Origin of the sequence: Bacillus cereus group sp. BfR-BA-01360, assembly GCF_022663595.1 — a bacterium.
In the GTDB taxonomy this organism is placed as follows: domain Bacteria; phylum Bacillota; class Bacilli; order Bacillales; family Bacillaceae_G; genus Bacillus_A; species Bacillus_A cytotoxicus.
Map to the genome: position 1 here is coordinate 1 of NZ_JAKUFV010000008.1, position 57,671 is coordinate 57,671.

A 57,671-nucleotide genomic window follows, 5' to 3' on the forward strand; every position below is an offset into this window, starting at 1 on the left:
ACGCATCGTCGCCTTGGTGAGCCGTTACCTCACCAACTAGCTAATGCGACGCGGGTCCATCCATAAGTGACAGCCGAAGCCGCCTTTCAATTTTGCACCATGCGGTGCTAGATGTTATCCGGTATTAGCCCCGGTTTCCCGGAGTTATCCCAGTCTTATGGGCAGGTTACCCACGTGTTACTCACCCGTCCGCCGCTAACTTCTTAAGAGCAAGCTCTTAATCCGTTCGCTCGACTTGCATGTATTAGGCACGCCGCCAGCGTTCATCCTGAGCCAGGATCAAACTCTCCAATAAAGTTTGTCTAGCATCATAAATAAAAATTGACGTTTCACGTTGTTTGTTTCGTTCAGTTTTCAAAGAACTCATCAGCCGCCGAAGCGACTCCCTTATGTTAACAGCTTCATTTTTCGATGTCAACATTTTTTATAATTTCTTTCTGCGCTTTTTGCTGTTTCGCATTAGCGACGCTTATTAATATACCAGACCGTTTTTTTAATAGCAAGTCCTTTTATAAAAAAATATAAATATTATTTTATCCATCAATACATTTTGTCTTATTTATTCAAACCATCTCTTCTTATAAAATACCATTTCGTTATATACGAAACTCATTCTATAAAAAAGAAATCAATTAAAGTAAAGAGTTACTTAGCGAATGTTTCCTTCATCCCAACTGATTACAAGGCTTCTTCTAATCAGACCGTTCCAACTCCCCTTCCTTTCCTCCCTCTAAATCGAGAAATCGAAATTTTATTTTTCTAAAATGGCGGGGGCAAAAATGAATCAATTAAATTCCCTATTTCTGTAACATGCACAATACATAACCTCTCTACCTTACAGTTCCAATCATATAACATCATTTGTTTAAATAAAACATTCTTCAATGTCACAAGCTAGCTTTTTCTTTTCAAACTAAAAGATACTCTCATGCGAAAGGGGAAATTTAGAATTTTTTGCGTTTTTTAGTGAAAAATATCCAAATTTTGTTATATGATAAGAAAGTGCCATACCAAAACAAATAGTAAAGAAAGTTGGAGGAATTTAATTATGGATAGGTTAACAAAATTTTCATTAAAAAATCGGGCCGCCATCATCATTATGATTTTTCTCGTTTCTGTACTCGGTATTTATTCCGGCTCAAAATTACCAATGGAGTTTCTGCCCAGCGCCGACAATCCTGCTATCACTGTCACTACAATGTCTAAAGGATTAGATGCGGAAACAATGACAAAAGAAGTAACCGAACCACTCGAAAAACAATTTCGAAACTTAGAGCATGTTGATACAATTACATCTTCTACTCATGAGGGGTTATCACGCATCGACATTGCATATACGTCTAAAGCAGACATGAAAGAGGCGACGCGTGCTGTCGAAAAGATTACAAACAACGTAAATTTCCCAAAAGAAATTACAAAACCTGTCGTCAGCCAACTAAACACTTCTATGATTCCGCTCGCACAAATTACTATTCAAAAACAAAATGGGTTTACAAAAGCTGACGAAAAACAGGTTGAAAAAGAAATTATCCCGCAGTTCGAAAATATCGATGGCGTTGCTAACGTCATGTATTACGGTAAATCAACATCTGAACTATCTATCATATTAGACATAAATGAAATGAAAAATAAAAATGTAACCTCTCAACAAGTATTAACTGCTTTACAAGGAAAAGAAACTTCTACTCCAGTTGGTCAAGTGACTGTCAACAACGAAGACCACAGCCTTCGCGTCATTGGAAATGTAAAAAATGTAGATGACGTAAAAAACATATCACTTACATCTCAATTGAAATTGCAAGATATAGCTCAAATAGAATTAAAACAACATTATGATGCTATTTCACATGTAAATGGCGAGGATGGAACCGCCCTAGTTATTATGAAAGAACCAGGTAAAAACGCCGTTGAAATCGGCAAAGAAATCGATAAAAAACTTAAAAACATTAATAAAGAATATAAAGATACTTACACAATTAAATTACTATCCTCTACTCACGAACAAATCGAAAATGCTGTTACGAGTATGGGGAAAGAGGTCATTTTAGGAGCGATCGCTGCGACATTTATTATTTTACTCTTCTTGCGCAGCGTGCGAACAACGCTTATCGCTGTTGTTAGTATCCCGTTATCTATTTTGTTAACACTATTTTTACTCGATCAATCTCATGTTACGTTAAACATTTTAACTCTTGGAGGATTAGCCGTCGCTGTTGGACGTCTCGTTGACGATAGTATCGTTGTTATCGAGAATATCTTCCGTCGCTTACAAAAAGAGCATTTTTCAAAAGACATTATTGTAGATGCGACAAAAGAGGTTGCTATTGCAATTACTGCTTCAACATTAACTACAGTGGCTGTCTTTTTACCTATCGGCCTTGTATCAGGCGCAATCGGCAAATTGATGCTTCCTATGGTATTAGCAGTTGTATATTCTATTCTTTCGTCTCTCGTTGTTGCACTTACAGTTGTTCCACTTATGGCGTTTTTATTACTTAGAAAAACAAGACAGCGCACATCGAGACCTTCAAGAAAGTATACGGCTACTTTAAAATGGGCACTTTCACATAAATTTATTATTTTATTCTCGTCTTTCTTATTATTTGTAGCTTCCATTGCTGCTTATATCATACTGCCAAAAGCAAATATAAAATCAGAAGACGATACGATGCTCTCAATTAACATGACATTTCCAACGAGTTATGATGAGGAATCTAAAAAACAAAAAGCTTTTGACTTCGAAAAAAAATTACTTTCTAATCGCGATGTACAAGATACTTTTTTACGAATAGGGTCAAGTGCTGAAGATGCACAGTGGGGGCAAACTACTAAAAATAATCTTGCATCTATATTTATAACCTTTAAAAAAGGAACAGATATTGACCAATATATTAAACAACTAAAAAAAGAACAGACAGATTTCAAACCAGCTGAATTCGATTATACAAAAACAAGTTATTCTAATTTTGGCGGTGGAAATAACTTGCAATTCAACGTAACTGCAAACAATGAAACAAGTTTAAAGCAAGCTGCTGATATCGTTGAAACAAAATTAAAAAGTTTAAATGGACTTTCTAAAGTGAAAACAAACTTAGAAGAATCAAAGAAAGAATGGCAAATTAAAATCGATCAAAACAAAGTAGAACAAGTTGGATTAACACCAGAAATAGTTGGAGAACAAGTTTCACTCCTTATGAAAAAATCACCGATCGGACAGCTCACGATCGATGATGAAAAAACAACTATTACGTTAGAACATAAAAATGAAAAGATAAATAATAAAGAAGATATCCTTAATACAAACATCTTATCACCGATAACAGGAGCAATTCCTTTAAAAGATATTGCAACAATATCAGAAAAACAATTACAAACTGAAATTTTCCATAAAGACGGAAAAGAAACAATCCAAATTAATGCCGTTGCTGCTAACGATGATTTAAGTAAAGTAAGCGCTGAAGTAAATGCAGCAATCGCTAAATTAGATTTACCAACCGGTGCAAAAGTTGCCGTTGCTGGAGCAACTGAATCCATGCAAGAAAACTTTACAGATTTATTTCAAATCATGGGCATTGCCATCGGAGTTGTCTATTTAATTATGGTTATTACATTTGGGCAAGCACGCGCTCCATTTGCAATCCTTTTCTCTTTACCACTCGCTGCTATTGGCGGTATTTTAGGATTAATCATTTCCGGAACGCCGGTTGATCTCAATTCACTTATCGGTGCATTAATGTTAATCGGGATCGTCGTCACAAATGCTATCGTATTAATCGAACGTGTTCAACAAAATAAAGAGCATGGCATGACAACTCGTGACGCTTTACTAGAAGCAGGTTCTACAAGATTACGTCCAATTATTATGACAGCCATTACAACAATCGTCGCAATGTTACCTTTATTATTTGGCCAATCGCAAGCAGGAAGTATGGTCTCTAAAAGTTTAGCCGTTGTTGTAATTGGGGGGTTAGCTGTTTCCACTGTACTTACACTCGTTGTTGTACCTGTTATGTATGAGCTATTAGATAAATTCGGTAAAAAGCGTCGCTCACGCAGAAAATCAAATACGACTATCGATACTCCAAACGCCTAACAAAAAAACGTTATCTCACAAACTAGAGATAACGTTTTTTCTTTCGTAAACATACACATATTAAGCAGCTTTTACTTTCGATGTTTTACGAGACTTTTTCGTTCCCGTAAAATGTTTATGAAGTACAGTTGCAGTAAAACGAGCAATAATATTAAACAGTAATACCATAACAATGAGTACTGCTGCTGATTTTGTTGCAATCAGCTTCGCGTCTGGGATAATCCCTTCAGAATTTAATTTCCAAATATGAACTGCCAATGTTTCAGCTGGTCGAAATGGATTTAGCGGATGTGCAGGACTAGAAAAATCAACTGCAGAATTTAAAATTGGTGATGTTAATCCCGCTGTATAAATTAATGCCGCTGCTTCACCAAATATACGACCTGCCGCTAAAATAATCCCTGTAATAATTTGCGGTAATGACGATGGAAGAATAATTCGCACAATCGTTTGCCACTTTGTTGCACCAAGTCCAAGACTTGCTTCTTTTACATTTGCAGGGACTTCTGTAATTGCATTTTCACAAACTCGCGTTAATCCTGGTAAGTTTAGAATGGTTAAAGCAAGTGCACCACCTATTACTGTATAGCCCCAACCTGTCATTGTAACAAGCACTAATAAACCAAATAAGCCAACAACAATAGAAGGCAATGATGCCATCGTTTCAATGCATAGACGAACAAAACTTAAAAAGCGTCCTTGCTTTGCATATTCTGCAAGATAAATCCCAGCTCCCAATCCAAGTGGAATAGAGATAACAAGCGTAATAATAAGCATATAGAAAGAGTTGAATAATTGTGGACCAATCCCTCCCCCAGCCCTCGTATTACTCGGTTCTCCAAACAAGAAACCTGGATCCCAAAATCCCCAGCCCTTTTGTAAAATCTCATATACTAAGAAAACCAATAAAACTACCACAAATGCTGCAACTGTATATAAAATACCCGTCCAAATATTATTTACCTTTCTTGCATTCATCGTTATCGTTCACCTCTTTGGCCAATTGCTCGAATAACTAAAATAAATAGGAATGAAATAGCAAGCAATATCATCGCTAAGGTCCATAAAGCATTATTCCAAGCCGTTCCGTTTAACGTATTTGTCATGTCCATTGTGAGAATACCAGTCAACGTTGCCGTTGGGCTATATATTCCTTCTGGCAACTTCACCGTATTCCCAATTACCATTTGAACTGCCAGCGCTTCACCAAAAGCACGTGCTAATCCTAAAACAATCCCTGTTAAAATACCTTTCTTAGCAGCAGGAACAATGACACGGCTAATCGCTTGCCATTTTGTCGATCCTAAACCATACGAGGCTTCTAAATAATCAAATGGAACCGCACGTATTGCATCAGAAGCAATACTAGCAATAGTAGGTAAAATCATGATACTAAGTACAACAATACCTGCAATTAAACTAAAGCCAACACCACCAAAAGAATCTCTTAACAATGGAATTAAAATCGTAACCCCTAATAAACCGTATACAACGGACGGGATACCAACTAATAATTCCAAAACTGGTTTCAACACTTTGTTCCCAAACTTAGGCGATATTAAATTCATAAATATTGCAAGAGCAATCGCGATTGGTGTACTAATCATAACCGCACCAATTGAAACAAGCGTGGAACCGACAATAAAAATAACTGCACCAAAAGAACCTGGCTCAACATTCGGATTCCATTTTGTTGAAGTTAACATTTCAGAAAAGGAAATACCACTTTGTGTAAAAGATTGAATTCCCTTTCCACAAATAAATGCAATAATCGATAATGTAATAAGAACAATAAATAGACCACAAAACGTAACGAGTGTTCTTCCAATGTACTCGCTTTTCACATAATTAATCTGCTTTTTTCCCTTCATCACAAGACATAACCCCACTTCATAGTTTGAAATGAACAAGACTGGCCTCGCAGCCAGCCTCCTTGTATGTGTTACTTATCTAGCTTAGACATCGGGATGTATCCCATATCTTCAACTTGTTTTTCAAAATCTTTACCTTTTACATAATCAATGTAAGCCTTTGTTGCTTCTTTCGCTTCTCCTTTAGTCACCATGTATTCATAAGACCAGAATGGATATTTACCAGCAGAAATCTCTTCAACCTTTGGTTCTGCACCATCAATTTTTACAGTTTGTAATGCCCCTTTTTTATCGCCTACCATGTAGGACATCGCAAGGTAACTAATAGAACCTGGCGTAGAGTTAATTGCTTGTTCTACCGCACCGTTAGAATCTTGCGTTGTTCCTGTCCCGTCATTAATCTTTACATCTTTCATAATCGTTTTCTCAAATGTAGCACGTGTACCAGAAGATGCCGGACGATTGATTACATTGATTTTCTCATCTTTACCGCCTAGCTCTTTCCAGTTTGTAACCTTTCCACTAAAGATATCTTGTACTTGTTGTACAGTTAAGTTATCAACTTTCACATCTTTATTAACAACAAGTGCAAATGCGATACCTGCAACTTTATTATCAACTAATTCTTTTGCTTTTTCTGGATCTTTTATTTTATCTGCCGCCGGGACATCAGAGTTACCAATTTGTACCGCACCAGAGGCTACTTGGTTAATCCCCGTTCCACTACCGCCACCTTGAACTTGAACAGAAACTTTAGGATTCTTTTCCATAAACTTTTTACCCGCTTCTTCTGCAAGCGGTTGAAGAGCTGTAGATCCAGCTGCTGCAATCGTACCAGATATCTCTTCTTGTTTTGCATCATTGCTACCTTTAGCAGTCTCATTCGTATTTGTGCTTTCTGACTTTCCGCAACCAACTAATGCACCTGCAACAACTAATGCTGCTAATGAAAATGTAATTCCCTTTTTCATGACCATATCTTGTACCCCCATTTGAATTATCACTTTTCTTATTCATCGACTTCTTTCGAACACAAATTCATTGTAGGACAATATTATTGTGTTAGTGTTAAGCAATTTTTAATTTTAAGTAAATAGAGATAAAGGTATTAAAAACTTATATTTCTCAACTATTCCCATCAAGAAAAGCCAAAAGAATCCACAAAAAATTACATTCATTGTAAATTTAACTTTAATAATGTAAATATGAAGTAAATAAAACTCTCCTTTTAACCAACTTTATTAAAATTAAATTTACAAACTATTCTTGTCTGAACATATTTGTTTGAACTATGCATATATCCAACATAAATTCTAGTCATATTTTTTATCACAAAAAATAAATTGGAACAATTCTAAAAATTTTTGAATATTTTTAAAGTATTAATTGACAGCATTACCGAATGTAGTCTAGTATATTAATAACAAAAAGTTTACCTTAAGAAACTTTTTAAACTATAACTAAAAATATAGAGAAGAGGGAACTTTTATGGTGTCGGCTAATACCAAACCCCTTTCTTCATTTAGAACAGGGGAGTTTGTACAAATCGAGAGAATACAATTAGAAGGAACTATGAAGAGACGTTTATTAGATTTAGGATTTATTCCCGGGGCTACCATTAAAGTATTGCAAAAAAGTCCACTCGGAGATCCCGTTGCATATCAAGTGAGCAACACAACAATTGCATTGCGTAGCGAAGAAAGCTCCCTTATTTTTGGAATATTAATAGGAGATGATTCAAAATGAACAACCATCGCATTGCGTTAGCAGGAAACCCGAATACTGGGAAAAGTACATTATTCAACACATTAACAGGATTAAAACAACATACCGGAAACTGGACGGGAAAAACTGTATTAAAGGCAGAAGGAGAATATGAGCATAACGGAAAGGTATATACGGTAATCGATTTACCTGGAACATATTCACTTTATTCAAACTCTGCAGATGAGGAAGTAGCACGAGATTATATTATTTTTGAAAAACCAGAGGTAACTGTAGTTGTTGTAGATGCAACTGCAATGGAAAGAAATTTAAATTTAGCATTACAAGTGATGGAAATGACAAACGATGTAATCGTCTGCATTAACTTAATAGATGAAGCAGAAAAAAAAGGAATCGTCATTGATGAACAGAAATTAGCAAAGTCACTTGGCGTTCCTGTAGTCAAAATCTCAGCTCGCAACCGTACTGGAATTGGACATTTACTAAATGTAATTTCTAAAGTGGCTAGTAAAAAAACAATCCCTACACCAGTTCAAATTACTTATAATGAGCATATTGAAAAGATGATTCAAGAATTAGAGCCGCAAATTTACAAAGTATTCGGTGATACATACCCAGCTCGTTGGGTTGCACTGCGAATACTAGATGGGGATAAAAATTTCTTAACTACACTTCAAAAACATCATAAAGAACCGCTTGTAAGGGAGGTCGTAATCAATGGAATCTCACTCAGCCAGTAAGGCTCTTCCATTAGATTATATTATTCAGCATGCACAAACGCTTACTAAAGAAGATATACGCGATGACATTGTTGGTGATATTTATCGTACATCAAAAAGTATTTGTAAAGATGCAGTACAATACACAAATACCGATAGATTGTATCGTTCAGAAAAACTAGATAAGATTTTCACTTCTCCAATCTGGGGATTTCCAATTATGCTTGGTATTTTATCTATTATTTTTTACCTTACCATTGCAGGAGCGAATGTACCGTCAGATATGATTGCTGAATTTTTCGGTTGGGCAGAGGGACATTTAACTGCTTTGTTCCAAGCAATGCATGCACCTGAATGGTTACATGGTATTTTAATACTTGGCTTATTCCGGGGTACAGGGGCTGTTATTAGCGTTATGTTACCACCTATGGCTATCTTCTTCCCAATGTTTGCTTTATTAGAAAACTATGGGTACTTACCTCGTGTAGCATTTAACATGGATCGTTTATTTAAACGTACTGGTGCACACGGAAAGCAATCTTTAACGATGGCAATGGGCTTCGGTTGTAATGCTGCCGCTATTATGTCAACACGCATTATCGAATCACCACGTGAGCGTATGTTAGCAATTTTAACAAACAACTTCGTTCCATGTAATGGACGATGGCCTACTTTAATTTTAATGGCATCATTATTTATGGCTGCCGGTTATACAAGTAGCATGCAAACACTTGTTACAGCAGGCGTTGTAGTCGGCATGGTAGTCATCGGAATTATCGTTACTTTAACAGTTTCTTGGGCTCTATCAAAAACTGCATTAAAAGGTGTTCCAACTCATTATACATTGGAATTACCACCGTATCGTAAACCAAAAATTTGGAATACAATTGTACGTGCAACACTTGATAAATCAATTTATGTTTTAAAACGTGCCGTAGTTGTAGCTGCACCTGCCGCTATCTTAACTTGGGTTTTAGCAAATATTTATATCGGCGACACAAGCCTACTTATGTATTTCGTTAATTTCTTAGACCCATTCGCTAAATTGCTCGGGCTTGATGGATTTATTCTCGCTGCATTTATTCTCGGCTTACCAGCTAATGAGATTGTTATTCCAATTTTATTAATGTCTTATTTATCAACTGGTGCCTTAACAGAAATAGAAGATTTTAATCAAATTAAAAACTTATTCTTAGAGCACGGCTGGACTTGGTTAACTGCGTTAAACACAATGTTGTTTTCTCTTCTGCATTTCCCATGTGGAACAACATTGGTTAACATATATAAAGAAACAAAAAGTCCAAAATGGACATTCTTATCGTTTGCAATCCCTACCGTAATCGCCATTGTTGTTACATTCCTCTCTACGCAATTGGTACATTGGCTAGGGCTTGTATAAAACCTTCCATCAGTAGTGAGACTTCTCTTCTCTACTGATGGTTCATTTTCACGCCTTATACTTCTATATAAATGATTATAATCCCTTACTTCCGTTGCTAGATTTTAAATTTTACGATCCCAAAAACAAAAGGAAATCTAATCTACTGGTTTCCTATTTTCCTCTTCATTTACATCTTCCCATGGTTGCACAGTGTATTTTTTTATTTTCTTATTTAAAAAATACACTGTGTATGGAATAATAGCCATCAAAATCATACTAATAATTGCTAAAGTAGAAAGCATTTTCATATTACTGACCACCTTTTGGTACTAATGAACCGGAATGCTCTACTACCGGATGAACACGAACTGCTATATCAGTCTTCATAAAGTAGTTCTCCCCATAATCCCAATTCTTCTCTACTTTTTTCCACTTTTTATAATTATGCCGTTTATAATAATCCCCTAATCCAAGTACATCCGTTTTATACTCTTTTTGTACTTTTTTTATTGTTCTCCCCACTATACGTTCCATCTCTTTTGTAATGTATGAATTTATTCGCTTCTCACTCCATGCTTTTGCATCCTCTCCTAAATATACTTCTCCAAGCACACCTTTAGGATACATATCAATTATAAACTTTGGATGACGAGGATCTGTAAAGGAAGCACGGATTTTCCGTCTTATTTTATGAATTTCATACGTAAATACCTTTTCTTTTTTTCGAATGGTTAAAAATCCACCCACTTTCTTTCCTATTATATAATTTAATCCTTGTGTATCTTTTCCACTTAAAAGACCGACCAGTTTATTATTCTCCCCCTTAAAAATAGCAGCTCCTTCCATCTTTACACCTTGCTTTGTTAACTCTAAAACTGGAAGTACAAAGCTTCTTTTAGAAGTTAACATTTCTTGAACCTCTCCGATACGAACTGCCTCTAACATAAATGAATTCACATCTGCATGATCCGCTAGTAAATCAATATATTTTGCCGGAAAATTTTCTGGTTTCGCATTTTGTTCAAAAATTTTTCCAGCTTGATTTTTCGAAACAAAAATTTTAATATTCCGCCTCATTTCATGGGCACGAAAAAAGATATCTAATGTTTGTTCTAAAAAGTTTTGTCGCTTTAATAAATCTTTAGAAAAAATAACAACTTTAATATGAGGAAAAAACAAAGAACGACTTATTTTCTTGGATGCTTCACGAATTTGTGTAAAAAGACTATCCGCAGTTACATTGATATTCATATACTGAGCCCCATCTGCACCTTGTTTCCCCTGTTGTGCTAACGCACTTGGTAAAACTAATTGATACGTTCCTTTCATACGAGGTGGTTTCTTCTCTTCACTTTCTTCTTTCACAACATCAAATGCTGCCCCTACAACAAATCCTCTCTCTTCAATTTCTTTTCGCTCTGAGCACCCACTCATACAGATCACTAACATAACGCAACACATGTATTTATGAAGACGGCTCACTCTTTCCGCCCCCCTTTATTTTATAAATGCTAAAAACAAGTATAGGAACAATGATAATACATGCCATATCAATCCAAGCTAAATATGTACTATATTGCGTTAACTTCGTCACATTTTCAGGAAGCATATTCAAAAGATATATAATCGGCGCACTTATAAAAATAAATGTTTTCTTTTTAATAGCAGGAAACATCGAACAAAACCCTATTACTGCGATATCATAATACATGGCTGTTGTATTAAAAATGGTAATAATCCACGTCGTAAAAAAAATGGCATCGAATCGTTCTAAAAATCCCCCACCAATTTCAATCTCCTTTCCTAACTCAATGACAGGATACGCAAGACTTTTCGTGGTAGAATAGGAAAACACCATAATACAAGTAAGATAAATAAGAATATATAATAAATTGGTAATCATCACTCCTTTTGCAGCAGCAAGAGGCGCTTTATCTTTTTGTTTCACAATTGAAGAATAAAATAAGACAATTTCAAATCCAATGAATGTAAAGATCGATTCCTTCATACCAACAATATATTGGTTCCATTTTGTTTGAAAAAGCGGCAATACATTATCCGGCTCCATTAAATTAATATTTAATAACGGCAGAGAAAATATAGCGCATACAACGATTGGTAAAAATAGCATATTTAAACGAAGTAACGCTACTCTAGAACCACTTACTCCATAAACAACAACAAGTAAGTAAAAAAATGATAAAAGTTCAATCGGTGTTTTACTAAATAAATACGTTTGTGAAATAACGGAAATGGCTCTTGCTTGATATGCAGTAATACTAGCAAATGTTAGCACCATAACACTTGTAACAAGGTAAGCTATCGGCTTTGATAAGTATATGCTAGTATATTGAAAAAACGTTTGTTCCGTAAATGTATTTGCTATTTTCGCAATACACCAGGCAAAAAATGCACAAATCACTCCGCCAATAAGTAATATAATCCAACCATCTGAAAACAGTGTCTGCTCTGCAATTACGCGGGGCATCGAAAGTGCCCCTGTCCCTATAATGACCGAAGATACAGCAAATGTTAGTTCTCGAGATCCGATCTCCTCATCTCCGTACTCGAACGGTTTCAATTTATTTTCTCTCCTTTGAGCGTATTTGATCTTTTGTTTGCAAATAGTCTGGTCTCGTCTGTAACATCGCTTTTGGTAATCTTGCTACTTCTGCTTTCCAATCTTTATAAAAAGTAGGTGCTAATGGTGTAGAATACGGAATTCCAACACTTTTTAAATTCGTAATATGAATTGCTAATGCAATTAACGCTAAAATAATCCCGTATAGTCCAAATATAGTCGCAGCTAAAATAAACGCAAATAACAAAAAGCGAAATGTAATTGTGATACTGTAAACAGGCAATGAAAAAGTAGCAATCGCCGTAATCGCGGTTACAATAACCATAAAGGGATTTACAATTCCAGCGTTTACTGCCGCTTCTCCAATAACAAGTCCTCCTACAATTCCAACAGTTTGTCCAATTTGTTTAGGCAACCGAAGCCCAGCTTCTCTAATTAATTCCATTGTTAATGTCATAATAATCGTTTCAATATAAGCGGGAAACGGGACACCTTCCCTTGCTCCAGCAATTGAATACGCCAAATTAGATGGAATGAGACCTTGATGATAAGAAACAAGCGCAATATATACTGCTGGAAATAATACAGCCATAAGTCCAGCTAGCATTCGCAATCCTCTTAATAAAGTTGCCATAATCCAGCGTTCATAATAATCTTCAGGTGATTGAAAAATATCCACAATAACCATAGGTGCAAGAATTGCAAACGGTGAACCATCTACTAAAATAATTGCTTTTCCTTTTGCTAAAGCAGCAATCGCCCGATCTGGTCTCTCTGTATTTAAAAATTGCGGAAAAGGAGACAAGGTGTTCTCTTCTAGTAATTGTTCGATTTTTCCAGAATCTAAAATCATATCTGTTTTAATGGACTGTAAACGCCGATTCAACTCTTTTACAATATAAGGATTGATAATATCTTCAATATAAATTAATGTAACTTCTTTTTGAGAACGTTGCCCCATAATATAAGATTGAAATCGAAGCTTCGGATCACGCAACTCGCGTCTAATTAACATTTTATTAGTAGCAATATCTTCAACAAACCCTACTTTAGGACCTCGAATAACATCCTCTGTAATCGGCGGTTCTAAACCTCGCTTTTCCCATGCTCGACAATTAATGACTAACGCATGCGGAATTCCATCAATTAAAACAACCGTATCCCCCACCAAAACAGAATTCACAAGATCCGGAAATGTTTTAACTGTATTTATTTCACCTATAGAAATAAATCGATCGACTAAAGTTTGCATGATTGGACCTTTAGGCGGAATCTCTTCATGTTGTAATGGATGAATCACAAATCGATAAATTAAATCTTTATCCGTAATCCCACAAAGAAACACCACAGCGCACCGAGTAGATGAACCAGAAAGCGCAAACTCTCGTACCGTTAAATCATTAGGTGACTGCAGTGTTTCTCGAATAGAATTTGTAATTGCTGATAAGCTTGCTTCTAAATTCATCATCTTTCCTCCTAAGCGTTACAGTTATATTTCTCCGTATAGGGTAAATATATACAATAAAAAAATGCTATCTCCCTAAGGAAAGATAACATTTTTTTATCCCGCTATTTTAGAGGTGTAATAGCCCGATTGGTGGCGGCTCATAATTTGTAGAAAATGATTTAAGTTTCACTTTATCGATCTAACATAGTAGAAGTATGCTGTACTTCAATTTTTCTAGTCATGATACTCACTGCTAACATAACAATGATGTTGATTCCTAATGCAACAATCCCTACATTTAAATCTTTCATATATTGCGGAAAAATTGGAAATATAGTAGAGAGAGTCGATCCAGATAATGTAATATAAGCCACCATGAATAATCCAACTATCATTCCAGAGATAGCACCTTGTTTTGTTACAAATTGACGTGGAAATAAACTGCATACAAGCGCCGGAAAAAGTTGCGTCACAATGCTGTATCCCATTAAAAGCAGAGCTCCAATTGTTTCTCCTCCTTTGAAGGTAAAGAAAACAGATACAATCGTCACAATAGGCACAAATAGCTTGGCTACTCGTGCCACTTGCTGATCTGATACGGATGGCGCGAGCACTTGATAAATATTTTTTGCTAACAAAGTAGATGCAGCCATAAGAAGCATAGATCCCGGAACTAATGCAGTTAGTACTCCAGCACTTCCAATGATCCCAATAAACCACGGATCAAATGTTTGAATAGCAAGGCGGAATAAAGACAAGTCTGCATCTGCCCCCTGTAATCTAGGTACTTGTAAGATAGCCGCAAATCCTGCAAAAAATACAAAGAGTAATACGAAAGAGTATAATGGCATAATAGTGGCGTTTTTTCGAAATACCTTTTCACTCTTTGCTGAAAAAGCGGCAGCAAATGTATGGGGCCACATATAAAACCCTAGCGCTGTTAATATAATAGTAGAAACAAACCATGAGACACTCATTCCTTGTTCAGGTAAAGATAAAAATCCTGGTTTTGCAGCTTCTACCGCTTCAAACATCGGCTGAAACCCTCCGTAATAATGATAGGGTAAATAAATACCTAAAACCATAACGATAAATAGGATCATCATATCTTTTAATGCAGCTGTCCAAGCGGAACCATGTATACCAGAAATCATCACATATATTGTAATTGTTATTCCGCCAATCCAAACAGCAAGAACTGGTGATACTTTTCCATAAGAAGCTTCAGAAACAATAATCCCCAACCCTTTTAACTGCAGTACAAGATATGGAATAATTGAAATGACACCGATGATCGATACAATAATCCCTAACGCTTTACTATTATATTTTTTGGTAAAGAAATCTGGTTGCGAAATCAATCTATGCTCTTTGGCATACTTCCAAACTGGAGGTAAGAGAAAGTAAGATAAAATATATGCTAATGCACTGTATCCTAAAATATAAAATGTAGGTGCACCTTTGCTATATGCCCATCCACTTCCTCCCAGAAAAGTAAACGTCGTATATATTTCTCCTGCCATAAGAAGAAAGACAAAGACTGTTCCAAATCCCCTTCCCCCAACCGACCATTGTTCCAAATTCATGTCTTTTCCACTTCTTGCACGAACTCCTAAAAATAATGCCAAACATAGAAATACAACAATGATAATAAGTGCTATCATTTCATCTCCTCCTTGTTAGCAGGATCTAGCCAATATACAATCCACATACAAAAGGAGGTAATGAACACAGATAATAAAATCCAAAATAATAAAAATGGCATACCTAGTACATATGGAGTAACTGAATTTGTAAATATCGGTCCAATAATTAAACAAAGAACTGGAATCATTGCCAGCATACGAATTTTCTTCATTTTATTCTCCTTTGCGCATCAAATTCAAAACAGTTCTAACAAAAACCTCAACTCCAATTGGTAATGCATCCTCATCAATTGTAAAGCGCGGATGATGATGTGGATATACAATTCCTTTTTCTTTATTCCCTGCACCAATAAAGAAAAACGTACCTGGGGCCTTTTGCAGAAAAGCTGAAAAATCTTCACCTGCCATCGTCGGCTTCAAACGTACAACTCGCTCTCTTCCATAAAGCTGTAGCGCTGCTTCTTCAACATACGCTGTTACTTTCTCATCATTCACAACAGGGCGATATCCATATTCATATGAGAATGTATAATTTGCCTTATACATTTCTGTCACATGCTTAACAATTCTTTCAATCTTTTGGGCTGTCTCTTCTCGTAGCTCATGTCTTAAACTTCTAACAGTTCCCTCAATCTCTGCTTGCTTCGGAAGAACATTGTGTGTTGTACCCGCATGAAATTGCGTAACAGATATAACGAGAGAATCTAACGGGTCTGTAAGACGTGATACAATCTGTTGAATTTGTGCTACAACTTGTGTACCAATCGCAATGCTATCAACTGTTTCATGCGGAATTCCAGCATGCCCTCCTTTTCCTTCAATTGAAATTTTAAATACATCAGGGGCTGCCATCGCAGGACCATAAGTGATACCAACTTTCCCAACTTCTAGCGATGCCCACAAATGTGCACCAATAATATAATCAACGCTTTCCATTACACCAGCTGCTACCATCTCCTCAGCGCCACCTGGGAAATTTTCTTCAGCATGTTGGAATAAAAAACGAATTTCCCCTCGAATTTGTTCACGTTTTTCAACAAGGGTATATACTGTACCAAGTAAGATAGCGATATGACCATCATGCCCACAAGCATGCATAACGCCAGGGTTCTTGGAGATAAATTCAAATTCATTTTCTTCTTGAATAGGCAGAGCATCCATATCAGCACGAATCGCAATCGTTTTGCCAGGTTTCTTCCCAATTAACTTTGCCATGACGCTATACTTTGTCGGTCTAGATACTTCTAAATGTGGATTTTTTTGAAGCAATTCAAATACAAATTGTGATGTTTTCTCTTCTTGGAAAGACAATTCCGGATATTTATGAAAATATCTTCTCCATTCAATCAATTGATTTTTTAATAGAAGCTGTTCATTTACAATATCCATTTAACTCTTCCTTTCTTCACTAAGTTAAATGTTATTATAGCTCCAATCGCAAGTTAAATAAATAATATTCAGAATAATTAACTAATTGTTCACATTCTCAACTCTATCCACATCTTGCTATCCAAAAATAGCAAGATAAAAATAAGCAGTCATCTTTTTTAGATGACTGCTTATTTTTATAAAATAGTAATTGCTTGTTTCCCCATTTGTTCCCATGCTTTTTCAAATTGAGCGCGCGGCACTCCTTTACGCGGATTGTTTGCAAGCGGATCATTTACATATACAAAATGTTGGTCATATCCAACAACTACTACACTATGTTCATAATACGTGATCTTTATTTTTCCTGCACTTGTATTCCATGTTTCAAAAAGTCCATCATCTAACGGTTGAAATCTTGTATTCGCAATGACCCATACAGGTGAACCTGAACTAATTGCCTTATATACATCTCCTATATCTCTTCCAGTTAAATTAATTACTTTTTCAGGAACATATTTTTCTGCGAGTTTAAAAATCGGTTGGTGATATACACCATATCCCGGCTCAGATTTTGTATAAATATTTCCTACAAAGCCTTCATACGGGTTACCATGCAAACCGTTTTCTTCAAACGGGACGCGATAAATTTCACTCGCAAGCTTCATTTTATCCACTTCAACTCCTTTATATTGAAGTAGCATTGCTAAACTTGTTACTTCACACCCTCTTGGTAATTCAGGAAGTTGCTGTATAAATGGAACATTTTCAATTATAGCGTTTTCTTTCATTTCAGTTAAATAATTCAATCGTAATTCTTGAGCTTTTTGCACAATCTTATCTTTTCCAAATAGACCTACAACAACCACGATTATACCTAATATGAATAAATATTTCAGTTTTTTCATTATCAATCAAGCCCCATTACCACATTAATTATTTTCACATCACTCTCACCATTGTACCTTTCTTCTTACTAGTTTACTAGAAAGAAAATGTAAATCATTATTCGATTTTATCTTTCAAAAATTCTAATTCTTTGCAATAAAAAGAAAAAATAAATATACATTTTCAGAATATTTTGTTAGAATTAGAAATGCTCCTGCGGTAAATAGTGATTTTATATCCGCATAGGACAGAAGGTAATTAGTCATTGTTTCTCATCCCCCATCAATGATTAATCTAGCAATTAAATCCTAATAGGTAAACAAAACAAACAATGCAAATACGGGGTGAAAAAGTATGAATCAAACAACTACAAACCAAAGCGGTTTAAAGCGGACAATGAAGAGCAGACATTTATTTATGATTGCTCTAGGTGGTGTTATTGGTACTGGACTATTTATGGGGTCTGGACAAATTGTGCACAATGCTGGACCTGGTGGAGCAATTCTTGCCTTCTTAGTTGGGGGCTTCGTTATGTATTTAACAATGCTCTGTCTTGGTGAACTATCTGTTGCGATGCCAGAAGCCGGTTCCTTTCAAAGTTATGCTAGCAAATTTATTTCACCAGGATTTGGATTTGTTGTCGGTTGGATGTATTGGCTAAACTGGGCTGTCACAGTTGGTGTAGAACTTACAACTGTTAGTATTTTAATGAAACGGTGGTTTCCGGACGTTTCTTCATGGATTTGGTGCATTACATTTGCTGCATTACTATTTATTGTAAACGCTTTATCAGCGAAGGCATATGCAGAAGCAGAATTTTGGTTTGCTAGCGTCAAAGTTGCTACAATCGTCATCTTCATTGTACTTGGAGGTGCTGTGATATTTGGATTTCTAGATTTCAATGGGAAGCCCGCACCAATGCTACATAATTTTACTGAAAACGGCGGTTTGTTCCCCAATGGTGTCTTAGCTGTTTTATTTACAATGATTACTGTTAACTTCTCATTCCAAGGAACAGAGTTAATCGGTATCGCTTCTGGTGAAAGTGAACAACCTGAAAAAACAATTCCAAAAGCGATAAAAAACACCATTTGGCGTACTTTATTTTTCTTTGTATTGGCCATTGCTGTTGTAGTAGGCTTACTTCCATGGCAAGAAGCTAATCTCGTTGAAAGTCCATTCGTACTTGTTTTTGACACAGTCGGAATTCCATATGCAGCTGACATAATGAATTTTGTTATTATCACTGCTGTCTTATCTGTAGCAAATTCAGGACTATATGCAAATTCACGTATGCTCTGGGCAATGGCACAGCAAGGTATGGCAAACCCAGTATTTACAAAATTAACGAAAAAAGGGGTACCTCTTAATGCTTTAATTTTCAGTCTTATTTTTGCAAGTCTTTCTTTATTAACGAGCGTATTTGCCGCAGATACAGTCTTCTTAGTTCTCACATCAATTGCCGCAATGGCAGCGGTCGTCGTTTGGATGTCAATTGCCGCTTCACAATTTTTCTTTCGAAGAGAATTTCTAAAGAACGGTGGAAATATAAACGATTTAAAATACCGTACACCTCTTTATCCACTCGTTCCAATTGTTGCTTTCTCGTTAAATTTTATTACATTTATTAGCTTAGCTTTTATACCAGATCAACGCATTGCTCTTTACTGCGGAATCCCGTTTATGATCATTTGTTACATTTTATATCAAATAAAATATAAAAAATTTGTCACATTTCATCAGCAACCAAATATTACACAGGAAATAAACTAAATATATAAAACATTCAACTATCTTTCTTTATGATAAGATAGTTTTTTTCTATTTACTGGATATCTTGGTATAACTTTATTTATCTTAAAATTTCTACAATCACCTTTTTGTTAAAAAAATAGTTTACAATGTTATCAAGTTACAAATGATATTCACCTTAAAAAGTGTGTATTTGTGTCTATTTTTTAACAATATGATGAAAACTATTGCCTTCTATAAATTAATAGGTTTATATTGTTTTATTGGCATAGTTTCAATCCAAGGAGAAAGGAGATTTTCAATCGTGCAACTAAAGAAAGCGTTTTGGAAGTTGGCTTCACTTCTTCCGCTATCATTACTCTTGTTCCTCGGTGGCTGCGATAAGAAACTCGCAGTATTAAACCCGCAAGGACCTGTTGCAAAAGCACAGTATGATTTAATTGTTTGGTCATTCGTGCTTATGTTGTTAATTATTGCAATTGTATTCATCTTGTTTACAGTCATCTTGATTCGTTATCGTGAAAAACCAGAAAATATGGACTATGAGCCACCTGATCAACACGGTAACACAATGTTAGAAATTATTTGGACGCTTTTCCCAGTTATTATCGTTATTGCTTTAGCAATTCCAACGGTAAAAGCTACTTATGCATCGGAAAAAGCACCAGAGCAATCTAAACATATGAAACCAGTTGAAATTTATGTTACATCAGCAAACTGGAAATGGTTATTCAGTTATCCAGAGGAAAAAATTGAAACCGTTAACTACTTAAACATTCCAGCTGGTGTACCAATTCAATTCAAATTAACATCCGTTGGTCCAATGAACGCCTTCTGGATTCCAGAACTTGGTGGTATGAAATACACAATGGATGGCATGATTATGGATTTATATTTACAAGCAGATAAACCAGGTTCTTACACTGGTCGTAGTGCAAACTTCTCAGGTGAAGGATTCACTCACATGGAGTTTGAACTTGAATCAAAAACAAAAGAAAAGTATGACAAATGGGTTAAAGAAGTACAACAAACTGCTCCTAAATTAACAGAAGAAAAATATAACGAAATTGTTAAACCTGGTGTAGTAGGTCGTATGACTTTCTCTAGTCATCACTTAGACTATGTAGATCCAAAATCACTTGAGTATTGTGATTACAACTACTACAAAAATAAAAAGTAATAGCTACTATTCCAACAGATTGGAGTGAACACAGTGAAGCTTGATGAATTTTTTGTCACAGGTGATCCGATTATTTACGGAGCTGACGCATCTATTGTTCTTGTGACATTAGCAATCCTTTTCGTACTGACAAAGTACAAAAAATGGAGATGGCTTTGGGACGAATGGTTAACAACTGTTGACCATAAGAAAATTGGTATAATGTATATTATCTCAGCAATTTTAATGTTATTCCGCGGTGGTATGGATGGTCTAATGATCCGTGCACAATTAACATTCCCTGATACAACATATTTAAACGCTGAACACTATAACGGTATCTTTACAACGCATGGTACAGTTATGATTATCTTTATGGCAATGCCATTCGTTATGGGATTAATGAACGTTGTTGTACCATTACAAATTGGTGCTCGTGACGTTGCATTTCCATTCTTGAATGCATTAAGTTTTTGGTTATTCTTTATCGGTGCTATGTTATTCAACATCGCCTTTGTTATCGGAGGTTCTCCAGATGCTGGATGGACAATGTACTTCCCAATGGCGGGTACAGAATTCTCTCCTGGCGTAGGAAATAACTACTACGCAATTGCATTACAGATTTCAGGTCTCGGTACGCTGATGACAGCAGTTAACTTCCTTGTTACAATCTTAAAAATGCGTGCACCTGGCATGAAGTTAATGCAAATGCCAATGTTCACATGGTCTATTTTAGTTACAACTGTTATTATTCTATTTGCTTTCCCAGTATTAACAGTTGCTCTTGCATTAATGACATTTGACCGTCTATTCGATGCTCACTTCTTTACGATGGCGAGCGGCGGTATGCCAATGCTTTGGGCTAACCTTTTCTGGGTATGGGGTCACCCTGAAGTATATATCGTTATTTTACCAGCATTTGGTATTTTCTCTGAGATTGTAAGTACATTCGCTCGTAAACGTTTATTCGGTTACAGTGCAATGGTATATTCAATGGTTGCAATTGCAATCTTAAGTGGTCTTGTATGGCTTCACCACTTCTTTACAATGGGTGCTGGTCCAGCAGTTAACTCATTCTTCTCGATTTCGACTATGGCGATTTCGATTCCAACCGGTGTTAAAATCTTTAACTGGTTGTTTACACTGTATAAAGGTCGTATTCGTTTTACAGTTCCAATGCTTTGGTCATTGGCATTTATTCCAAACTTCGTAATCGGTGGAGTTACAGGGGTTATGCTTGCGATGGCAGCAGCTGACTATCAATACCATAACAGCTACTTCCTAATCGCTCACTTCCATTACGTATTAATTGCAGGTACAGTATTTGCAATGCTTGCCGGATTTACATTCTGGTATCCAAAAATGACTGGTCACATGCTAAATGAGCGCATTGGTAAATGGACATTCTGGATCTTTATGATCGGATTTAATATCTGTTTCTTCCCAATGTACTTCCTAGGTTTAGATGGTATGACTCGTCGTATGTACACGTACTCAGCTGATCTTGGCTGGGGATGGCTAAACCAAATCGCATCTGTCGGTGCAGTAATGATGGGTATTGGCTTCATCCTATTAGCTTACAACGTAATTTACAGCATTCGCCATGGCGAACGCGATGTAACTGGAGACCCTTGGGATGGTCGTACGCTTGAGTGGGCAACACAATCTCCAGTACAACCTTACAACTTTGCAAAATTACCAGAAATTAAGCATAGCGATGTATTTTGGGAAATGAAGAAAAATGGTGAGTCTATTACACCGAAGGCTGAAGAATTGAAACCAATTCACATGCCAAGCAATTCAGGTGTTCCAATCATTATGTCTTCTTTTATCGGTCTTGCAGGTTTTGCTTTAGTATTTAGCTGGTTCTGGTTAGCAATTGTCGGTGGTATTGGTATGGTGGCTTGTATGATCTGGCGCTCATTCGATTATGACGAAGGATATTACATTAGCGTAGATGAAATTAAAAAGACAGAACATGTTGCATGAGAGGTGAAACGAAATGGCGGCTTTAGATAAAAGCTTACCTTTAGAATATCAATTGGAACAAAGTAGATTGAACATTCTAGGGTTCTGGATTTTCCTAGGGGCTGAGATCGTGCTGTTCGCAACACTTTTCGCCTCTTATCTAGTACTTGCTGGTCGTACGGCAGATGGCCCTACACCGGCTCAGCTGTTTGAACTAAAAACCCTTTTAATTCAAACACTCTTACTTTTAACAAGTAGTTTTACTTGTGGTATCGCAATTCATGAGATGCGTAGGCACAACAAAAATGCAATGTTAGGATGGTTTATCTTTACATTACTTTTAGGTGCAGGCTTCCTTTTCTTTGAAATTGAAGAGTTTATGACTTACGCTGCAGAAGGCGCAACAATCCAAACAAGTGGATTCCTATCTGGATTCTTCGTCCTTCTTGGAACGCATGGTGCTCACGTAACAGCTGGTATCATCTGGGCAATCTGTGTTATTATCCAAATTTTAAAACGAGGATTAACACCAATTACAGCTCGTAAAGTATTTATTATCAGCTTATACTGGCATTTCCTTGATGTTGTTTGGATCTTCATTTACACACTAGTTTACTTGAACGGGATGGTGGCGTAATAATGGGACAAAACAATCAAGCTCATAGCGGGTTTCCGTGGTCACACGTTTTCGGATTTATTTTATCACTTGCATTAACGTTCCTTGCTTTATACGTAGCGTTATATACTAGTTTGCCACTTTCAACAGTCTTAACAAGCATCATTGCAATGGCAGTGGCACAAGCAGCATTACAATTAGTTATGTTTATGCACATGAAAGAAGGAGAAGGTATCGCACAAACAATCGCAATGTTATTCAGCTTTTTCATCGCTGTAGTAACGGTTGCTGGTACAGTTTGGATTTTCTTCTCTATGTAATTTTCAAAAGTCTGCTGGACAATATCCTAGCAGACTTTTTTATTCCGCTATTTCCCCTCACTAATCCGGCTGTTAATTAGCAAAGAACGCATCCCTCTTAGTTAAAGTTTCACTCCCCCTTTTCATCCATATTACGGAAATTACAACATAATCATCTAAAGTATACTTATTATGACAAATGTTAAGAAAACTCTTTCTTTATGAAATCGAGTTCATACGCATTGCTTTTCTTCTTATAATATGGCTAAATAAGTACTATATTATTTGAAGGGAGAGAACGCAATGGAACAACATTCTTCAGTCCTATCACTCATGATTGTCGTCGCAATCGCGTTTTTCATTCCCCTTTTGCTGCAACGCTTTAAATTAAAAGCAATTCCTGTTGTCGTTGCAGAAATTATTGCAGGGATTTTTGTAGGAAAAAGTGGATTTAACGTTATCGAGCCAGATATGTGGCTAGAGGTCTTATCAACACTAGGATTTATTTTCTTAATGTTTTTAAGCGGTTTAGAAATTGACTTTTCAATTTTTAAACAAAAAGAAAAAAAGAATAAAACAAACGAACCAAATACGTTCCAAGTAGCAAGTACTATCTTCTTGTTCATCTTCATTTTGTCCTATGGCTTATCGCTCATGTTCGTATGGCTTGGATTTGTAGATAGCGCACTCTTTATGACGTTAATTATTTCAACGATTTCCTTAGGTGTCGTTGTGCCAACTTTAAAAGAAAACAATTTAGGTAAAACAGCAATTGGCCAAATTATTTTATTAGTCGCTGTTATCGCTGACTTAGTCACAATGATTTTGCTTGCTGTATTCGTTGGATTAAACTCTGAAAGCGGCCAAAGTATGTGGCTCCTTCTCGTTTTATTTGGAGCGGGCATTGTCATTTATTTCGTTGCAATACGCTTTAAAAATATTCCATACTTAGAAAGCTTAAAGGCGGGTAGTGTACAAATTGACACACGTGCTGTTTTTGCACTCATCTTAATATTAGTTGGATTATCTGAATCTGTCGGTGCAGAAAATATTTTAGGAGCGTTTTTAGCTGGGGTTCTCGTATCCTTACTATCGCCAAATGAAGAAATGGTCGAAAAACTGGATTCTATCGGATATGGATTCTTCATCCCTATTTTCTTCGTTATGGTTGGTGTTAATCTAGAAGTATGGTCTATTTTTAAAGAACCTTCTAGTATGTTAATGATTCCAATTTTAATTATCGGTCTCCTTATTTCAAAACTGCTACCATCGCTTATCTTGCGAAAATGGTATCCACGCAACATTGTATTAGGAAGTGCGATTTTATTAACATCTACGCTGTCATTAGTTATCGCAGCAGCGCAAATTGGTGAAAAATTGAAGATTATTAGTCCAAGCCTGTCTGCTGCGCTTATTTTAAGTGCAGTCATTACATGTATTTTTGCACCTGTATTATTTAAAAAGATGTTCCCAAAAGTGGAAACGCCAAAACCTAAAGTTTCTATTATTGGTGCAAGTCGAATTACATTGCCACTATCGCTTGATTTGAAGCGTGAAGGCTATGATGTAACCCTTTATATGATGCGTCAAAATAAACTAAACACAGAGGAATCTCAGTCACATGACTTCCCAATTGTAAAGTTAGATACAATCTCTATAGAATCATTAGAAGAAAAGAAAGCATTTGATGCTGATCGCGTTGTTGTTGCAACAAGTGATGACGAACAAAACTTATTGCTGGCAGAACATGCAAAAGAATTAGGCGTTGAACATGTCATTGCAAGTGTAGAAGACCCGCTCCTCCAAGAAAAAGCGACACAAGAACATATTGCCGTATTCTCAACGATTAACTCGACACGAATTTTACTACGAGCACTTATTGATAAACCAAGTCTCGTTCATTTAATTACAACATCAAATGAAACAGTTCGTGAAGTTGAATTACGCAGTAATAAATATAACGGTTTACCACTTCGTCGTTTACCATTCTTAGGAGATGTGCTGATTATTCAAATTTATCGTGGAAAGAAAGCATTAATACCACATGGTGATACGAAACTACAGCATGGTGATACACTACTTGTTACTGGTTCTAAAGAGCATATTGATACACTAAAAAGTATACTCGAATAGGCAAAAGTCCCCTTCTCTCTTTTAAGGGGACTTTTTTATTCCAAGTTCTTTTTACTCTTCTTACACAATTTTTATTTTTTCTTACAGTTCTTATTTTTTAATGGTAAAATATTACTACCAACAATAATACGGAGATGAATTACACGATGTCTATTTCAACTTTAGCTCTTTTATTATTAGCAGAAGTACTTGTTGCCATTATTCTCATTGGCATTAGTATTGAGATTTGTAGTTACGGATGGAAAAAATCAACTGGAATAAAATATACTTGTCTCACATGTTCACTTCTTCTTGGTGCAAGCAGTATAATAGGGCTTTGTATTGCCCCAGCCTATTTCTTTTTACAACTTATTGAAAAAGGACTATAAGAAAGGAGAATCCTATGATAATTGTGAAACATATTGATGCATCCGAGACTTATGAATTACGGCAAAAAATTTTACGTCCAAAGCAAACGATAGAAGATTGTAAATATCCTTCTGATTACGAATCATCCTCCTTTCATCTAGGCGCATTTCTACACGATAAATTGATTAGCATTGCCTCTTTTTCTAAAGAATCCTCTCCCTATCTATCTGGAAGACTTCATTATCGTTTAAGAGGCATGGCTACACTCACCAACTTCCGAAAGCAACATGCTGGTAGCTCATTAATCCAACAAGCCAAAGTGATCTTACAAGAGCGCCAAGCACATATGCTTTGGTGTAATGCACGAATCACAGTTACAAATTACTATAAACATTTAGGATTCTATGAATATGGTGAAATCTTTCATATCCATCCGATTGGCCCTCATATACTTATGTATACAATTTTATAAGCTGAAACTTGAATCAGTATCATCGACTACTGATTTAAAGCTCTATTCCTCTCCTTTCTATAAACAGCGAAATACATGGACGTATAAGTTGCTTTCTTATGATGTCTATTGATGACAACCATTCACCACCGTAACTTACATGTTAGAGAATAAATCAATATATAGTACAGATATAATTAACCATTCTTGTAGCACAACAGAATAAAATGTTTTATAATTTAAAATAGTCAAACATATAAAATGTATTTTTCATCCTACAAGGAGGCTTCTTATGCAACACTCAAACAAATCGAGTCATTTAAATCGCGGTTTAAAACAGCGGCACATTACTTTAATGTCACTCGGATCTGCGATTGGAGTTGGATTATTTTTAGGATCGGCTTCTGCTATTAAACTAGCTGGCCCTTCTATTTTACTAGCCTATATGATTGCTGGGCTCGTAATCTTTTTCATTATGCGTGCCCTTGGAGAAATGGCAATTGAACAACCTGTCGCTGGTTCTTTTAGTAAATATGCATATGATTATTTAGGACCACTTGCTGGCTATATAACGGGTTGGAATTACTGGTTTTTATGGGTCGTTACATGTATGGCCGAAATTACAGCAGCCGGAATATATATGCAGTATTGGTTCCCAGATATCCCGCGCTGGATTTGGGCGCTACTTGCTCTCTTATTAATGAGCGCTTTCAACTTTCTATCTGTAAAAGTATTTGGAGAACTTGAATTTTGGTTTGCTTTAATCAAAATTGTCACAATAATCTGTATGATTGTTGTCGGGGTTGGTATTATTCTATTTGGCTTTGGAAATGATGGGATTGCTACTGGTATTTCAAATCTTTGGTCACATGGCGGATGGTTTCCAAATGGTTTCTCTGGCTTACTCCTTTCCTTACAAATGGTTTTATTCGCTTATTTAGGGGTAGAACTAATTGGTGTTACAGCAGGTGAAGCACAGAATCCGAAGAAAACACTTGCTAAAGCAATTGATAATGTATTTTGGCGGATATTGCTCTTTTACGTCGGTGCTTTGTTTGTTATGATGGCAATTTATCCATGGAATGAATTAGGAGACAAAGGAAGTCCATTTGTATTAACATTCCAACAAATTGGAATAGCAAAAGCAGCTGGGATTATTAATTTTGTTGTTTTAACAGCTGCACTTTCTTCTTGTAATGGCGGATTATTTAGTACAGGCCGTATGTTATTTACGTTAGCAGAGCAGAAAAAAGCTCCGAAAAGATTTGGACACCTAAATAAAAATGGGATTCCAAGGAACGGTATTTTAGCAACTGCTTTCGTTCTTCTCGTTGGTGTTATTTTAAATTACCTTGTTCCTGCTAAAGTATTTACATGGCTTACAAGTATCTCAACATTTGGAGCAATTTGGACATGGGGGATTATACTTATTGCACAAATTCGTTTCCGTAAAGGATTAACCGTGCAAACAAAACAAAAATTAACATACAAAATGCCTTTATATCCACTCAGTTCTTATTTTTCACTCGCTTTTCTTATCCTTGTATTAGGCATCATGGCATATTCAGAAGATACAAGGGTCGCATTAATTGTTGGTCCCATTTGGTTAATTGCACTCGCAATTGTGTATTATATAAAAGGATTCCATAAAATAGACGATGTACCAAGCTCAAAAATTAGTTAAGTATTGATCCCCTCTTCATTAGAGGGGATATTTTTATCCCGCTATTTTAGGGTAGTAAGACTCCCACCTCAAGACTCAGAGAGAAGCAAGGAAGATAGGTGGGAGTAGGGCTGCCCGTAACAGCCCGATTGGTGAGGGCTCATAATCAGTAGGGGATGAAGAAAACCCCCGCTGATTAAAGTTTCACGTTATACTTTTTCAACAAAATTTGTGCTATTTTTACGTCTTTTTCATATATTTTTTATTTTTCATCTTTCTTTTTGCAAAAAAATCTATTACATTATTAAAGCAATTTATTTTTTTATTAGGGGGATTCTTCTATGAAGAACAAAAAACGGCTTATATTATCACTAGCAGCAACGATTACACTCACTACTGGAAGCGCTTATCTTCCATCTGCTTTTGCTGAAAGCTCCACAGATCCTGCACCTGAAATTACAGCAAAGGTTATCAATCAAAATAACGGAAAAAAAGTATTATTTGATAACACTCACGGTCAAACGGCCGGAACAGCTGATTGGGTTATCGATGGTGGTTTTTCTGATTTTGGAAATGGTATTGCTAATAATGGATATTTTGTAAAAGAACTTCGCCAATCGAACCCGATTACATATGAAACTCTAAAAGATTACAATGTATTTATCGTTCCTGAAGCAAATATTCCTTACAAAAAGTCAGAGCAAGACGCTATGCTACAATATGTTAAAAATGGTGGAAGTATTTTCTTTATAGCGGATCATTATAATGCAGACCGCAATAAAAATCGTTGGGATTCTTCGGAAGTTTTTAATGGGTATAGACGAGGTGCATGGGAAAATGCTGCAAAAGGAATGTCCACTGAAGAAGAAACTTCCTTAGCAATGCAAGGAGTAGAAAGTTCTGATTGGTTATCACAAAACTTTGGTATTCGCTTTCGCTACAATGCATTAGGAGATATTACTGCTACAAATATCGTATCCCCTAATCAATCATTTGGTATTACAGCAGGTGTTTCATCTGTAGCTATGCATGCGGGCTCTACACTTGCTATTACAAATCCTAAATTAGCAAAAGGAATTGTATATCTTCCAGAGAATCCACCAAAATGGAATCATGCAGTGGATAGTGGTGTTTATAATGGCGGTGGTATTGCGGAAGGTCCATATGTTGCAATCGCTAAAGTAGGGCTCGGGAAAGCAGCCTTTATCGGTGACTCATCCCCAGTCGAAGATGCAACGCCAAAATATGTTCGTGAAGATACGGGACAACCGAAGAAAACGTATGATGGCTATAAAGAACAAAACGATGCAATTTTGTTAGAAAATATCGTAAATTGGTTATCCCATCAAGAGACATACACAAGCTTAGACCAAATAAGTGGATTACAATTAGATGAACCAACATCTTTACAAACATTCGAGCAACCAAGCTTATCAACTGAACCACAACCAGAACCTTGGAGCGCTCCAACTCAAGGTTATCAATGGTTCAATACGGATACTTTTAAACCTGGTTCATACGGATATAAAGGTTCAATAGCGACACCCGTTCATAATTATGTAGTTACTCATCCTAGCGTTCTACCAAATAATGAAGTGTTTCAAATAAAAATTCAAGTCAATAATTTATTACCTAACACAACGTACAACAATTATTCGCTAGGAATTTTCATAGCTGACGGTACACAAGTTGCAAAAGTACAAAACTCAAACGGAACATGGCCATCTACTTATGGATATAGTAATGCCTTTTCCTTCACGACAAATAGCCAAGGTTCAGCTGAGAAAGTAGTAAATGTACAAATTTCACCGAATACAATTGGTCAAGCAACATTGCGCCTACGTCAAAATTCTATAGCTAAATATAGCGAGCCTGTTACAATTCATGCAAACTAAATAAAAAGGTGTTTTCCGTTATGGAAAGCACCTTTTTAATCCTTTTTGTTAACTAAAACACTTATAACAATTCCAAGACACGCACTTACAGTAGCCGGAACTAGCCAACCGACTCCTTCTGTATAAAAAGGAATATGTTTAAGTAGCGGTGTCCATCTATCCATGAATACATTTCGATTTACAATATCTATTGCGCTAAATAGCGCTACGCTCCCGATTGTTATAGGATATATATATGCATATCGGCTAATCTTTTTATGAAACAGTCCTAATATGATTAGCATTAAAGCAACTGGATATATGAATCCAAGGATTGGAACCGATACCTTTAAAATCTCTGTCAATCCCAAATTAGCCAGAAACATGCTTATAAAGCTTAGTATAAATCCCCAAACTTTATAAGGTATTTTTGGGAATACACTTGTAAAAAATTGACTACACGATGTCACAAGACCTACGGAAACACAGAGGCATGCAATCGTAAAGATAATTCCTAGCAGAACAACACCACTTTGTCCAAATAACAGAGTCATCACTCCTGCTAGTACTTTCGCACCATTATCAAACTGTCCTAATGAACCACTAATTGAACCGACATATCCAAGGATGATATAAATAATAGACAATAAAAGCCCGGCACCAACGCCCGCTATACTCATATATTTCGCTAAGCTTTTATCGGATTTTATCCCCTTTTCCTGTACAGCATTCGCAACTACAATACCAAAGATTAAGGCAGCCAATGCATCCATTGTTAAATAGCCATCTAAAAATCCTTGAAACATAGGTGCTTGTCCATAATTTCCAAGCGGCGCTTCCAAAGCTCCTACAGGCGTAATCATGCTTTTTATAAAAATAAGAGCAATCATACATAATAATAAAGGCGTCAACACTTTCCCAAATAGGTCCATTAGTCTTGATGGCGATAAGCTAAGCCAATACACAATACTAAAGAAAACGACCGTGTAAACTAACAAGACTAATTTTCCAGGCTCCGGAAAGAATGATCCGAATCCCATTTCAAACGCTAAACTCCCTGCTCGTGGTATTCCAAGTCCTGGACCGATAAATACATACACTAAACAAGGAAAAACAATAGCAAATGAACGATGCACCCGTTCTCCTAATGCTTGAAAACTTCCTGCCTTCGCAACTGCCACAACACCTAATATCGGAAGTCCTGTCGCTGATATGATAAAACCTATCAATGAAATCCACACATACTCTCCTGCCTCATATCCTAAAAAGGGAGGGAATATAAGATTTCCAGCACCAAAGAACATGGAGAATAGCATTAAGCTAATAAGTAAAATCTCTTTTTTCTGTAACACTCTCATTTTCTCCTTCTAAATTCCATATAAAGCAAACATAGTCCATAGTCTATCACAAAAGAATTTCTCATTCTACACTTGTTATGTTTTCCGATTTCTTCAAAAAAATCAAACTTTATCGACTTTTAATACTTAATAAAGAAAAATATTTAATTTTGGTTTGTTTCAGAGGAACCTTATATGGAATCAGCGATACAACTTGAGAAAAAACAACATATAGCGGTAATCATTATTTTAACTTGCTTCGTTGTCTTGTTCTGGGCAGGATTTGAACAAGCAGGAAGCTCCTTGACACTATATACAAATAAAATGGAACTTTAATCAGTGGGGGTTTTCTTCATCCCCCACTGATTATGAGCCCTCACCAACCGGGCTGTTACGGGCAGCCCTCCTCCCACCTATCTTCCTTGCTTCTTTCTGAATCTTGAGGTGGGAGTCTTACTGCCCTAAAATAGCGGGATAAATTTATTGATTGCTCCGTATTTGGATGGGAAATTCCAACATCTTGGTTTCAATCGGTCAATCCTTTATTTATTATTTTACTTGCTCCAGCTATTTCCGCACTATGGGCAAAGGTTGCAACTACAAAACACGGTGATTTAAAAATCTCAACAAAAATGGGTGTTAGTATGATTTTGCTTGGAATCGGTTATATGGTTCTTGTAATCTTGACATTAAAAACAAGTAGCGATGAATCTAATGTGGCGGAAAAAGCACACTTACTCTTTATTGTTTTTACGTATCTTTTCCATACATTAGGTGAACTATTCTTATCACCTGTTGGATTATCAATGGTAAGCACCTTAGCTCCAATCAAACTTGCTTCTTTACTGATAGGTGTGTTGGCTTGCCAGTTCAGGGATTGCTAATATTGTAAGTGGACAGCTTGCAAGCTTCACAACTTCTAGTATTTATCATGATAGGAGCTGTCGCAATTGTGCTAGGTTGTGTTTTATGGTTACTATCTAAAAAATTAGTAAAATGGATGGAATAAAAAAGATGAGGGACTTTCCCTCACCTTTTTATGCACTCTCACCTTTTTCAATTGCTTGCTTATATAACTCTTTATGCTCTTTGTATTCACTTGGAACAAATCTTTTATAGAAAAATGAAAGCCAGCTATCTCCTTTTTTATATCCTTCTTCACGAATTTTTTTGGCTTTTTTATTCGAATGGAATCCTTCTGTAAACCATTTCTTCTGCAAATCATTTTGTTTATACTTCGAAGGGACTTTTAAATCATAGTTTTCAAATGCATATGTATATCCCTCTTTCTCTATTCGTTTTTTCGTATTTTTATATGATTTTTCATAAGCTGCTTCATATGCTTTTACATACTCTTCTTTTTCATTATTTCTAGGATTCTTTTCAGCTAATGTTTCCCCATCTTTTTTACCTATCTCTTCCTGTTCCTTTTTAATCTTTTCTGTTCGCTCTTTATTTCCTATTTGAAATCCTTCTGCAAAGTTTGCTTTAAATTCTGGAGCTACTTGGCTATTATCCATTGTCTCTTGCGCTAATCCTTGTTCTTTTCCTTTTTCAAAATACCCTTTTCTCTGCTCTGCTAATAACCACGCTGAAGAATACGCATGTGTAAAAGCTTGCTTATAAGCTTCTGATTTTCCAGCTATATGTACTTCTACATTGTTCTTTCCTGCTTGAAAATCTGTTTCTCCATTCTTCTGACCATCTGCTTGACCCTTTTCTATCTCGGCTTGTCGTTGTGCTTCCTCTTTACGTTGTCTCTCTTCCTCCGCTTGTCGTTGCGCTTCCTCTTTACGCTGTCTCTCTTCCTCCGCTTTTCTTTGTTCCTCAGCTTTTTGTTGTGCTTTAGCTTCTGCTGCACCATTATTTTGACTAGATGTCGTAGAATTTGTAGTATTATTCGAAGCCGGTTTGTTATGATAATGATATTCTCCGTATTGCAATCCCCATTTCTCACAATTTGTCCGGCACGTATGTCCACCGTTAGCATCCGTTCTTCCTGGATGTGCATAAACAGATGCGGGTGCTACTAATAATGCTACACTCGCTGTTAAAAATAATTTTCGCACTTGTTTCTTCATTCTTGTTCCTCCAAAACTCAAAATACACCTTTATTATACAAAAATACTAATATATTGTAATCATAATATGTTTATTCTATTATTTTCTAATATTGGCAAAAATAAAGAAGGTTCACTCTCAAGCGAGTAAACCTTCTTTATTTCTTTTGCTTCATTTGCACAAAATCACCTGAAACAACATAACGTTTCGAATTATCTGCAATAGATACACAAGTAATAAGTGTTATTTCTTCTTTCCCATGATCCTCCACAACTTCCCACTTATCAGGAGTTACTTCTGATACACCTGTTACAGCATACTCATACTCATTATCATTATCATATAAATAAATTTTATCGCCTTTTTTCAAAGTTGCTACATCGCTAAACAAAACACCCTTTTTAGACATATTATGCCCAGCTAATGCATAATTTCCTTTTCCCATTTCTTGCTTATCCTTCACGGTTGTTGCACCTGATAACAAATTTTTCTCAGTTGAACTATTTAAGACGGGAAGTTCCAATGAAATACTCGGAATCTTAATTCGCCCAATTACTTGTTTTTTATCTAACGACGCATTCGCTACCTCTGCTAAATCGGGCTGCTTAATTTGAGAAGCATCTACAAATTTTGTTTCTTGTTTTTGATATTCCATTTTCTGAACAACTTGAGCATTCGTTTCTTGTTTTTTCCCTGCCATATATTCATCATAAAATGGCTTACCTATTAATACTCCACCTACAACAAACAACAGAATTGCTAATATACTATATACTTTCCCCTTATTCATATATAATTCCTTTCCACTACAAAGTCTTACTTCTATATAAGATGATAAGATAAGATGACTATATGTACAAGTATGAGGTGAAAAGGAATAAGAATTTATTTATGAATATGATAAAGTGAAACTTTAATCAGTGGGAGTTTCCTCATCCCCCACTGATTATGAGCCCTCACCATCTGTTCCACTTTCCCGCGATATGCCGGGTTTGATATACTTCCTTTCGGCAACTCCTCTATTTCATTTACAAATATTTCCTTTTCTACCGACTCTGCATTCACATAATTCCCTGCACATAATACACTTGCAATGCCAATGATTCCGCTATACAACAATGCTTTTTTCATTTTCTCACTTCCCCATGTTCAATCTAATTTCTATCATAAGAAACATTTGTAAACCCTTACCTCTTTATAAATTAATTTTTTGTAAAAAATAAAAGACGTGCTATACACACGCCTTTAAGCAAAATTATTTCGATAAAGTGAAATGTGAAACACTGTCATTTGAATGAAATAGATAAAATACACAATATACAATGGATATGCAGGAACATATAGGCTCACTAAAGGAGTGAATACTAGTAATGCAAGTGCAAAAGGTAATACACACCATAAAGAAAGAAATGTAGTACGGCATGCTTTCGCTGTCATTCCCTCTTCCCGTTCATCTTCCTGTGGAAATAATAACGGATACACCCAGACGGAAAGAGACTTCACTTTTTTCTTTTTCCTCTTATAGAAAACAAACGCTATAAGAGCTCCAGTTAATAATAGTACAAATGGCATGACGTTCATTGATATTTCAAATGAAAATTTGTCATATTTTATAATATTCGAAAACTCTGCAAAAAAATAATAAAACTCAACCAACGCCCAACACGATACTATGCTATACAATAGATTCACAATATACGAAACAGCGATTTTATTCATCTACTTCTCCCTCCTTATTTAAAACAAAAACATCCTCCATCTTTAGATGAAACACATCACAAATCATTAACGCTAATAATAATGAAGGAACATAATCTCCTTTTTCAATTGCTGCAATTGTTTGTCTTGTCACACCGACTTTTTCAGCCAATGTACTTTGTGTAAAGTTAAAACGAGCTCTTAGCTCCTTTACTCTATTATAAATGGTCAACTTTACCACCCCTTACCATTATTGTATGCTATACTTTACAAAATGTAAACTCAACTTAACATTTATTTACAAAAAAATCCAACTTCACATAATGTAAAGTTGGATTTGATTTTAATTTAAAATTGTAACTTTAACAGTTCTTCTGCCCCAAGCACTAGATGCTGCTTTATTTGGCATTAGTACATCAATTCGATGTCCTTTAATAGCTCCACCAGTATCTCCAGCAATTGCAATTCCATACCCCTCAACCTTCACAGTAGATCCTAATGGAATGACTCTTGGGTCTACTGCAATTAGTTTTAAGTTTGGATTTCCAGTTAAATCATGTCCCATTGCTGACTTAACATGCTCTCCTGCCTTATAACCATTTTCTAAAGGATCTGCTGTATAAGCTGTAGCTTCTACATAAATCTCTCTCCCATTTGAAGCAGGTTTTGGAGTTGGTTTCAGTTCTGGTTTTGAAGTATTGTTGTTTACTACAGGTGCAACTTGTTCCTGTTTTTGTTTAGCAGCTATTTCTGCTTTCGCCTTCTCTAAAGCTTCTCGTTCAGCCTTGGCAGCTTCCTCTGCTTTCGCTCGCTCTTCTGCTGCTAATCGAGCTGCTTCTTGTTCACGAGCAATCGTTTCTTGCACAGTTTTCATATTTGCTTCAATTTTCGCTTTTTCTTGTTCAGCTAAATTGATTTGATTTGCGATTTGATTATATTTTTCTTGTACACTTTGTAAATTTTCTTGACGCTTTTTCAAGTTTTCTTGTAGTTCGGCTTGCGCTTGCGCTAGCTTTTGTTTATCTACAGTTAAAGACGCTTCTTTTTCATCAATTGTCTTTTTATCTTCTTCAATTTGACGAAGATCTTGTTCTTGTAATCGTAAAATTTCTTTATCTGCATCTAAAATTGTAGACACAGCAGTCATACGTTGTAAGAAATCAGCAAAGTTTTTTGATTCTACAACAACTTCCACTACTAAACTTGTATTAGAACTGTTTTGTACAGAAATCATACGCTTTTTCATAATATCTTTGCGAGCAAGCACCTTATCTTCTAAAACGATAATTTCTTTCTTTTTTTGTTCAATCTGCTTATGCGTTTCATCAATTTTACGCTGAATAGCAGCTTGATCCTCTTTGTTTTTTGTAATTGTATTATTTAAAGTATGTAGTTCATTCTCAATGCTTTGAATTTCTTTCGTAACAGCTTGCTTCTCTTGTTCTTTTTTCTGAATATCATCATTATTCTGCTGCAATTGCTGTTGCATGTTGTTTAATTTCTCGTCGTTTGACTCAGCTTTTACAGCGACTGTACTAGAAAGGCCAATAATTCCTGCTAATACAAGGCTACTGATTCGCTTAAAATAGTTCATAATCCGACTCCCTTCTCATACAGTTATACATGATTTATTTTACAGTTTGTTTACAAACTCATTAAATGCATTTTATTTTTCATGACAAAAGAGCGCGGATTACAAAATAATGTAATACATTCTTAAATTTTTAACAATTAACTATACTTATAACGCGTTAAAAATGCTAAAATCCAAATATAGAGAAAATAAAAATCAAAGGCGGTTGGAGCGAATACTATGTTTACTCAAACAAAATCATTGCAAACGAAAATTAGCCAATTAGAGAATCGCATACATGAATTAGAAACTCAATTACAACAAAAGGAAATCGAACAACAAGAAATCATTTCTTCTATTCATAAGCGTTTACAAAATGTTGTTAAAGAACATGAGCATGTGAATAGCCAACATCATACACTCCAAGGCTTAATTCAACAATTAAATGCAAGTTTCAAGAACGTTTCTACAAGTACAACAAATTCAAATGAATTAAACAGTGAAATGTTACAAAAAGAACAAGACCTCATTCAATCTATTGAAAAGATTGTCGTATGTTCTAACGAAGGAAAAGAATCTGTTCATCGTTTGTTAATTGTAATTAACAAATTAGGTGAACAATCGCAACGAACTTCTGATAGTATGAATCATTTAAGTGAGCGCTCTAAAGAAATTGAACAAATTGTTGAAGTGATTCAAAATATCGCTGCTCAAACAAATTTATTAGCATTAAACGCAAGCATTGAAGCTGCTCGTGCTGGTGAACATGGAAAAGGGTTTGCAGTCGTTGCAAATGAAGTACGTAAATTAGCGGAAAGTACAGCTGAAAGCACAAAAAACATAGGGAACTTAACGAAAAAAATTCAAGAAGAAATTGAGAAAGCATATGAAAATACGAAAGATAATCTTCATTTAGTCGATGAAGGCGTCGAAATGAGCGCAGATACAAACGCTAGAATTGAAACTATTTTAACAATGATCCAAACATTGCAAACAGGTGCTACAAATGTTATTCAAGCTATTGAAAATCAAAAGCTTTGCAATGACGAGGTTTTACATGAATTCGCTACTACAAAACAAATGTTTGAAAAATTAAATACGACGATTATGAAGCATATCGATGATGCCCAAAAAGTTGATACACAATTATCAAAAAGCATACAAGAAATTGCAACAACAAAATAATAATACAAAGCTCCTACCAAAAGGTAGGAGCTTTGTATTATTATTCAAGAATGAATTTTATTTTTCTTTCAATCTACTGGCACTATTTTGCTATAATAAGAAAAGCTGTCTATATCAACTATTCGTTATAAGGAGGATGTTATGGAACAATTGTATTATATTTTAAAGTATTTATTCCTTGGTTTATTTCAAGGGTTAACGGAACCGATCCCAATCTCTTCAAGTGGGCATCTTGTACTAGCCCAGCACTTATTGGGTTTAAAAATAGAAGGGTTTAGTTTTGAGCTGCTTGTTAATGCTGCTTCATTATTAGCAGTATTACTCATTTATAGAAATGATCTAATCAGACTAACGAAAAATGGTTTCTCTTATTTATTCACAAAACAAGCAGAGGCAAAATCAGATTTTTTCTTTATTATTTACCTCATCATTGCCACAATTCCTGCAGGCGTAATTGGTGTGTTATTTAAAGATCATATTGAATATTACCTAAAAGGGGTCAAAATGGTTGGAATTTCACTCATTATTACAGCCATTGGTCTTTGGATTATTCGCAATTTACGTGGACGTAAAAATGATGGAGACCTTGCAATGAAAGATGCGATTATTGTTGGGCTGGCTCAAGCTTGTGCGTTAGTTCCTGGTATTAGCCGCTCGGGTGCTACAATTGTTGCAGCAATGTTACTTGGCATGAAACAAGAAACAGCTTTACGTTTTTCATTCTTACTATATATTCCGGTTAGTTTAGGCGGATTATTACTAAGTATTACAGATATTGCAAAAGATCCTAATTTAAATACATTATTTATTCCTTATCTTGTAGCATTCATTGCAACATTTATCATGACATATATTTCTTTAAAATGGTTTATGAACATTATGGCTAAAGGAAACTTAAAATATTTCTCATTTTACTGTGTAATCGTCGGTGTCCTTACTATTCTCTTTTTATAGATAGAAGAATTTTTTCACCATGATTATCCCTTATTTAAAAGGCTGTTCTATTTAATAGAATAGCCTTGTTCTATTCTAAATTAAATCCCTTCTATCCCCTTATATGCTTTTTCCTTTTGTTTACTTTTAATTTTCAGAATAGTATAATATTTATATCGTTATTCATTTATATAATTTTTTATCATGTATATAAAGAGGTGTGCCTATGTTTATTATTACGAAACTGATTCATATTAAATTTGGCTATGAAACCGAAGTGATTCAATCACTTCAAAACTATTATCCACTCTCTAGTACTCATGGATTTATTAACATCGAGTTCAATCATATACAACGTACAGATTATGGAAATGAGTATATGATTCGTATATTGTGGAAAACACAAGAAGATTATCACGAATGGATTTCTCATAAAAAGAAAACAGGCTTAGCAACATGGAAACAACAGTTTCAACACTGTATTCTTTCTTCAAAGTCTAATGTTATACACATGAAGTAAACTCCCCCACCTACAGCTCGCTTAGAAGTGGGGGGCTTCTATTTGCTTATCACCTGAAATTGATAGGAGTGTTCTAACTTCCTCATATTCACAGTAAGAGCGAGTGATGATTCCTAATAGGATTAAGCCTGAAATGATAAAAACATGTATCACCTTGTTTTCTTAATAGAGAATATTTTTTCTATATATGGATTTAAAAAAAGCCCTGTTTCATCTAATAACTGTCTCACCTGTAAAAATGAATGCAGCTTCGGATACATAGCTCGTAATTGTTCATATGTCATTGTATGCATTTTCCCCCAATGTGGACGCCCTTCATACTTTTGAAAGATTTGTTCTACTGCACCAAAGTAATCTGCATATTTCATACCTTTATACATATGAACAGCAATATAAGCTGAGTCCCTCTCATAAGCTGGACTTAACCATATATCATCTCCTTTTACATAGCGACATTCGATAGGAAAATGTACTTGATACTCTTTTTCTTGAATAAGCTCATAAATCTCCTTTACTACATTTCGCATATATTGAGCAGGAATACTATACTCCATTTCATAAAAAGGGACATTTCGAGATGTTGCAAAAACTCGGAAACTCTGTCCAATTATTTTCATGTTTGGTACTGCTTTTGCTGACAGTTGACTTACTCTTTTACTTATAGAAGGAAATCGTCTGCATCCATTAGATAATAACGAAAACACTTTATTCTCTAGCAATTCAATTTTTAACTTATGCCATTTTAAATCTCCTGCTTCTCTTTCTGTTTCATTCGCAAACTTTACTTGAACATGATTGGAATACGGAAAAACAAAAAATTCAAAATGACGATTTTGTTTATATTCTTCTAACTTTTCCATAACGAGAGAAAAAGGCTCTTTTCTACTTTCATAGACGAGTGAATATGCAGGAATAACTTTCAATTTTATTTTCACAATAATACCGAGCAATCCAAGTGATAGTTGAAAGGCTTTCCAATAATCAGAATTCTCCTTTTCAGAACAAACAATAATCTCTCCCGAATGAAGAACAGCTGTAATTTCGAGCACCTGGGTTGATAGACTCCCAAATGTAATACCCGTTCCATGTGTTCCCGTACTAATAGCCCCAGCAATAGATTGCGAATCTATATCCCCTAAATTCTCTTGTGCATAACCTGTCTGTTGAAGTAACTGTCCTAAATCATATAGTTTTGTTCCTGCCCAGACTTCTACCGCCATCGCTTGCGTGTCTACGTCTACAATTCCTTTTAGTTCATCTAAAGAAACTAAAATGTCTTCTGTTTGTACAAGAGGTGTAAATGAGTGACCAGAGCCAACGATACGAATCTTTTTCTCTTTCTTTTTGGCAATATGAATTACTTCAACAACATCTTGGACACTCTTTGGATACATCGTATATTGTGGAATTCCTTCCACATTACCAGTCCAATTTCTCCATTTCTGCTCTTTTATAGAAAGCATTGGCTATCCCCCCGATATGTTGTATATTCCCCTATAATCTCTCCTTCTTTAATCCGATACAAGGAACGAAAACGCTCACATAATTCTCCTGCTTTACTATGTCGAAACAATATAACATCCCCAACCTCTATTTGCTCATTTCCTTTATAGAAAACAGGCGTTTGCACCTCACCTGCTCCTTCTAGGGACAGTAGTTTAGCTCCTTTCGGCCTCCAAACTTCTGGCTGTTTATCTCTTCCCATCGATCCTGAAGCAATGTATCCTCCTCCTAAGCAAGTATAAATATGAGGAAGTGCTTTCCTAACAATAGGTAACGCAAAACCAACAGCTGGTTCAAAACTTATCTCCTTATAATAGTCAAACAGCTTTGGAGCATAAAATGCCGAACCTACTGTAATTTCCGTAACAGATCGATCTTGTCTCGTTGTTTTTATACTTCCTGTACCTCCACCATTTACAAACCGCAATTGAATTCCTTGTGCTTGTATCCCGTTTATAATACTTTGTCTTCTTTTTGTTACCTCTACTGCCGACTTTCTTTTTAAATAAGAAATCACTTTATTCTTAAACCACTGCTTTGGTACACGATCTCCAACACCAGCAATCTGTGCCTCATATCCCATTACTCCATCCATTTGTAAATAAGGAGATTGCATAACTTGCTTCACAATTCGTAACGCTTCTGATACACTTCTCACCGGAGACCTTCTTACTCCAAAATGAAACTGATAAAAATGACTACTCATATCAATATCAATACAAACTCGAAAACAACCACCTGATTTTTCCGCGATTTTCTCTAAATAAACAACATGTTCCTTGCAATCTACCATACATGTAATGACCAATCCTTGTTTTGTTATTACACTAATCTCCGTTAAAGAAGGCTCATCATACACCGGGTATCCTAACAATAAATCATCGAATCCTTGCTGAACTAAGTACAATACTTCCCTAGGTGAAAAACACATAATCCCTTGAAAACAATGATCTGAAGCTAATATTCGTTTCATGACAGAAACAGAACGTAATGATTTACTTGCAATACGAATCTTCTTTCCACCACTCAATTGAATAACTGATTCAATATTTCTCTCTAACGCACTTTCATCAAGAAACGCACATGGTAAGGCAACCTTCTGGAATATCTCTCTTTCCACATCGTTCGCTCCCCTTCTCTATTTGTCTTATACATATTGGAGAGAAACTTCTATTTTCCTGTCACCAAACCAAATAAAAAAGTTTCTTCCACAAAGAAGAAACTTTTTTCACTTATTTCATAATGATTGTTGCCTCTACTGGATAATGATCTGAATAATCATTATATGTATATGTTTTAAACCATGAAGTGACAGACCATTCAGGAGATTTTGGCTGTAATACTTTATTCTCTAAATATGTTGGAGTCGCATGATCTTTACTTGTAACGATGTAGTCTAAATATTCCGCTGGTGCCTCTGGGAAGTTGTATTTTGCAATACTATTTGTTGTTGCATCCCAAGTTGCAGTATGTCCTGTATACGATGGTACACTTGCATGTAATGTTTTAAACATAGATTCATATTCTGACGTATGATTACTGTTTATTTTATTTACATTCATATCTCCACCAATGACTACATACTCGTCACTTGGAATATTTTTCTTTTGAATAAACTCTTGAATTTCTTTTAATTGGTTTGTGCGCACCGATGATGGTGAAATGTTTCCACACTGATTATCCTCTGCTTGTAGGTGCGTTCCAATTACGTGAATAAAACGATCATCTTTCTTAATTTTTGTGTAGACAAATCCTTTATTAGATAGATTGTCTGGCCCGCATCCTTTCTGAAATACATATTGTACCTTTTCCACAATTGGCCACTTACTTACGATTGCAACTCCTCCATCTTCAGGGGCTACAGAAGAATAATTACCTAACGTTTGATCCCACATATCTCCATTAACGCGACCTAATACCGCTGTTTGGTTTGGATACTCTTTCTTTAGATTTTGCAATAGACTGTCTGAAGCTTTATTATCAAATACTTCATTTAATATAACAACATCTTGATTTTTTATATAATTCGCTTCTCCAATTAAGTCTGCTCGCTCCTTTTGTCCCCAATTTGGATACAAATTTGTTGATAGCATATATACATTATGTGTCATTATTTTGAATGTATCGCTATCACTAGATGTTTCAGCCTGTGCAGAAGAACTATATAAGGCTGTCAAACCAATTCCAAAGCTAAGAATACCTTTTAACAACTTACTTTTCATCATTCACTACCTCCATTTATTATATTCGAAAAGACCAAATACAACATATTTGGCCTTCTCAAATTACTCTTAACGGTTTACATATGTGTCAAACCAAAGTTGAATATATCCAGCTGTAACACGTTGTGCATCCATTAAACGCTTCCCTGTCATCGGTGTAACCTCAGCACGCCATTTGTCTGCATACTCCTGTGATATAGTTGCTTTCACAAACCACTCTTTTGTATTATCATTTACAATGCCAGGGAAATCTTGTTTTGCTACTACTGCCGCTGCATGAATCCAATCTTCTGGATTGCTTCCTTTCCAGTTCCAATATCCATTTCCATCTGTTACCTTATAGTTATCTTTTATTGTATCTACAAAATTTTCATATTTAGAATGAAAGCCTTGTGGATAAGAAAGATTCGTAAAATTTGCTGCATGCATTGGTTGATTCACATCTCCTAAATAATGAAGAGATAAACCTAAATAGAAGAATGCTTGTTTCATATCTTTATTTTGATAAGATTCGCCAGCAAGTTTGAAATATTTTGCACCAGTTTCTTTTGCTTGCTTAGCAAATGAGATATACGTTTTCCCGCTATCTGGATCATAGAAATGAGAAGTAAATGTACTATTATCATAATAAGGATTTTCATAATCAGCAGAATAAATACCATTCTCTAAATCTGTACGCCATTCATTTAATAATGCCAATTGCTCTTGTTTTACAATTGTTGTGTTGCGAGACATGATATCTATTGCACGATTGACAATCCATAAATGAGAATTTACTCCCTCTTGATGTCGAGCTTCAGCAGACCAGCCCTGAAGTTTTCCAACTCTATATGCCCCGTCATTTTCATGCGCAAATGCTACCGTTTGCATCGGTGCTACTAATGTAATTGCCGCTGCTAAAGCAAGTACTTTCTTTTTCATATAACAAATCCTCCATTTATCATTAAGTAATAAAAAAACATATCGTTGGGATCCTATGATTTTATCCGGTTAACCTATGACTAGAATATCTCACCTTTTATGGAAATACTATCATTAAATTAAAATATGTAAATTTTCATAATCAATTTTATTGAAAATTAAAATAATTAACTGTACAATTAACTTTTAAGTAAAATTCATGTATGACATTAGATAAAAATAATTACCAAAAGCTCTATAAAGAGACCGTAGAGTGTCATGTTTTGTTCCAGTCAATATTTTTTACCATTCTAGTTTTAGCAAATTTTCACTTCACATTAGCATTACATGAAGAATTAAAAAGAGAACAAAAAAACATTTCATTCCATCTCTTCTTTCGCTTTCCAATATCTCTAGACACAACTTAAATACCCTTACATTGTAATCGGAAATTATGAATCTACTGCAAAGAAATGAATAAAAGATTGTAAAAAAAGGGGCCCCGAACCTCAAAAAGTAGCCTCCCTCTACTGCTAGAAAAAGCTACCTTTCTTGTTGAACTTATATATTATATTAGGTGAAACAAGAATTTTCACTGTTCCTGTTCGTACAGTTGGTTCTGGAACTTCTTCTACTCATACATCACGCTGATTGTGCCAAAGTAAAGTTTTCATTTTCTGCATCCTTCTCTATGTATACTTAATGTGGTGAAGTTTACGAATTGATTATAGTATCGATATCCATATGTCCCTAAAAACAATGTACATTTCACAAATTTTTAACAACTACTGTACATTATTTTGTCACTTTATACTTTTTTCCACATTTCATTGCAGTTAAAATTCGCATTATGCCATAATAGCATAGGAGAGGTGAACATCGCTTGAAATATTTTATCTATTTTATTGTTATCATCGCGTTTTTAGATACATTTTCACAATTACCGATTATGAGTACTTACGCACAAAGTCTTGGAGGAACTCCGCTTATAATTGGGCTTGTCATAGGTATGTATTCATTTGCTAATATGATTGGTAACATTATTGCTGGCATATCTGTTGATAAATTTGGTGCAAAGAAAGTACTTTATACGAGCATGGGGATTACAAGTTTCATAGTTTTACTATATACCATTGTTCAAAATGGTGAACAATTGCTTGTCGTTCGTTTCCTGCATGGATTTAGTGATGGCTTCTTAATCCCTGCTGCCTTTACTTTCCTGTCCAAACAAACAAAATCTACAAAACAAGGAAAAGCAATGGCATTATCTGGGGCGGCTGTCGGAACAGCAGCGATCGTTGGACCTGCCTTTAGCGGTATTATGAAAGCAACTGCAGGGATTCAATGGGTCTTTATCACTATTTCTATCCTCATGATGATCGGGACAATTGTATCCTTATTTTTATTGCCAAGTCATATAACAAGAACAGATACATCACGCACTCAAATGATGACAAAAGAAGATATGATGGCTTTAGTAAAGTCCGAACCATTACTACAAGCATATATCGGAGCATTTACACTGATGTTCTCGCAAGGAATTGTCACATATATGCTGCCAATGAAAGTGGAAGCACTCGCACTCAAATCATCTACAACAGGCATGATGATGAGTATATTCGGGATTACTGCCATCCTCTTCTTCTTATTGCCGACCAATCGCATATTTGATCGCTTTAATCGTTCAAAAATGATGTTAATCGGTATCACCGTCATGGCATTATCATTGTCACTGCTCGGCTTATTTACAACAAAAGGAATGATTTTCATCGTCATGATGATTTATGGAGTCGGATTCGCAATCCTTTTCCCATCGATTAATGCTCTGCTTGTTGAAAATACAACCGAAAACAACCGAGGAAAAGCATTTGGATTATTTTACGCTTTCTTTTCGTTAGGAGTAGTCGCTGGTTCTTTTACCATCGGAGCAATCGGGGCATCACCGAGTGTCAGCTTTATAATTGGAACTGCATTTTTATTAACATTTGCCGGAATGATTTATGTAAGAGGAAAAGTCAAAAAGACAATGCTAGGCTAAATGCCAGCATTGTCTTTTTATTTCCCCTCTACTTTCACTACCTGTGTTCCAGCAATGAAATCATGAATCATTCTTTCTATATTTCCAGTAAAAGTCTGCTAACTTCTAACTATATCTCGACAATTTCCTTGGAAATATTTCTTTTCCTTGCATCATTTGATAAAAGTAAACATTAATTTACCATATGTTCAATACTATAAAATAATCATATAATATATGATTTCTAAAATTCTTTCTCATTCTATTTCAAATACAATAAAAATCCCCGTAAAGTATTAAAAAGCACTTTACGAGGACTTTTTATAATATTTATTTCTCTTGTGTTTTCTCCCAATCTGCTAAGAACTTCTCAATCCCTTGATCTGTTAATGGATGTTTCACTAATGCACCGATTACATTTGCTGGAATTGTGGCGATATGTGCGCCATTTAAAGCAGCTTCTGTTACATGTACACTATGACGTACAGATGCTGCAATAATTTCTGTTTCAATGTCGTGAATTGCAAAAATCTCAGCTACTTGACGAATTAAATCCATACCGTTATGACCAATATCATCTAGACGACCTAAAAATGGAGATACATATGTTGCACCAGCGCGTGCTGCAAGTAATGCTTGTACGGCAGAGAACACTAGCGTAACGTTTGTACGAATTCCTAAGTCTGAGAATGCTTTTACTGCTTTTAATCCTTCTTTTGTCATCGGAACTTTTACAACAACGTTTGGTGCGATTTTTGCTAATTCTTTTCCTTCTTCAATCATTTTATCGGCTTCTAAGCTAATTACTTCCGCGCTAACAGGTCCTTCAACAACACCGCAAATTTCACGAATACGTTCATGGAAATCTACGCCTTCTTTTGCTACAAGTGATGGATTTGTCGTTACACCTGCTAATATACCTAATTCATTTGCTTCTTTAATTTCATTAATATTTGCTGTATCAATAAAGAATTTCATTTGTAATTCTTCCTTCCTTATTTTTCATATTTTATTTTTTCTTAATAAGATCCAATCCAATCGGAATGAATTTCTCCACTTTTTTACCTTGATTTACTTGTTTTGCTGTTTCCATCGCCTTTTCTCCGATTAATTCTGGCTTTTGTGCGACGGTTGCTGCCATACGTCCTTCTTTAACCGCTTTCACGGCATCATCTGTTGCATCAAATCCAACGACAGCTACATCCATTTTGCCTGCAGATTTTAACGCTTCTAGCGCACCTAATGCCATCTCATCATTATGAGCGAATACTGCTTTCACATCACTATTGGCCTGCAAAATATTTTCCATAACAGATAATCCTTTCGCACGGTCAAAATCAGCAGTTTGCTTAGCTGCTACTTTCAATCCAGTGTCTGCCACTTCATGAAATCCTTTCCCTCTCTCGCGTGCGGCAGATGATCCCGGAATTCCTTCTAATTCAGCCACAGCAGCTCCCTCACCAACGAGTTCACGAATATAATCTCCAGCTAATTTCCCTCCTGCCACATTATCAGAAGCAATATGAGAGACAACTTTTCCTGAATTTGCAACGCGGTCCACTGTAATTACAGGAATATTTGCTGCATTGGCTGCACTTACCGCTGAAGCAACAGCATCTGAATCCGTTGGGTTAATAACAACTATATCAACACCTTTTTGAACCAAGTCTTCGACATCGTTCGTTTGCTTAGCTGCATCATTTTGTGCATCAACTGAAATTAATTCTATGCCAATATCCTTCGCTTTCTTTTCTGCTCCTTTTTTCAATGTAACAAAAAATGGATTATTTAAGGTAGAAACAGAGAATCCAACTTTAATAGTCTTATTTCGCCCTTTATCGCTAGAATCCTTTGCCCATTCTGGTGGTTCCATCGAGCAACCAGTAGTAACGACCATAATGAGTGCAACAAGTACAAGTAACCATTTTTTCATGAATTATCCCTCCATTAAGCTTCTTTTCGACGATCAATTAATACAGCAAGTAGGATAACAAGCCCTTTTACAACTTGTTGGAAGAAAGATGACACGCCTAATAAATTTAGCCCGTTATTTAGCACTCCAATGATTAGTGCCCCAATAAACGTACCAACAATCCAACCTTTTCCTCCAGAAAGGCTTGTTCCACCTAATACAACTGCAGCAATTGCATCTAATTCATAAGAAGAACCAGCAGTTGGCTGTGCAGAATCTAAACGAGATGTTAATACAATACCTGCAAGCGCTGCCAAAACACCAGATAGACCATAAATCATGACTTTGATTCTTGTAACATGAATGCCTGATAATATCGCTGCCTCTTCATTTCCACCGATAGCAAGTGTACGGCGGCCAAATGTTGTTTTCTTTAAAATAAAATATAGAACTGCAAAAGCAATCATCATCGTTACAGCTGGTACTGGGATACCAAGGAAATAACCACGACCAAACATTTGGAACATGACATGATCACCAAGACCAGTGATTGGACGTCCGTCCATATAAACAAGTGTCAATCCACGAAAAATTGTCATTGTTGCTAATGTCGCAATAAAAGGTGCCACTTTTCCTTTCGCAATAATGATACCGTTTACAATTCCCATCGCAAGACCGGCTAATAATCCAACTACTATTGCCAAAAACGGATCCATATCACTTGCTAGCATTCCAGCAACAAGTGCACTTGATAATGCTAAAATAGAACCCACTGATAAGTCAATACCCCCTGTTAAAATAACAAAGGTCATTCCAAATGCAATGAGTGCATTAATCGATACTTGACGTAAAATATTAAATAAATTCGGAATTTCAATAAATGCTGGATTTAATGCCGTAATCACTACAATAATGAGTACTAAGCCGATTAAAGATCCAAGTTGTTGCAGAACATTCCCCTTTTTTGCCATCGTTTACTCTCCTCCTGTAGCTAATGCCATAATGGATTCTTGCGTTGCTTTCTCTTTCTCAAGAATACCGCCTACTTTTCCTTCATGAATGACTAGAACGCGATCACTCATCCCTAATACTTCAGGTAATTCAGATGAAACCATAATCACTGCATCACCTTGGTTTGTAAACTTATTCATAATAGAATAAATCTCTTTTTTCGCACCAACATCTACACCCCTTGTTGGTTCATCTAAAATGAACAGCTGCGGATGGATTCCAAGCCATTTTGCAATGACAACTTTTTGCTGATTTCCACCAGATAGCGATTTCACAGCTTGTTCTCCATTTGTTGCTTTCACATTCAAAAGTTTCATCATATCCTCTGTAAACTGCGCTTCCAATCCTTTGTCCATGACACCGCTTTTTGAAAGAGTTTCTAAATTAGGTAATGCAAGATTTTCTCGAATGGAAAAATCTAATACAAGTCCTTCTGATTTTCTATCCTCTGTAATAAAAGCAATTCTTTGTCTAATCGCATCTATTGGACTAGCAATCTTTACTTCCTGTCCATTGATAAAGATTTGTCCTGAGTCAAGTGGCTCATATCCAAATATGGCTTTCATAATATCTGTACGTCCAGCCCCCATTAGTCCAGCGACACCAAGAATTTCACCTTTCCTAACTTGAAAAGAAATGTTTTCAAACTTACCTTTTTTCGTTCCATTCCGCATTTCAAAAATGACTTCACCAATCTTTGCATGACGCTCTGGATAACGTTCACCAATACTACGCCCTACCATCATGCTAACTACTTCATCAAATGATGTTTCAGGAATTTGTCTTGTGCCCACATATTCTCCATCACGCAAAATCGTAATTGCATCACAAATAGAAAATATTTCTTCCATGCGATGCGAAATATAAACAAATGATACACCTTCTTTTCGCAGTTTATGAATCACTGTAAAGAGCGTTTCAATCTCACGATCTGTCAAAGCTGCTGTAGGTTCATCCATAATAATGACACTCGCATTTGTTATTAATGCTTTACCGATTTCAATAATTTGCTGTTGTCCAACCGATAATTCTCCTGCCATTGTAGTTCCTTTTACATAAAGCCCTAAATCAGCCAATTGTTGCTGAGCTATAGCATTCATTTGGCGCGAGCGCAAAACACCTGTTTTCCCATACATTAGCTCTTTGCCAAGAAACATATTTTCAGCAACTGTTAAATTAGGCAAGATGTTTAATTCTTGATGAATAAAAGCAATTCCATACTCCTCGGCTTCTTTTGCATTTTTAAATATTCTCTCTTGTCCATCGATTTTGATTTGACCACTATCTTTCTTATATACACCTGTTAAAATTTTCATGAGCGTTGACTTACCCGCTCCATTTTCCCCCATCAGTGCATGAACTTCGCCTGTTTCGATACGAAATTGGGCATTCTTCAAAACAGGGTTCCCATTGAACGCTTTTGAAATATTTTTCATTTCAATACGCATTCTCATCACATCCCTTTATTAAAAAATCACACCTGCATGTAAAATAATGTTCGCATAAGGTGTTGCTTCCCCTGTACGAATAATCGCCTTTGCCTGCTTTGTTTTCTCTTTAAACTCTTCATGCAAGACATATTCAAAATTCGCTTCTTTTAAGCGTGTTTCAATTTCTTTATAGATTTCTCTATTATTTGTAGTAATCTCTTCCGCTACTGTTACTTTTTCAATAGCCATATCCTCTATTACAACTTGTAATACATCCAGAAAAGAAGGCTTTCCAAGCTCTACAGCTAAATCTATTCGCTTCACGCTATCAGGAATTGGTAATCCGCAGTCCGCAATTACAATCGTATCTGTATGACCAAGTGCCGCTAATATAGCAGCAATTTCACTATTTAATACGCCATGCTTTTTCATTTAACAATCCCCTGTACTTCCCGCACCTGTTCTCTTGTTGGCATACCACCTTGTGCACCGAGCTTTGTTACAGAAAGGCCACCGGCTATATTTGCAAAACGAATTGCTTTTTCAAGCACTTCTCCTTCTGCAAGCGAAACTGCTAATGCCCCGTTAAATGTATCACCAGCCCCTGTCGTGTCAACTACTTTTACAGAAATACTTGGCACTTGTACAATTTCTGTACCATTATGGAATCGAACTCCTTTACTTCCTTCTGTCATTAATAATTTATTTGGATATTTAGCAAGTAAGTCTTCAATCGGTGATTCAAAATCATCTAGTACAATGCGACACTCGTGTTCATTCGGTGTAATATATGTTGCCTTTTCCAAAATCCTTGTCGATAATGCTTGTGCTGGAGCTGGATTTAACATGACTGGGATCTTATGCTCCTCACAAATAGTAAGCACATATTCTACTGTCTCAAGCGGAATTTCTAACTGAAGAACGACCATATCTGCCTTTACAAGTAAATCTTTTGCACGGTCAACAATTTGCTGATTCACAAGGCGATTGGCACCTTGCACAACAACAATGCTATTATCTTCTTCTGCTAAAACGATATGAGCAATGCCTGTTGTTTCATCTGTAACCGGTACCACATAATCGATAAAAACACGCTCGTTCTCTAAATTTTTTCGTACACTCATGCCGTAATCATCATTCCCTACAGCACCTACCATAGCTACATTGGCTCCTAAGCGAGCTGCGGCAACAGCCTGATTTGCTCCTTTTCCTCCAGGTACTGTATGAAACGCCTCTCCGATTACTGTTTCTCCAGCTTTCGGTCTTTTCTGTGAAACGGCTACTAAATCCATTGAAATACTCCCTACTACAGCTATATTTGGCAACGACTTCATCTCCTTATTTCGTTGTATTTCGTTCGATAATTTCAATCGGCAAACGGTAATGTTCTGTTTCTAACCGTTTTCCTTCCATTTGTTCTAATAACAATTCGGTCGCAATGCGTCCCATCTCATAAATAGGTTGTGCAACAGTCGTAATAGATGGACACATCATTTCCGCTAAAGAAATGCCATCAAACCCAATAATTTGTAAATCGTTAGGAATAGCAATCCCCTTTTGTAAAGCAGCCTTTACGACACCAATTGCAATCAAATCATTTCCTGCTACAATACCATCAATATGCGGATATTCGTCTAGTAATTTCCTCGCAACACGCTCACTATTTGCTGGGTCAAACGTACTTTCCGCAATCATATAAGAAAGACCGTATTCCGTAATCATATCAACAAAACCTTCAAAGCGCTCATTTGCAGTACTTACATCACGCGGCCCACGTATATGAGCAATATGGTTACACCCTTTCTCTAACAGTAACTTTGTTGCTTTTTGAATCCCCGCATAATTATCTGCATATACTGTGGGAATACGCTCATTAAATAGGCGATCAATTGCCACAACTGGTACAGATATATTCATGTAATTCACGCTATTTTCAGGATTTGTTGCGACAATAAATCCATCTACGTTATTTTGTCTGAGTACATCAATATATTGTTTCTCTTTTTCTAAACTTTCATCAGAATTACAAAGTACAACGGTGTATCCTTGCTTATGCGCTACATCTTCTACAGCACGCGCAATTTCTGGAAAGAATGGATTCACAATGTTTGGAACGACTAAGCCAATTAAACGAGATTTCTTATTATACAAAGAACGCGCCACTGTACTAGGTTTATAATCCAACAGTTCAATCGCTCGTTCCACCTTTTTTAATGTATCTTCGTGAACGTATCCATTTTTATTTAGTACTCTAGAAACGGTCGCAACAGATACTCCCGCTAATTTTGCAACGTCTTTAATCGTACTCATTCTTTTCCTCCCCACCTTGTGTAACCGTTTACACGAAGTAATATAACCTATTCGCAAAAATACGTCAATCATTTCTACTCAAAAAGAGTATATGTTATACATATAAGAAAAAACATCACCATAAGGCGATGCTTTTATTATGAATAGGATCCATTTATATGTTTCTTTTCTCCTTCTACTACCTCTTCTGCACCTTTCTTTCGATCAGAAAGCTTAATCTTCTCTAAGAAAATCGTAAAGATAGCACCAACAACAATAAATACTAATCCCGCTAAAAATACACTATGCAATGAGTCCAATAACGAATTCTTCAAAATAGGAACGATACTTGTAGAAAATGCTTCTGGTATTTTTTTTAACACCTCTGGACTAAACAGCATAGAATATAACCCTTGTGGATCTGTATGAATCATATCTTTAAATTTTGTTACAATCTGTCCAGCTTGCGGTGGAAACTTCTCTAATACGGGTACTAATTTTTCAGTTAAAATGGTGCCTGAAGTATTATTCATAATAGATCCTAAAATTGTAATTCCAAATGTTCCTCCAATTTGACGGAAAAATTGGCTGGATGAAGTTACAACACCAAGATCCTTTTTCGGGAAACTTTCTTGTAATGCCAATGTCAATGTTGGCATTACAAGCCCCATACCTAAACCGATAATGATCATATAAGAAGTCGCTACAAGCTTACTTGTATGCATATCCATTGTTGTTAATAACCAGAAGCCACCAGCCATAATCAACATACCAACAATAATCTGCGGCTTCACGCCAACTTTTAAGACAAGTTGACCACCAATAATACTCGTCACAATCATTGTAATCATCATCGGTGTCATAATCGTCCCAGATTCAGCTGCACTTACTCCTACAATTCCTTGCATAAAGAATGGAACGAACATAATTGCACCAAACATTCCAATACTCATAAAGAAACCAATCGCATTCAATAGTGTAAATGTACGATTTTTAAAGAAATGCATTGGTAAGATTGGTTCCTCAGCTTTTGTTTCCACAAATACAAAGCTTACAATACCAATCAAAGCTAAACTAAACAATCCGATAATTTGCCAAGAATCCCATGCGTAATCTTTTCCACCGAATGTTAATGCAAGTAATAAACTTACAACTCCAACAATCATCGTAAAAATTCCAGCAATGTCAATTTTAATAGGTCCTGTTTGCTTATGTGATTGTAATCCCGTCGCAATAAAGATTGTTGCGACAATACCAACTGGTAAGTTAATGTAGAATACCCATCTCCAGTTAACTGCATCTACAATCCAACCACCAACTTGCGGACCAACGACTGAAGCAAGACCATATAAAGCGCCAAAAATACCTTGCCATTTCGCACGCTCTTTCCCCGTGAACATATCTCCAATAATAATCATAGCCATCGGCATCATAATACCTCCGCCAAGACCTTGAATACCGCGGAAAATAATCAATTCTGTCATACCATTTGCCATACCACATAATGCTGAACCAATCATAAAGATAATTAATCCTGTCATATATACGTTACGGCGTCCTAATAAATCAGCTAATTTACCTGCAATCGGTACAATTGTCGTAGATGTTAGCATGTAAGCTGTTGTTAGCCATGTCATTAAGCTTAATCCACCTAGTTCGCCGACAATACGCGGCATCGCTGTACCGACGATTGTTCCATCTAACGCTGCAAATAACATCGCAATCACTAAACCAATCAATAATAATTTCCTTTTTTTATCACCTTGTTGTTTCATATAATCTCCTCAACTTCTCTTAATTTAGCTCTTTTTTCTCACTTGTCCCGCAAACAATTGTTTCTAATTTTTCAAACAGGCGTAATAAGTCTTTTCTTTCTTGTAATTCTAATTGCGAGAAATATTTTGCAATGTGCTCATTACGAGCGTTCTTCGCCTCTTCTACTTTCGCTTTCCCCTTTTTCGTTAATTCAATGATAACAACACGACGATCATCTTTATCGTGATAGCGCTCAACTAGTTCTTGATCAATTAAACGATCAATCATTACTGTAATTGCACTTGGTTTTACATACATTTTTTTCGCTAATTTTGTCGCTCGTGAAGCACCATAGTTCTCTAAAATTTTTAAAATATAAAATTGCGGTGGTGTAAGTCCTGATGCTTGCATTTGTTCCAATAACTCCATTTGCATTTTCTTTCCTATAGAGAATGCTAGAGCTTGAATTTTATCAATATGAGTAATATCATTTGGCATATTATCTACCTCTTATTTAAACAATAAAATATTTAATCTATTTAAATATTAATATCAAGAATAAAAATCGTCAATCATTTTATGATTAAAACCGTTTACATTCCTGTCACAAAGTTGTATAATTTTTCTCGAAGTTAATATTGACAGTCATGGAGAATGAGAGTATAAGACTATGGAACATAGAAAGGAACCTTTCTATTTTTCATGGTTTTTTTATTTTTCATGACATAAAATGGTTTCAACCATTAAGGAGGATTTGTAGGCTATGTTTTTAACTCAGTTGTTTAAACCTGCGCCACATAAAGAGCGCTTGCCTGCTGATCGCATCGACAGTGAATACCGCAAATTGCGCTTACAAGTGTTTTTAGGTATTTTTATCGGTTATGCAGGTTATTACTTTGTTCGAAAGAATTTTTCATTAGCAATGCCCTATCTAGTCGAACAAGGATTTAGTAAAGGAGAACTTGGGATTATCCTTTCGGCCGTATCTATTGCGTACGGAATAAGCAAGTTTATTATGGGAATTGTATCCGACCGCTGTAATCCCCGTTACTTTTTAGCAGCAGGTCTCTTTTTATCTGGTATCATTAACATTATTTTCGGTTCATTTTCTTTCATTACAACAAGCATTATCCTTATGTTTGTACTTCAATTTTTAAATGGGTTCTTGTCAAACAATGTCAATCTATATTAAAATAACAACAATATATAAAACATTTAGTCTTTTTAGAAAGATGGAGGGATAGCCATGAAGAATTCGCTTCTTCGCATTGAAAACTTACAGACATCCTTTCGTATACGAGATCAGTATCATGCAGCGGTTGATAATGTATCTTTAACTGTACATGAAAATGAAATTGTTGCTATTGTCGGTGAGTCTGGATGTGGTAAGAGTGCACTTGCCCTTTCCATTATGCGATTGCACAATGAAGCTAATACAAAATTGCAAGGTCATCTTTATTATAAAGATAAAGATTTATTGACCATGTCAGCCGCAGAAATGAATAAAATACGCGGATCAAATATCGGAATGATTTTCCAAGAACCTCTTACAGCATTAGATCCTCTTATGACAGTTGGAAAACAAATTGAAGAAAACTTAGACTATCATACAAATCTCTCAAAAGCAGAAAAGAAAGAACGCACCTTAGAACTCCTTCATCAAGTTGGGATTCCAAAACCAGAACTTACTTATAAACAATACCCACACGAACTCTCTGGCGGAATGAGACAAAGAATTGTTATCGCAATTGCAATCGCATGTAAACCGGCGCTTGTCATTGCGGATGAACCCACAACTGCTCTTGATGTAACAATTCAAGCACAAATTGTAGACCTACTAAAATCTATTCAAGAACAAACGAAAATGGGCATTATTTTAATTACACATGATTTAAGCATTGTTGCTGAGACTGCTGATCGCGTTGTTGTTATGTATGCAGGACAAATTGTAGAGACAGGTAAAGTGGAAGAGATTTTTAATCATCCTCTTCACCCATATACACGCTCTTTACTACATTCTATTCCATCTGCATATACCGAAAAAGAAAAATTACACGTAATCCAAGGGGTTGTTCCTACTTTAGCGAAACTCCCTCGCACAGGTTGCCGCTTCAAAGATAGAATTCCGTGGATTACATCTGACAAACATGAAGAAAATCCTGTTTTACATGAAGCAAAACCAGGTCATTGGGTACGCTGCACTTGTTATAAACATTTCGACTTCCAAGATAAGAAAGGAGATGACGTTACTCATGGCACTGCTTAAAGTAAATGATTTAAAAGTACACTTTCCAATTAAAGGCGGCTTCTTTGGACGCACGCTAGACTACGTGCACGCTGTTGATGGAGTGAGCTTTGAACTACAACCTGGTGAAACATACGGGATTGTTGGTGAATCAGGAAGTGGAAAATCAACTACAGGTAAAGCGATTATGCATTTAACAAAAGCAACGGGCGGTAGCATTGTTTTTAACAATAAAGATTTAACAAAATTAAGCCGTTCTGAACTGCGTGAACAAAGAAAAAATATTCAAATGATTTTCCAAGATCCATACTCATCGTTAAATCCAAAGAAACGTGTTCTCGATATTATCGCAGAGCCATTACGAAACTTTGAAAAGCTCTCACCTGATGAAGAAAGAAGAATCGTCCAAAAATATCTTGAAAAAGTTGGACTAAATCCAGAATCTATTTATAAATATCCACATGAATTTTCTGGTGGACAAAGACAGCGGATTGGCATCGCGCGCGCATTAACACTAAAACCAAAATTAATTATTGCTGATGAACCAGTATCTGCGCTCGACGTTTCTGTACAAGCACAAGTGCTAAACTTCTTACAAGATCTACAAGCTGAGCTCGGATTAACATACTTATTTATTAGTCATGATTTAGGTGTAATTCGGCATATGTGTAACCGCATCGGGGTTATGTATCGTGGTCGCCTTGTGGAAGAAGCAACAAGTGCTGAAATTTATAATAATCCACAGCACATTTATACGAAACGATTGATCGCAGCAATTCCTGATATCCGACCTGAAAATAGAAAACAAAAAAGTACGTTACGGCGGCAAGTACAAGAAGAATACGAGCAATCACATAAAAATTATTTTAATGAAAACGGCCGTGCTTATGATTTAAAACCAATCTCGCCAACACACCGGGTGGCATTACCATAAGGGAGTGATAAAACATGTGGAAGTTTATACTGCGAAGATTCTTAATTATGATTCCGCAGCTATTTATATTAAGTATCCTCGTCTTCATGCTTGCGAAAGCAATGCCAGGAGATGCATTAACTGGTAGAGCTGCAAATAATCCAAAAGCAGACCCAAAAATTATT

The 57,671-nt window shown here is 35.9% G+C and carries 52 protein-coding genes, 1 rRNA gene and 3 pseudogenes (1 of these 56 running past the window's edge); 24 read left to right on the forward strand and 32 right to left on the reverse strand.

What is annotated here, in order from left to right; translation table 11 throughout:
• Positions 1 to 295 (reverse strand): 16S ribosomal RNA (locus tag MR056_RS09530); the annotation flags it as partial.
• Positions 296 to 1,048: 753 nt separating this feature from the next.
• Here MR056_RS09530 and MR056_RS09535 point away from each other — a divergent pair.
• Entirely contained in the window at positions 1,049 to 4,093 is a 3,045-nt protein-coding gene (locus MR056_RS09535) for an efflux RND transporter permease subunit (RefSeq protein WP_048723213.1), read from the forward strand.
• Between the two features lie 60 nt (positions 4,094 to 4,153).
• Here the strand turns inward: MR056_RS09535 and pstA are convergent, their stop codons facing one another.
• The 3 genes from pstA to MR056_RS09550 all read right to left on the reverse strand — a co-directional run bounded on the left by pstA (position 4,154) and on the right by MR056_RS09550 (position 6,941).
• Positions 4,154 to 5,071 carry a phosphate ABC transporter permease PstA gene (gene pstA / locus MR056_RS09540; protein WP_011983709.1) on the reverse strand — a complete coding sequence of 306 codons (918 nt, stop codon included), beginning with the start codon at positions 5,069 to 5,071 and terminating at the stop codon, positions 4,154 to 4,156.
• A gap of 2 nt (positions 5,072 to 5,073) precedes the next feature.
• The gene (gene pstC, locus MR056_RS09545) at positions 5,074 to 5,964 is read right to left on the reverse strand and encodes a phosphate ABC transporter permease subunit PstC (RefSeq protein WP_011983708.1); all 891 of its coding nucleotides are present in this window, start codon (positions 5,962 to 5,964) and stop codon (positions 5,074 to 5,076) included.
• 71 nt (positions 5,965 to 6,035) lie between these two features.
• Positions 6,036 to 6,941 (reverse strand): phosphate ABC transporter substrate-binding protein PstS family protein, encoded by a 906-nt coding sequence (locus MR056_RS09550; protein ID WP_041809450.1) that lies wholly within the window; start codon positions 6,939 to 6,941, stop codon positions 6,036 to 6,038.
• A gap of 511 nt (positions 6,942 to 7,452) precedes the next feature.
• On the opposite strand from MR056_RS09550, the gene MR056_RS09555 reads away from it, so the two are divergent.
• From MR056_RS09555 to MR056_RS09565, 3 genes are read left to right on the forward strand one after another with little or no spacing between them, the layout of a single operon-like run.
• Entirely contained in the window at positions 7,453 to 7,710 is a 258-nt protein-coding gene (locus MR056_RS09555) for a FeoA family protein (RefSeq protein WP_011983706.1), read from the forward strand.
• A complete protein-coding gene (locus tag MR056_RS09560; protein WP_011983705.1) occupies positions 7,707 to 8,429 on the forward strand; it encodes a FeoB small GTPase domain-containing protein in 723 nt (240 codons plus the stop codon). The genes MR056_RS09555 and MR056_RS09560 overlap by 4 nt, the downstream gene beginning before the upstream one ends.
• The gene (locus MR056_RS09565) at positions 8,407 to 9,807 is read left to right on the forward strand and encodes a nucleoside recognition domain-containing protein (RefSeq protein ID WP_048723216.1); all 1,401 of its coding nucleotides are present in this window, start codon (positions 8,407 to 8,409) and stop codon (positions 9,805 to 9,807) included. Before MR056_RS09560 ends, MR056_RS09565 begins: the two co-directional genes overlap by 23 nt.
• A 137-nt stretch (positions 9,808 to 9,944) precedes the next feature.
• Here the strand turns inward: MR056_RS09565 and MR056_RS09570 are convergent, their stop codons facing one another.
• The 8 genes from MR056_RS09570 to MR056_RS09605 all read right to left on the reverse strand — a co-directional run bounded on the left by MR056_RS09570 (position 9,945) and on the right by MR056_RS09605 (position 17,739).
• On the reverse strand, positions 9,945 to 10,097 hold the full coding sequence (locus tag MR056_RS09570; protein WP_095206561.1) for a hypothetical protein: 153 nt from the start codon (positions 10,095 to 10,097) through the stop codon (positions 9,945 to 9,947).
• 1 nt (position 10,098) lies between these two features.
• The gene (locus MR056_RS09575) at positions 10,099 to 11,271 is read right to left on the reverse strand and encodes a Ger(x)C family spore germination protein (RefSeq protein WP_373367232.1); all 1,173 of its coding nucleotides are present in this window, start codon (positions 11,269 to 11,271) and stop codon (positions 10,099 to 10,101) included.
• Positions 11,255 to 12,370, reverse strand: a complete 1,116-nt coding sequence (locus MR056_RS09580) for a GerAB/ArcD/ProY family transporter (RefSeq protein WP_242136550.1) — start codon at positions 12,368 to 12,370, stop codon at positions 11,255 to 11,257. Before MR056_RS09580 ends, MR056_RS09575 begins: the two co-directional genes overlap by 17 nt.
• A gap of 1 nt (position 12,371) precedes the next feature.
• Entirely contained in the window at positions 12,372 to 13,838 is a 1,467-nt protein-coding gene (locus tag MR056_RS09585; RefSeq protein ID WP_011983701.1) for a spore germination protein, read from the reverse strand.
• A 170-nt stretch (positions 13,839 to 14,008) separates the two neighbouring features.
• On the reverse strand, positions 14,009 to 15,481 hold the full coding sequence (locus tag MR056_RS09590) for a sodium:solute symporter family protein (protein WP_011983700.1): 1,473 nt from the start codon (positions 15,479 to 15,481) through the stop codon (positions 14,009 to 14,011).
• A complete protein-coding gene (locus MR056_RS09595) occupies positions 15,478 to 15,675 on the reverse strand; it encodes a DUF3311 domain-containing protein (protein WP_011983699.1) in 198 nt (65 codons plus the stop codon). Before MR056_RS09595 ends, MR056_RS09590 begins: the two co-directional genes overlap by 4 nt.
• A 1-nt stretch (position 15,676) precedes the next feature.
• Entirely contained in the window at positions 15,677 to 16,852 is a 1,176-nt protein-coding gene (locus MR056_RS09600) for a M20 family metallopeptidase (RefSeq protein WP_011983698.1), read from the reverse strand.
• 176 nt (positions 16,853 to 17,028) lie between these two features.
• Positions 17,029 to 17,739 (reverse strand): C39 family peptidase, encoded by a 711-nt coding sequence (locus MR056_RS09605; protein WP_011983697.1) that lies wholly within the window; start codon positions 17,737 to 17,739, stop codon positions 17,029 to 17,031.
• A 334-nt stretch (positions 17,740 to 18,073) separates the two neighbouring features.
• On the opposite strand from MR056_RS09605, the gene MR056_RS09610 reads away from it, so the two are divergent.
• The 10 genes from MR056_RS09610 to MR056_RS09655 all read left to right on the forward strand — a co-directional run bounded on the left by MR056_RS09610 (position 18,074) and on the right by MR056_RS09655 (position 30,003).
• Complete coding sequence (locus MR056_RS09610; protein ID WP_011983696.1) at positions 18,074 to 19,492, forward strand: amino acid permease; 1,419 nt, start codon at positions 18,074 to 18,076, stop codon at positions 19,490 to 19,492.
• A 283-nt stretch (positions 19,493 to 19,775) separates the two neighbouring features.
• Positions 19,776 to 20,651, forward strand: coding sequence for a cytochrome aa3 quinol oxidase subunit II (qoxA, locus tag MR056_RS09615; protein WP_011983695.1), 876 nt, complete (start codon positions 19,776 to 19,778; stop codon positions 20,649 to 20,651).
• Between the two features lie 33 nt (positions 20,652 to 20,684).
• Positions 20,685 to 22,619 carry a cytochrome aa3 quinol oxidase subunit I gene (gene qoxB / locus MR056_RS09620; RefSeq protein ID WP_011983694.1) on the forward strand — a complete coding sequence of 645 codons (1,935 nt, stop codon included), beginning with the start codon at positions 20,685 to 20,687 and terminating at the stop codon, positions 22,617 to 22,619.
• A 13-nt stretch (positions 22,620 to 22,632) separates the two neighbouring features.
• A complete protein-coding gene (gene qoxC, locus MR056_RS09625) occupies positions 22,633 to 23,235 on the forward strand; it encodes a cytochrome aa3 quinol oxidase subunit III (RefSeq protein ID WP_011983693.1) in 603 nt (200 codons plus the stop codon).
• 2 nt (positions 23,236 to 23,237) lie between these two features.
• Positions 23,238 to 23,534, forward strand: coding sequence for a cytochrome aa3 quinol oxidase subunit IV (gene qoxD / locus MR056_RS09630; RefSeq protein ID WP_011983692.1), 297 nt, complete (start codon positions 23,238 to 23,240; stop codon positions 23,532 to 23,534).
• Positions 23,535 to 23,816: 282 nt separating this feature from the next.
• A complete protein-coding gene (locus MR056_RS09635) occupies positions 23,817 to 25,646 on the forward strand; it encodes a monovalent cation:proton antiporter family protein (protein ID WP_011983691.1) in 1,830 nt (609 codons plus the stop codon).
• Between the two features lie 146 nt (positions 25,647 to 25,792).
• A complete protein-coding gene (locus MR056_RS09640; RefSeq protein WP_011983690.1) occupies positions 25,793 to 26,014 on the forward strand; it encodes a DUF4022 family protein in 222 nt (73 codons plus the stop codon).
• A gap of 14 nt (positions 26,015 to 26,028) precedes the next feature.
• Complete coding sequence (locus MR056_RS09645; RefSeq protein WP_011983689.1) at positions 26,029 to 26,466, forward strand: GNAT family N-acetyltransferase; 438 nt, start codon at positions 26,029 to 26,031, stop codon at positions 26,464 to 26,466.
• A gap of 271 nt (positions 26,467 to 26,737) precedes the next feature.
• Positions 26,738 to 28,129, forward strand: coding sequence for an amino acid permease (locus MR056_RS09650; protein WP_011983688.1), 1,392 nt, complete (start codon positions 26,738 to 26,740; stop codon positions 28,127 to 28,129).
• A gap of 320 nt (positions 28,130 to 28,449) precedes the next feature.
• The gene (locus tag MR056_RS09655; RefSeq protein ID WP_048723222.1) at positions 28,450 to 30,003 is read left to right on the forward strand and encodes a DNA-binding protein; all 1,554 of its coding nucleotides are present in this window, start codon (positions 28,450 to 28,452) and stop codon (positions 30,001 to 30,003) included.
• Positions 30,004 to 30,038: 35 nt separating this feature from the next.
• Here MR056_RS09655 and brnQ1 read toward each other — a convergent pair whose 3' ends face one another.
• A complete protein-coding gene (gene brnQ1 / locus MR056_RS09660; RefSeq protein ID WP_048723223.1) occupies positions 30,039 to 31,340 on the reverse strand; it encodes a branched-chain amino acid transport system II carrier protein BrnQ1 in 1,302 nt (433 codons plus the stop codon).
• A gap of 174 nt (positions 31,341 to 31,514) precedes the next feature.
• On the opposite strand from brnQ1, the gene MR056_RS09665 reads away from it, so the two are divergent.
• Both MR056_RS09665 and MR056_RS09670 read left to right on the forward strand, forming a co-directional pair.
• Entirely contained in the window at positions 31,515 to 31,655 is a 141-nt protein-coding gene (locus tag MR056_RS09665; protein WP_011983685.1) for a peptide symporter family protein, read from the forward strand.
• Between the two features lie 140 nt (positions 31,656 to 31,795).
• Positions 31,796 to 32,328, forward strand: a pseudogene (locus tag MR056_RS09670) (POT-type proton-dependent oligopeptide transporter); the annotation flags it as partial.
• Between the two features lie 28 nt (positions 32,329 to 32,356).
• Here the strand turns inward: MR056_RS09670 and MR056_RS09675 are convergent.
• From MR056_RS09675 to MR056_RS09700, 6 genes are all read right to left on the reverse strand, one after another.
• The gene (locus MR056_RS09675) at positions 32,357 to 33,400 is read right to left on the reverse strand and encodes a YHYH domain-containing protein (protein ID WP_048723225.1); all 1,044 of its coding nucleotides are present in this window, start codon (positions 33,398 to 33,400) and stop codon (positions 32,357 to 32,359) included.
• A gap of 137 nt (positions 33,401 to 33,537) precedes the next feature.
• Complete coding sequence (locus MR056_RS09680; RefSeq protein WP_011983683.1) at positions 33,538 to 34,170, reverse strand: class A sortase; 633 nt, start codon at positions 34,168 to 34,170, stop codon at positions 33,538 to 33,540.
• Positions 34,171 to 34,265: 95 nt separating this feature from the next.
• Positions 34,266 to 34,511 carry a hypothetical protein gene (locus MR056_RS09685; protein ID WP_048723227.1) on the reverse strand — a complete coding sequence of 82 codons (246 nt, stop codon included), beginning with the start codon at positions 34,509 to 34,511 and terminating at the stop codon, positions 34,266 to 34,268.
• A gap of 114 nt (positions 34,512 to 34,625) precedes the next feature.
• Positions 34,626 to 35,099, reverse strand: coding sequence for a hypothetical protein (locus MR056_RS09690; protein ID WP_048723229.1), 474 nt, complete (start codon positions 35,097 to 35,099; stop codon positions 34,626 to 34,628).
• Complete coding sequence (locus MR056_RS09695) at positions 35,092 to 35,310, reverse strand: helix-turn-helix transcriptional regulator (protein WP_011983680.1); 219 nt, start codon at positions 35,308 to 35,310, stop codon at positions 35,092 to 35,094. The genes MR056_RS09690 and MR056_RS09695 overlap by 8 nt, the downstream gene beginning before the upstream one ends.
• A gap of 111 nt (positions 35,311 to 35,421) precedes the next feature.
• Positions 35,422 to 36,672 (reverse strand): 3D domain-containing protein, encoded by a 1,251-nt coding sequence (locus tag MR056_RS09700; RefSeq protein ID WP_048723231.1) that lies wholly within the window; start codon positions 36,670 to 36,672, stop codon positions 35,422 to 35,424.
• A gap of 660 nt (positions 36,673 to 37,332) precedes the next feature.
• Between MR056_RS09700 and MR056_RS22640 the strand changes: the two are divergent.
• The 3 genes and pseudogenes from MR056_RS22640 to MR056_RS09715 all read left to right on the forward strand — a co-directional run.
• Positions 37,333 to 37,836: pseudogene (locus MR056_RS22640) on the forward strand (methyl-accepting chemotaxis protein); the annotation flags it as partial.
• 141 nt (positions 37,837 to 37,977) lie between these two features.
• Positions 37,978 to 38,790, forward strand: coding sequence for an undecaprenyl-diphosphate phosphatase (locus tag MR056_RS09710; RefSeq protein WP_011983677.1), 813 nt, complete (start codon positions 37,978 to 37,980; stop codon positions 38,788 to 38,790).
• Between the two features lie 205 nt (positions 38,791 to 38,995).
• Positions 38,996 to 39,289 (forward strand): antibiotic biosynthesis monooxygenase family protein, encoded by a 294-nt coding sequence (locus MR056_RS09715; protein ID WP_011983676.1) that lies wholly within the window; start codon positions 38,996 to 38,998, stop codon positions 39,287 to 39,289.
• 149 nt (positions 39,290 to 39,438) lie between these two features.
• Here MR056_RS09715 and MR056_RS09720 read toward each other — a convergent pair whose 3' ends face one another.
• The 4 genes from MR056_RS09720 to cerA form a co-directional block, all read right to left on the reverse strand.
• Positions 39,439 to 40,752 (reverse strand): D-arabinono-1,4-lactone oxidase, encoded by a 1,314-nt coding sequence (locus tag MR056_RS09720; RefSeq protein WP_011983675.1) that lies wholly within the window; start codon positions 40,750 to 40,752, stop codon positions 39,439 to 39,441.
• Positions 40,740 to 41,912 (reverse strand): amino acid deaminase/aldolase, encoded by a 1,173-nt coding sequence (locus MR056_RS09725; RefSeq protein ID WP_048723234.1) that lies wholly within the window; start codon positions 41,910 to 41,912, stop codon positions 40,740 to 40,742. The genes MR056_RS09720 and MR056_RS09725 overlap by 13 nt, the downstream gene beginning before the upstream one ends.
• 112 nt (positions 41,913 to 42,024) lie before the next feature.
• Positions 42,025 to 43,014: a sphingomyelin phosphodiesterase gene (gene sph, locus MR056_RS09730; RefSeq protein WP_041810223.1), complete on the reverse strand. Its 990-nt coding sequence runs from the start codon at positions 43,012 to 43,014 to the stop codon at positions 42,025 to 42,027.
• A gap of 69 nt (positions 43,015 to 43,083) precedes the next feature.
• On the reverse strand, positions 43,084 to 43,935 hold the full coding sequence (cerA, locus tag MR056_RS09735; protein ID WP_011983672.1) for a phospholipase CerA: 852 nt from the start codon (positions 43,933 to 43,935) through the stop codon (positions 43,084 to 43,086).
• A gap of 862 nt (positions 43,936 to 44,797) precedes the next feature.
• Between cerA and MR056_RS09740 the strand changes: the two genes are divergently transcribed.
• The gene (locus MR056_RS09740) at positions 44,798 to 45,952 is read left to right on the forward strand and encodes an MFS transporter (protein WP_048723236.1); all 1,155 of its coding nucleotides are present in this window, start codon (positions 44,798 to 44,800) and stop codon (positions 45,950 to 45,952) included.
• 309 nt (positions 45,953 to 46,261) lie between these two features.
• On the opposite strand, the gene fsa is transcribed toward MR056_RS09740, so the two are convergent.
• The 9 genes from fsa to MR056_RS09785 form a co-directional block, all read right to left on the reverse strand.
• On the reverse strand, positions 46,262 to 46,909 hold the full coding sequence (gene fsa / locus MR056_RS09745; RefSeq protein ID WP_011983670.1) for a fructose-6-phosphate aldolase: 648 nt from the start codon (positions 46,907 to 46,909) through the stop codon (positions 46,262 to 46,264).
• 31 nt (positions 46,910 to 46,940) lie between these two features.
• Positions 46,941 to 47,864 carry a ribose ABC transporter substrate-binding protein RbsB gene (gene rbsB / locus MR056_RS09750; protein ID WP_011983669.1) on the reverse strand — a complete coding sequence of 308 codons (924 nt, stop codon included), beginning with the start codon at positions 47,862 to 47,864 and terminating at the stop codon, positions 46,941 to 46,943.
• A gap of 14 nt (positions 47,865 to 47,878) precedes the next feature.
• The gene (locus MR056_RS09755; RefSeq protein WP_011983668.1) at positions 47,879 to 48,814 is read right to left on the reverse strand and encodes an ABC transporter permease subunit; all 936 of its coding nucleotides are present in this window, start codon (positions 48,812 to 48,814) and stop codon (positions 47,879 to 47,881) included.
• 3 nt (positions 48,815 to 48,817) lie between these two features.
• Complete coding sequence (locus MR056_RS09760; RefSeq protein WP_041809444.1) at positions 48,818 to 50,302, reverse strand: sugar ABC transporter ATP-binding protein; 1,485 nt, start codon at positions 50,300 to 50,302, stop codon at positions 48,818 to 48,820.
• Positions 50,303 to 50,320: 18 nt separating this feature from the next.
• Positions 50,321 to 50,716, reverse strand: coding sequence for a D-ribose pyranase (gene rbsD, locus MR056_RS09765; protein WP_011983666.1), 396 nt, complete (start codon positions 50,714 to 50,716; stop codon positions 50,321 to 50,323).
• On the reverse strand, positions 50,713 to 51,609 hold the full coding sequence (gene rbsK / locus MR056_RS09770; RefSeq protein ID WP_048723239.1) for a ribokinase: 897 nt from the start codon (positions 51,607 to 51,609) through the stop codon (positions 50,713 to 50,715). The genes rbsD and rbsK overlap by 4 nt, the downstream gene beginning before the upstream one ends.
• 13 nt (positions 51,610 to 51,622) lie before the next feature.
• Positions 51,623 to 52,594, reverse strand: a complete 972-nt coding sequence (locus MR056_RS09775; protein ID WP_011983664.1) for a LacI family DNA-binding transcriptional regulator — start codon at positions 52,592 to 52,594, stop codon at positions 51,623 to 51,625.
• A 137-nt stretch (positions 52,595 to 52,731) separates the two neighbouring features.
• A complete protein-coding gene (locus MR056_RS09780; RefSeq protein ID WP_048723241.1) occupies positions 52,732 to 54,348 on the reverse strand; it encodes an MDR family MFS transporter in 1,617 nt (538 codons plus the stop codon).
• Positions 54,349 to 54,367: 19 nt separating this feature from the next.
• On the reverse strand, positions 54,368 to 54,826 hold the full coding sequence (locus tag MR056_RS09785; RefSeq protein ID WP_048723242.1) for a MarR family winged helix-turn-helix transcriptional regulator: 459 nt from the start codon (positions 54,824 to 54,826) through the stop codon (positions 54,368 to 54,370).
• 265 nt (positions 54,827 to 55,091) lie between these two features.
• On the opposite strand from MR056_RS09785, the pseudogene MR056_RS09790 reads away from it, so the two are divergent.
• From MR056_RS09790 to opp4B, 4 genes and pseudogenes are all read left to right on the forward strand, one after another.
• Positions 55,092 to 55,496, forward strand: a pseudogene (locus tag MR056_RS09790) (MFS transporter); the annotation flags it as partial.
• Positions 55,497 to 55,574: 78 nt separating this feature from the next.
• Positions 55,575 to 56,594 carry an ABC transporter ATP-binding protein gene (locus MR056_RS09795; protein ID WP_011983660.1) on the forward strand — a complete coding sequence of 340 codons (1,020 nt, stop codon included), beginning with the start codon at positions 55,575 to 55,577 and terminating at the stop codon, positions 56,592 to 56,594.
• Entirely contained in the window at positions 56,581 to 57,507 is a 927-nt protein-coding gene (locus tag MR056_RS09800; RefSeq protein WP_011983659.1) for an ABC transporter ATP-binding protein, read from the forward strand. The genes MR056_RS09795 and MR056_RS09800 overlap by 14 nt, the downstream gene beginning before the upstream one ends.
• Positions 57,508 to 57,521: 14 nt before the next feature.
• On the forward strand, positions 57,522 to 57,671 hold the 5' portion of the coding sequence (gene opp4B / locus MR056_RS09805) for an oligopeptide ABC transporter permease (protein ID WP_087097712.1). The gene runs 819 nt beyond the window's last position; the window shows 150 of its 969 coding nt (coding positions 1–150); it begins with the start codon at positions 57,522 to 57,524; the stop codon falls past the right edge of the window.

What these genes read in the sequence shown, in the direction of transcription:
- MR056_RS09610 (WP_011983696.1), top strand. Translation starts at nt 18,074, where the DNA reads ATGAATCAAACAACTACAAACCAAAGCGGTTTAAAGCGGACAATGAAG.
- MR056_RS09780 (WP_048723241.1), bottom strand. Translation starts at nt 54,348, where the DNA reads ATGAAACAACAAGGTGATAAAAAAAGGAAATTATTATTGATTGGTTTA.
- MR056_RS09590 (WP_011983700.1), bottom strand. Translation starts at nt 15,481, where the DNA reads ATGATAGCACTTATTATCATTGTTGTATTTCTATGTTTGGCATTATTT.
- MR056_RS09555 (WP_011983706.1), top strand. Translation starts at nt 7,453, where the DNA reads ATGGTGTCGGCTAATACCAAACCCCTTTCTTCATTTAGAACAGGGGAG.
- MR056_RS09685 (WP_048723227.1), bottom strand. Translation starts at nt 34,511, where the DNA reads ATGAAAAAAGCATTGTTGTATAGCGGAATCATTGGCATTGCAAGTGTA.
- MR056_RS09675 (WP_048723225.1), bottom strand. Translation starts at nt 33,400, where the DNA reads ATGAAGAAACAAGTGCGAAAATTATTTTTAACAGCGAGTGTAGCATTA.
- MR056_RS09715 (WP_011983676.1), top strand. Translation starts at nt 38,996, where the DNA reads ATGTTTATTATTACGAAACTGATTCATATTAAATTTGGCTATGAAACC.
- rbsB (WP_011983669.1), bottom strand. Translation starts at nt 47,864, where the DNA reads ATGAAAAAATGGTTACTTGTACTTGTTGCACTCATTATGGTCGTTACT.
- MR056_RS09785 (WP_048723242.1), bottom strand. Translation starts at nt 54,826, where the DNA reads ATGCCAAATGATATTACTCATATTGATAAAATTCAAGCTCTAGCATTC.
- MR056_RS09535 (WP_048723213.1), top strand. Translation starts at nt 1,049, where the DNA reads ATGGATAGGTTAACAAAATTTTCATTAAAAAATCGGGCCGCCATCATC.
- rbsD (WP_011983666.1), bottom strand. Translation starts at nt 50,716, where the DNA reads ATGAAAAAGCATGGCGTATTAAATAGTGAAATTGCTGCTATATTAGCG.
- cerA (WP_011983672.1), bottom strand. Translation starts at nt 43,935, where the DNA reads ATGAAAAAGAAAGTACTTGCTTTAGCAGCGGCAATTACATTAGTAGCA.
- sph (WP_041810223.1), bottom strand. Translation starts at nt 43,014, where the DNA reads ATGAAAAGTAAGTTGTTAAAAGGTATTCTTAGCTTTGGAATTGGTTTG.
- MR056_RS09680 (WP_011983683.1), bottom strand. Translation starts at nt 34,170, where the DNA reads ATGAATAAGGGGAAAGTATATAGTATATTAGCAATTCTGTTGTTTGTT.
- MR056_RS09645 (WP_011983689.1), top strand. Translation starts at nt 26,029, where the DNA reads ATGATAATTGTGAAACATATTGATGCATCCGAGACTTATGAATTACGG.
- qoxD (WP_011983692.1), top strand. Translation starts at nt 23,238, where the DNA reads ATGGGACAAAACAATCAAGCTCATAGCGGGTTTCCGTGGTCACACGTT.
- qoxC (WP_011983693.1), top strand. Translation starts at nt 22,633, where the DNA reads ATGGCGGCTTTAGATAAAAGCTTACCTTTAGAATATCAATTGGAACAA.
- MR056_RS09760 (WP_041809444.1), bottom strand. Translation starts at nt 50,302, where the DNA reads ATGCGTATTGAAATGAAAAATATTTCAAAAGCGTTCAATGGGAACCCT.
- MR056_RS09650 (WP_011983688.1), top strand. Translation starts at nt 26,738, where the DNA reads ATGCAACACTCAAACAAATCGAGTCATTTAAATCGCGGTTTAAAACAG.
- MR056_RS09570 (WP_095206561.1), bottom strand. Translation starts at nt 10,097, where the DNA reads ATGAAAATGCTTTCTACTTTAGCAATTATTAGTATGATTTTGATGGCT.
- MR056_RS09600 (WP_011983698.1), bottom strand. Translation starts at nt 16,852, where the DNA reads ATGGATATTGTAAATGAACAGCTTCTATTAAAAAATCAATTGATTGAA.
- MR056_RS09565 (WP_048723216.1), top strand. Translation starts at nt 8,407, where the DNA reads ATGGAATCTCACTCAGCCAGTAAGGCTCTTCCATTAGATTATATTATT.
- MR056_RS09560 (WP_011983705.1), top strand. Translation starts at nt 7,707, where the DNA reads ATGAACAACCATCGCATTGCGTTAGCAGGAAACCCGAATACTGGGAAA.
- MR056_RS09690 (WP_048723229.1), bottom strand. Translation starts at nt 35,099, where the DNA reads ATGAATAAAATCGCTGTTTCGTATATTGTGAATCTATTGTATAGCATA.
- pstC (WP_011983708.1), bottom strand. Translation starts at nt 5,964, where the DNA reads ATGAAGGGAAAAAAGCAGATTAATTATGTGAAAAGCGAGTACATTGGA.
- MR056_RS09665 (WP_011983685.1), top strand. Translation starts at nt 31,515, where the DNA reads ATGGAATCAGCGATACAACTTGAGAAAAAACAACATATAGCGGTAATC.
- MR056_RS09550 (WP_041809450.1), bottom strand. Translation starts at nt 6,941, where the DNA reads ATGGTCATGAAAAAGGGAATTACATTTTCATTAGCAGCATTAGTTGTT.
- pstA (WP_011983709.1), bottom strand. Translation starts at nt 5,071, where the DNA reads ATGAATGCAAGAAAGGTAAATAATATTTGGACGGGTATTTTATATACA.
- MR056_RS09795 (WP_011983660.1), top strand. Translation starts at nt 55,575, where the DNA reads ATGAAGAATTCGCTTCTTCGCATTGAAAACTTACAGACATCCTTTCGT.
- MR056_RS09585 (WP_011983701.1), bottom strand. Translation starts at nt 13,838, where the DNA reads ATGATGAATTTAGAAGCAAGCTTATCAGCAATTACAAATTCTATTCGA.
- brnQ1 (WP_048723223.1), bottom strand. Translation starts at nt 31,340, where the DNA reads ATGAGAGTGTTACAGAAAAAAGAGATTTTACTTATTAGCTTAATGCTA.
- MR056_RS09635 (WP_011983691.1), top strand. Translation starts at nt 23,817, where the DNA reads ATGGAACAACATTCTTCAGTCCTATCACTCATGATTGTCGTCGCAATC.
- fsa (WP_011983670.1), bottom strand. Translation starts at nt 46,909, where the DNA reads ATGAAATTCTTTATTGATACAGCAAATATTAATGAAATTAAAGAAGCA.
- MR056_RS09755 (WP_011983668.1), bottom strand. Translation starts at nt 48,814, where the DNA reads ATGGCAAAAAAGGGGAATGTTCTGCAACAACTTGGATCTTTAATCGGC.
- MR056_RS09595 (WP_011983699.1), bottom strand. Translation starts at nt 15,675, where the DNA reads ATGAAGAAAATTCGTATGCTGGCAATGATTCCAGTTCTTTGTTTAATT.
- MR056_RS09655 (WP_048723222.1), top strand. Translation starts at nt 28,450, where the DNA reads ATGAAGAACAAAAAACGGCTTATATTATCACTAGCAGCAACGATTACA.
- MR056_RS09605 (WP_011983697.1), bottom strand. Translation starts at nt 17,739, where the DNA reads ATGAAAAAACTGAAATATTTATTCATATTAGGTATAATCGTGGTTGTT.
- MR056_RS09720 (WP_011983675.1), bottom strand. Translation starts at nt 40,752, where the DNA reads ATGCTTTCTATAAAAGAGCAGAAATGGAGAAATTGGACTGGTAATGTG.
- MR056_RS09775 (WP_011983664.1), bottom strand. Translation starts at nt 52,594, where the DNA reads ATGAGTACGATTAAAGACGTTGCAAAATTAGCGGGAGTATCTGTTGCG.
- MR056_RS09640 (WP_011983690.1), top strand. Translation starts at nt 25,793, where the DNA reads ATGTCTATTTCAACTTTAGCTCTTTTATTATTAGCAGAAGTACTTGTT.
- MR056_RS09700 (WP_048723231.1), bottom strand. Translation starts at nt 36,672, where the DNA reads ATGAACTATTTTAAGCGAATCAGTAGCCTTGTATTAGCAGGAATTATT.
- MR056_RS09710 (WP_011983677.1), top strand. Translation starts at nt 37,978, where the DNA reads ATGGAACAATTGTATTATATTTTAAAGTATTTATTCCTTGGTTTATTT.
- MR056_RS09800 (WP_011983659.1), top strand. Translation starts at nt 56,581, where the DNA reads ATGGCACTGCTTAAAGTAAATGATTTAAAAGTACACTTTCCAATTAAA.